We start from the raw sequence: 57671 nt of genomic DNA on the forward strand, positions 1-57671 counted from the left end.
AGTTCCTCTTCGTTTTCCAATATTGCCTTTGTACCTTCAATCACTGCATTCAGACCCATTTTCTGTATACCATCCGTTAGGAGGTTGCAGGAAGAAATCAGTTTCAGGAATGCGTAGTCAACATCTTCCTGTAACGCTTCCGTATCTGCCATCACAGTTCTTGCATCATCAAGTGCTTTTTGTACTTTTGCCCAGCTTTCCTCTGTATAACAGTTATTTGCGTCCTGCTCTGCTTCCAGTTTTTCTGCCATGGTAATAGCATGCTGAAGGCTGTTTTTGTTTACACCAACAGAAGGCTCGTCAACGCTGCCCAGAACTCCAATCCAGCTGAGTACCGGATTTGCACTTCCTCTCTTGCTAACAGTCACAACTGCTTTTCCAGCTTCTGTTACTTCAAATGACTGGCTGACCTGTAAATTTCCATCGTTTGCAGCAAGTGTAAAATCCTGCTCAGCCAGAACCTGATCACCCATTTTAATGCTGAGTTTCATATCACGCTGTGTATCCCACCACTCCTGGAATCCAGCTGCCAGTGTATACGTTCCAGGGTTCAGATCAAAAGCGTACTCAATATTCTTACCGTCTCCTGCCCACCAGCCGTTTTCCTGTAAGCTTTTACCGTCATGCAGACCTATGTCAAAGCTTTCCGGTGACTCTGCCTCGGTGACTCCTGTATATCCTGCTTTATTTTCTTCTGTGTATTTTTGATCTGTCACCGCATTTAGAACTTTATTACCCAGTTCTTTCTTTACAGCATCAAAATATTCTGATTTTTCTGCCCCGCTGTCAAAGAAGTACAGTGTTGACGGATTTACAATATATATATCCCTGCTAAACTCTCTTCCCTTTTCTGTAAGGTTTCCTGTGATCGTCACGATTCCGATTTTATTTTCATCATACTCGCCCATGCTCCAGGTTACCGGAGTTGTCTCCTCATCTGTACCATAAGAAATAGTTACCTCTGACGGAAGCTGTTTCATGATATCAGTTACAGAAGAAACCACGGATGGAAGTTCTGTTATTATATCAAAGAGCCCTTTGTCGTTGAGATCATCCAGCGTCCAATCTTCATATCTCCTTAGCGCAATCTTGTTATCCGGCTGAAATTCTACCGGAACCCATACATATCTGGATTCACTTAAATCCCCTGCATTCCAGCGGTCACCCATATAAATGAACTTTCCATTCTCTGCATCTACAGGGAATACACAGGTACTCTGCGTATCATATGTAGTTCCGCTTCCCCAATCCGTACAGGGATCACCAATTTCTGTCCATGGTCCCATTGGTGTGTCAGCCACCGCATATTTTGCCTGGTTTGGACTCCATCCTGTACAGCCGGATGTTACCACATAATATTTATCCCGGTATTTGAACATTGCCGGAGCTTCTCTGGACCAGCCTTCGAAATTACGGGTAAAATCTACACCTTCAACAGCAACGTCCGGTGCTGTTTTGAGACCTGTATAGTCATCGTTTAATTTAGATACATACATGGTTTGATTTCCCTCGGAGGAATAGATCACATAAGCAGTACCGTCATCATCCTTGAACAAGTTCATGTCACGGACTGAACCACGTCCCTCCCAGCCGTCATATCCCAGATTTCCATTGGGATCATTGTGGGAATTCAACTTATAACTTCCCAGAAGCTTGAACGGTCCGTTAGGACTGTCGCTGATTGCCACTCCTGCTTTTGCCTTTCCATAATCAGCATCGCTGCCCGGATAGCGTCCGTCCGCATGGAACCAGATAACATACTTATCTGTCTGATCATTGTAAATCATCTTTGGGCGCTCCATAACACAATTGTTTTTATCAAGATCTACAAATACGGCGTCCTTTTGCTCCTGGCTCTCATTTCCGTATAATTCCCGGAAATAAGCGTCTGATTCGAACTGTTCCGGATCTTCCATGGTTCTCAGTACAATTCCTTCATCCTTCCAGTTATACAGGTCATCAGAGCTATACATATGGATACCGCCCACAGGACGATAATCATTGGTCTTGTCCTCACCAATCCAGTACCACTTTGTTTTCCCATCAACGGTCAGCTGCTGTATCTGTCCGCCATGTGCCTGAATCTGATTGCCATTGGTATCGTACAGGGTATCTCCCTTCGTACCGGTAAAGGAACTGTACTCTGGCACTTCTTTCAGTTCTTCCTTTACTGCACGGACTTTTACATAATTCAGAATTGGATCTTCCTTGCCGCTTGTCCTTCTGGGACTCTTCACAAGAAGGTTCAGCTCACCGTCCGTAACTTTCGTTGTGAAAGTTCTGCTTACCCACTCACCATAATTAACGGAAATATCAGTAGCAACCGTCTCACCCTCCAGCATAATATTCACCAGACGGTTATCCCAGTAATGTTTAAATGCCAGGGTTACTTCATATGTATTTTCCTCTAACCCTTCGATCTTTTCTGTTGGCAGCTCAAAATTATACCCAAGTGCACTTTTGTATTTGTCAAAGGTGATGTCACTTCCATCTGACATATAGATAAAGCTGTTTCCAATATCGGTTGCATCACTGCCGTTATTAATAGCTGCGGAATAAGCATCATTTGGTTTCCTCCCCCATTCCGCACCAGTCCCGGTATCGGCTCCAAATGCCTGATCCACATTTGACTGAAACAGTCCCATACGTTCCTGGTCCTGGTTTGGTACTACTGACGGATCCGGTGTTCCACAGTTTACGGTATAGAGTACATAATCATTTCCCTCTGCCTCCTCTGCGGTGAGCTGCATGCTGTCACCCTGCCGTACTTTGGTATCCATTTGTTCTTCCGCTGCAACAGCAGGCATTGCCGGCATAATTGTTGAAACCCCCATTGCCAGCACGGATATCCCGGCGATTGCTTTTTTGAAACATCTTCTTTTTTTCATAAATGCCTTCCTCTCTTTTTATATTTGATACTGTTCAATGAACTCGCGGTTATTGTATCACGAACACTTACAAAGCTTTTAGGAATAAATTCTTTCTTTTTTTTACTATTTTGAGGTATTTCTACTATCTTAGAACTTTTTTTACAATTTAGAATTTTGTTTTGATCCAATAGGACTTTTTTGGGAAATACTGCTCCGCTTACCTCTTTCTTCTTTTCAGCCGGGCAACTCCAAGTCCTAAAACTACAAGGCAGGATCCTGCACCCAACACCAGATATTTTGCAACAGGTGTATTATCGCCAGTCTTAACACCGCTTTTATTAGAACTGTTAGACCCGCTTCGGTTTCCACTTCCACTTTGGTTTCCGGTTCCGCCCTGATTTCCATTTCCACTCTGGTTTCCGGTTCCGCCCTGATTTCCATTTCCGCTCTGGTTTCCAGATCCACCCTGATTTCCAGATCCGTTCTGGTTTCCATTCTGCCCGTCCCCTGCAGGCGGCTTTTTATCGTCATCCTCCGTTTGATCATCCGGATCATCCTTTGGCTTTTCTTTTTCTCCTACTACATAGGTAAGGTCCAAAACGTCTGCTTCTATATCTCCACTGTCTCCTGACAGCTTATCCACCTCTACTTTAAAGAGCATTTCATCTCCTTTTTCCACACCGTCCTGCAGCTTGAATTCCAGATCAACCAGGCTTCCGTCAGCAGGTATATTCTGGGATGAAGCAAAAACTGCAATAATCTCTCCCTCCGGCTTGTTTCCCGTAAGGCAGTCATTCATTTCAAACAGCGCTCCTGACAGGATTTCTCCCGCCTTGCTGGGCTTTAATTCTACTTTTTCCGCATCATAGTAAATTCGGAGTTTTCCATTGGTTACATTTTCCCCATTTTCCATCAGGCAGCTTACGTCAAGTGTTCGGTCACTTTCACTGTACTCCTGCACAGCCATAGAAATTTCCGTCCCTTCCGCTGCCAGAACAGGCATCGATTGAAATAACATCAGTGCCGTACAAAGCCCCATTCCTGCCCTAATCCACTTTTTCATTCCCGTGCTTTCTCCTTCCTTTGCGCAGGGCAATTTTCCTATTGCCCTAATTTCCTTAGCTCTTCCAGCTTTCTGAGATCATTTTAGCACAGAGTTCCGTCACTTCTTTAGGACTATGTTCGTTAGAATTTTCATTTTTTATCGCTTTTTTATTTAAAGTAGTACTTTTTTTAGAAAATTGCATTTTTTTAATTTTGTCCTGCAAACACCCTCAATGAAGAATTCACAAAATCCCAATAAATTAAAAAATCCAGGCACTGCTTTTATCACTATTTCGGCAAATTTGAACTATTATAGTTATATTACAGGTCATTACTTGAATTAGAATCTTCTATTTTGGCTAGAAATTTATTTTAATTGTAAGTTTGATTTTTTTATTTAATTGACATATAATAAGGTAACTAAAAATGTGACATGATGGAAAGGAGGCGTCTGTATTGAAAGCATTCCTGTTATTGCAGTCATCTTACCTGTTAAGAATGCTGGGTGCCGCACTCTGCGGTGCAGCCATTGGTTATGAACGTGAGAACCATCTGAAAGTGGCAGGTATCCGGACACATATCATAGTGTCTCTCACTTCTGCCCTGATGATGATTATTTCAAAATATGGATTTTATGATGTTCTGGTCACCGATAATATTAATCTGGATCCTTCCCGTATTGCCGCAGGTATTGTGACGGCTATTGGATTTTTAGGAGCAAGCGTTATCTTTACCAGAAAGATGAATGTAAGCGGACTGACTACCGCAGCCGGAATCTGGGGGGTGGTGGGAATCGGAATGGCATTTGGCGCCGGGATGTATGTAATCGGTATTGCCGCGACGCTTTTTATTCTGATTATGCAATTCGCATTTCACAAGATGAAGTTCAGAAAAGCTCCCAAGACAGAACAGATCACTGTTCAGGTTGAAGAAGACAAAGATATAAATACGATTTTAGAAACTGCATTTACCTCTAAGAAGATTGTTATATCCAATATTAGGGCAACCCGGATAGACAATCACCAGCTAGAAATAAAACTTTATGTACGATTTCCGGAATCTTATGACATTAATGATGTGGTTACGCTGTTGAAGGAAACACCGGAGATAACTTCAATAGATATTTAAAGGGGGATTGCTTTCGCAATCCCCCTTAATATTTTAATTAGTTTGTAATTGTAAGTTCGGTTTCTTTATCAAATACCTGAATCTTTTCAGCATCTAAAGCAAATCTAACTTTATCGCCTGTTCTTGCTGTTGTACGAGGATCAACACGAGCTGTCATTGGGAATCCTTCAACATCGAAGTATAAGAATACTTCAGCACCGAGTAATTCGTAAACTCTGATTGTAGATTCAACAACAGTTTCCGGTGAAGATTCGATGAACATCTGGGAATCATGTACGTCTTCCGGACGAATACCCATTACAACTGTCTTTCCAGCATATCCGCCATCGATCAGCTTCTTAGCTTTTGCAGGTGGCAGTTTGATATCAAAATCACCAACTCTAAGAACAACTTCGTTACCTTTTACGTTAACAGTTGCATCTGCAAAGTTCATCTGAGGAGATCCGATAAATCCAGCAACGAATAAGTTCTGTGGGCAGTTATATAAGTTCTGAGGTGTATCAACCTGCTGTACAATACCGTCTTTCATAACAACGATTCTGGTACCAAGTGTCATAGCCTCTGTCTGGTCATGTGTTACGTAGATGATTGTAGCGCCCAGTCTCTGATGAATCTTAGAGATCTCGATACGCATCTGAACTCTCAGTTTAGCATCCAGGTTTGAAAGTGGCTCATCCATAAGGAATACCTTAGGATCACGAACAATAGCACGTCCCATAGCAACACGCTGTCTCTGTCCACCGGATAAAGCCTTTGGTTTACGGTCTAATAATTTTTCAAGGTCAAGGATTCTAGCTGCTTCTTTAACCATTTTGTCAATCTGATCTTTTGGAACTTTTCTTAATTTAAGACCAAAAGCCATGTTATCATAAACTGTCATATGTGGGTACAGAGCGTAGTTCTGGAATACCATCGCAATATCTCTGTCCTTAGGCTCAACGTCATTTACAACTTTATCGCCAATTTTTAATGTACCGCCTGTAATCTCTTCCAGACCTGCGATCATACGGAGTGTAGTAGATTTACCACATCCTGAAGGTCCTACAAAGATGATAAATTCTTTATCTTCAATCTCTAAGTTAAAATCTTTTACCGCCTCAAATCCGTTTGGATATGCTTTGTTAATATGCTGTAATGATAAACTTGCCATTTTTTCATCCTCCTAAAAATTTACGCTCGCCCCGCGAGTATTGTTTTTTACTGTCTTAACTATGTTGACAGTATACTAAAGAAGCCTATTTCCCGCCATACCATAATTGAACAAAGATTTTATGTTACCCTTGTAAAATCTGCTTACGCACAATTTGAGCAAAACTTTTTTAGGACAAATTGCATAAAGTAGTTTCAATTTCATATACAACTTGACGAAGTCCTTGTGTTTTTTATTTACTTTGTGTATACTACCTATATGTAACCGCGTGAAAGAAGATAGCTTTCACTATTTTTATTGAATTGTCTGGCGCAGAAACAGCTTTTTTGTCACTGCGTTCTAATAACAGACAGATGGGTGATGATATGGATTATATAATATTTGACCTCGAATGGAACCAGTGTCCCAAAGGAAAAGACCGCGAAAACAAGGCACTTCCCTTCGAGATTATCGAAATCGGAGCAGTAAAGCTTACAAAAGAAAAAGAAGAGATCGGACGTTTTCATGAAATTATAAAGCCAACCGTTTACCATTCCTTTCATTTTAAAACAAAGGAAATACTGCAGATGGAAATGGAGGAGTTTGAGAATGCACGCACATTTCCAGAAGTCATACATAGTTTTTTTGACTGGTGCGGGAATGATGCATGCTACTGTATCTGGGGCTCCAGTGATCTGGTAGAACTGCAGCGGAATATGCGCTTTCACAATGTGGAAAATACACTTCCATATCCTCTGCGGTACTATGATATCCAGAAGATATTCAGCATTGTATACGAGGACCGCAAAACCCGCAGGAATCTGGAATATGCAGTGGATTTTCTCAAATTAAACAAAAGGGCTGGCTTTCACCGCGCTCTGGCTGATGCTTATTACACTGCTGCGGTCATGAAGCATCTTAAGGAAGAGGATATACAGACTAATTACTCCATAGACTGTTACATCCATCCTAGTTCCCGCAAGGAAGAGATATATGCTGTATATCCGACTTACTGTAAATTTATTTCCAAAGACTTTGCAAGTAAAACCGATGCCATGAAAGACCGGAAAGTGACTGCAACCAAGTGCTATATCTGCGGCAAAGCCGCAAGAAAAAAAGTGCGTTGGTTTTCAAACGGCACTAAAAATTACTACTGCCTTGCATCCTGTGAAGAACATGGTCTGATAAAGGGCAAGATACGGATGAAACGCACGGAAGATGACCGGTTTTTTTGTGTAAAAACGTTAAAACTGGTGGATGAAGAAGAAGCGCAGACAATAAAAGAAAAACAGGAACAGCTGCGCACAAAAAAGCGTCTGAAAAGGCATGGTATTTACTAAAAAGTTCTAATGCAATGCATTTCAGACAGGTAATTGCACAGCTATGTAATACGCGTGCAGTACTGCACAGCAAAACAGGTTCCGGCCATTGATAGCCAGAACCTGTTTTTTTATGCCTTTGAGCTGATTATTTAGTATTCTTAAAGTTATCGATCAAATCTTCAACCTCAACCAATAAACAATCTACCCTTCCGTAGAATGCATCATTGTTTGTAGGATTATCCAATTCTCTCTCAATATATGCGAACATTTCCTGGATTTCCTGGATTCTCTTCTTACCGCTTCCGTCCTTGTATAAGATGTAACGGCTTCTTTCATTTTCTTCCGGCGTCATCTTTTTTAAGACTACTTCTACATTCGGTTTTTCACCAATATACCGGTAAGTAATAGATGGGGAAGCATGGTTTAAAAGGTTCTGCAGATAGTAAATATCATTGGTTGCCTTATAATACCTCCAGGCAAACGTCTTTCTCATTGTCTGGGCTCCAATAGAATTTAAGCCCATATTTCTTCCTACGCTTTTAAATACCCGGTAAGCCTGTTCCCTGGATAAAGGTGCTGAAGAACTGGCATGTCCCTGAATCAGATAGTTTTCCGGATCTTTCCCTTCCGTAAAATCATGAATGATTTTCTTAAGATCCGCAGGTATATTAAATGTTCTCACAATATTTTTTGTACCAATAGAAGCTTCTATACTGTCCTTATCCCGAATATCTTTATTTTTAAACTTCAGAATCTCCTGAAGCTGCATACCTGTTCCTACCCCTATTTCAAATAAAATGTAATACTTATCATCTACCTCACGTAATGCTTTTTTAAATTTCTCTAATGTCTCGTCGTCTTTAATTGGTGATACCCAGTTCATATTTATTCCTCCTCTTTCAAATGCGTTCCAGTGTCAACCATATTACCTGTCTCTCCCTGTGACCTCTGTTCTTCTAACAGCCGCTCTGCCGCATCCAGCTCCCTGGCTGCTTTCTCAGCTGCAATCCTTCGTTCTTCTGCCCTCTGTTCAGAACGCCATTCGGCTTCCTGCTCTGCCCTTAATTCTGCTTCAATTTCCTGAGGTGTCTTTCTTTGAATCTCTTCTTCTAACTGCTTTCTGATCTCCTCTTCTTTCATTCTTTCTTTTAGAATTTTTTTATAGCGATGATTACGGGTAATGGCAATTACTAAAAGCGGTACAAAAATAATTAATAAAATACCACCGATCACAGCCGATTCTACCGTATTATCCTTAATAAATATATCCAATTTCTGCCATGTGGATATAAAAACATGACTGATCCTGTCAAGCATATTAGCCGCCTTCCTGTCTGTGTTTCCATCTGCTGCCTGTCCGCTTTCCTCCAGACCGGACTGAGATTCCGGCTTTTCCGTCTCCGTCCTGTACTGAGGTCCTTTTTCTTCCTTTAAGAATACCGGCTCTACCTTTATCCTGGTTTTCCCTACCGGCCATCCGTGATAGAAAAATTCCAGCGTCTTTGCTTTAAAATCATATTTTCTGGTAACCTGTCTGGTATCTGCTCCATTTGGCAGATTCAGGCTGGTGCTTTTTGAAACCTGGAATGCAGGCTTATTAAGGCTCTGATCCTCGTTGATAATGGCTTTTCCCACGTAATTGATTCCCAAAAGCTGTGCCGCACTTTCTCTTTCACGGCTTAAATCAAATTTTTCTTTGGTGAAATTGTTAAATGCATAATCCAGTATCTGCTTTGATTCCTGATACGCTTTTTCAGCCCCATTCGTCCTCAGTATAACACTGATCAGCTTATCCTTCCCCCGCTTTACGTAAGTAACAAGGGTATTCAGTGCATCATCCGTAAAACCTGTCTTTCCGCCCAGACAGCCTGTATAACAGTAACCGTCCTCATACAGCATTTTATGATGGTTCATGAAATAACGTTCTTCATCCGTTATATTTGTTTTGGGATAAGAATACTCAACGGTATCAATGATCTTGCAGAACATTTTGTTCTTAAGTGCCGCCTGCATAATCAGCGCCATATCCCTTGCACAGGTATAATGGTTCTCGTCATGCAGACCATGTGGATTTACAAAGTGTGTGTTTACACATCCCAGCTCAGCCGCCTTATCATTCATCATCTGAGCGAAGTTCTCAACAGACCCTGCAATATGCTCTGCCACTCCATTGGATATCTCATTTGCCGATGCCAGCATAATTCCATAGAGCGCCTGACGCAGTGTCAATTGTTCTCCCGCTTTGATCCCAAGATGGGTACTTCCCGGTTCGATACTGTAGACTGCATTTTCGGAAAATGTTATCACGTCATCCAGATTGCCATGCTCCAATGCCAGTAAAGTGGTCATAATTTTTGTAATACTGGCCGGATATTCTTTGGCAGTCATATTCTTACTGTAGAGAAATGTTCCCGTAGAAGCGTCCATGACAACAGCTGCATCTGCTTCAATGGCATCGCCCTTTGGCCATCCCTCTACATTATTTGATTCTATAGGTAAATAGTACGACTCCGGAATCGTTTCCGTTGTATCCTCTGACGATTCTGAGCCGTTCCCATCATTATAATCTTCTGTATTTTTATTGCTCCCTGTATCACCTGCTGAATTTCCATTCTCCCCAGAATTGTCTATTTCAGTGGCGGATACCAGATGAATAGGTATACCGCTGGCCAGCAAAGATACAAGCAACACTATCGTTAAATAACGAATCCCCTTCTTCATCTATGTACTCTCCCATGTTTCAGTTTCACATGCTGCTATCTTTTTGTGGTTATATATCACATATTATAAACGATTTGTCCTGTAAAGGCAAGATGTATCGTGGATATTTCTATCCAATAATATTATACAAGGTCGGCTGTATTATGGCAATCTTAACATCAAGAAAATATTAATTTCTTAAGAATTTTTTGCCTACAACCGACCTTCAATAGTCACTTATTTATAATTGTATGTATTGTTTTATAGTTCAGCGGTGCATTCGATTTCAGCTGCTCTTCTTCCAGGGTCAGTGCCTGTTCTTCCCTTAACCGGATAGCATTATGCGTTCTTCTTTTTACTGCATACCCACCGGATCGTATCCTTTATTGTAACATACAGATCCCGTGGGTGGTAGTTTAATTCTCTGGTTGCTTTGTCATGAGAGAATTTATCATTGCTCTTTAGGGTATAAAGGGAATATTTCGTATAAAGCGGTCTTTCTTTCCTGCACTTTGCATAAAGCCCCAGCACCGGGGCTGCAGCTTTTGCGACCCACATGGGTAATTCCGGAAGATTCCTGCCGCCCTTCACTTCTTTCACCATTTTAAGTACATCACTGACCTCATAATGGCGGTTGGATAAAATATAGCACTCACCCTTTTTTCCTTTTTCTGCTGCCATCAGGCATCCCTTTGCCACATCACGGACATCCACGAAATCATAGCCTCCCCGGACACATGCGGGTAGTTTGCCGTGAATATATTCCGTTACCAGCTGAACCAGGTGGTTTCCGGACACATCGTAGGGTCCCAGAATTCCGGAAGGGTGTACGACAACTGCATCCAGTCCTTCCTTAGCTGCATCCAGCACCGCCCGGGTCGCCTCTGCTTTTGTTTTGGCATAGCCGCCCTCCACCAGTTCAGCAGAAAATTGGGATACCTCTTTTAAAACCCTTGATTTCTTTTCCGGTATGGCATGTACGCTGCTGACATATACCAGCCGTTTTACTGAAAATTCCTTACAAAGTTCAATGATATTCTTCGTTCCGTTTACATTAACATCATACATCCGTTCCGATACTTTCTCTGATATATCTATAATTCCGGCAGTATGGATCACTACAATTTCTCTGTTTTTAATTCCGGCGAATAACTGCACCAGACTCTCTCTGTCCCGCACGTCGCCCTTGATAAAGTGGATTTTTGAACTGTCCGTTCCAGACTCACAAGGCAGAATAAGCCCTCTTGCCTCTTCGTTGCGCCGCTTTAAGAATCTCATAATCGTACTTCCCAGATGTCCGTTTGCCCCTGTTACGATGTATATTTTCTTCATATTGATCACCTTCCGATTATTGAACACACTGTTGATTTACTTTCTTAACTGTATTATATGAAATTAGGTTGGGTAAAACAATATGCAGATTTATGTGGAGTGGCTTCTTTTTGAACAGATTTGATGCAATCTGTTCAAAAAGCCGGATATATTTTTATGCAGCTGCTTTATTAGGAACAAGATCCGCGCAGACTATCTGCCGTAAGTGTTTTTCCGTGCTGAACCATTTCCAGGGGCGTTCCCTGGAATACTACCTCACCGCCGTTTTTTCCGCCATCCGGACCAATGTCAATAACCCAGTCCGCCTGTTTGACAACATCTAAATTATGCTCAATAACAATCAGTGTATTTCCCCTGGATACGATCGTATCAAACAATTTCATCAGACTTTCAACATCTGAGGAATGTAACCCGGTAGTCGGCTCATCCATTACAATGATACTGCCCTTTTTTCCAAGATTCTTTGCCAGCTTGATTCTCTGGCGCTCCCCGCCGGACAAGGTACTGAGCGGCTGCCCCAAAGTAAGGTAGGATAACCCTACCTGCTGCATGACCTTTAAGCATCGTACAATCCTGGTATCTTCAAACACTTCCAATGCCGCAGAAGCAGTCAGAGCCAGAAGTTCAACAATATTTTTTCCTTTGTATAAGCATCCGGCCGCTTCTGCATTGTACCGTGTTCCCGAACATGCTTCGCATTCCGTGACGATGGGGTCCATAAAAGCAAGTTCCGTTACCACTACTCCTTTTCCGGAACATACCGGGCAGGCTCCCAATGAGTTAAAACTAAACAGTCCCTCTTCTTTGCTGTTCTCCCTCGCCAGTAGTTTTCGTATCTCATCAAAAAAACCAAGGTAAGTTGCAGGCATGGACCGGTTGGTGGCAGTAATTGGCCCCTGATCGATCATAACGATGTCATTTTCATACTGTTTGGCAAATACCTGGGAGATGAGAGTGCTTTTTCCTGAACCCGCAACGCCGGTAACAACGGTCATAATACCCAGGGGAATATCCACATTTACATTTTTAAGATTATACAGATTTGCATTACGGACAGGCAGACTACCAGACTGATGCCGTGAATGCTCTTTCACTGGGAGGGCTGCCAGCATCGCCTTACCCGTTAACGTATCCCCCTGAAGCAGTTCCGGATAGGTGCCCATAAAGACTATTTCCCCACCGTTTTGCCCCGCCCGCGGCCCCACATCAATCACATAATCTGCTATGGAAATTACATCCTTATCATGTTCTACCACAAGCACTGTATTTCCCTTATCACGAAGTTGTCTGAGCAGACTGTTCATTCTGTAGACGTCCCTTGGATGCATACCGGTGCTGGGTTCATCAAAAATATAAGTCATTCCTGTCAAACTGCTGCCCATATAGCGGACTAATTTCAGCCTCTGGGCCTCACCTCCGGACAAGGTTGGTGATTCCCGGTTGAGATGCAGGTAAGGCAGACCAATATCAATCATTCTGTCCAGCCCCTTAATCAGTGTCTGCACCAGCATATCCACATTCTTATCGTTTATCTTAGCAAGTACCTCCCGCAGCTGGGTAAGCTCCATATCAGACATATCTGCAATAGAATATCCGTTAATCTTACAATTCAGCGCCCCCTGATTCAGCCGTTTTCCATGACAGTCGCTGCATTCCATTTCTGTAATCAGATGCTTTGATTTATCCCGTGTATGCTTGCTCTTATCACTGATGTCACGATTTAAAAGAGTACTGGTATATTTCCGGAACAAACCTGTTACTTTGGAATTTTCCGGTTTGCCTTTACCATCACGGGAACCGTATAGAAGCAGATTGTATTCCCCTGCAGAATAGTCCTTCACTGGCTTGTCCAGGTCAAACAGCCCTGATTCTGCATATTGCTTCCAATACCAGGAACCGGGCTTATAAGCAGAGTCCTTTACACACCCTTCCTTCCAGGATTTTTCTTTATCTATAATTGCTTCCATGTCTATTGTTGTAACTTTTCCAAGACCGGAACAGGTTTTACACATCCCGTTTGGGTCGTTAAATGAAAAATAGGAAGCCGTCCCCACATAAGGACTGCCGATTCTGGAAAACAGCAGCCGCAGACCGGAGTAGAGATCACTGATAGTGCCTACCGTTGACCTGGCATTTCCTCCCAACGGAGATTGATCTACCACCACAGACGGGGTTAAATTATCAATGATTTCTACATTTGGTTTCTTATACTTTGGAAGTCTGGAACGCACAAAGGATGGATAGGTGGCATTCATCTGCCGGCTGGACTCTGCGGCGATTGTATCAAACACAATGCTGGATTTACCGGAACCGGAAACACCGGTAAACACTACAATTTTCTCTTTTGGAATCTTAAGTGAAACATGCTTTAAATTATTTTCTGAAAGACCCCGAATTACAATATCATTCATATATTTACTCCTTTATGTTAGTACAGTATTGGGTAATCCCTGCAGGTTTATTTTATTTGGGTTTAGCTGATTAAGGACGCTTTGTAGATGATAGGTAGTGTACGGAAAGATGGGTGTGGGAAACTGGCATGGGCTCCGTCAGCTGGCCGCAGAACTGGTATTTTCTAACCTTTCCGAAGCGCTTTTTGGCGGCACGCGGGCATTCGCTGCGTAATGCATCAGGATTACGCAGCGAATGCCCGCGTGCCGCCAAAAAGTGCTTCGGGAAGGTTAGAAAATGCCAGTTCTGCGGTAAGCCTTCCAAACCAATGTCCTGGTCCGCCCCCTTCTCTTTCCGTACACTACCTACATCTACAAAGCGTCCCTTCCTCAGCAAAACCCAAATTCAACCTGAAATTGTTCACTACAGTACTAGTTATCGTGGTACTAACTTATGGTAACAAATCCGTCCAGACATTCATGATGGTTTTTGCTAAATTTTATGAATGAAAATGCTAATATTAAAGGCTTCCTGAAATATTTCACTTTCAACTGTATATCCGGGCATCGATCCATACAAAAAAGACTGATAATCCGTTAATTCTCGGAATATCAGCCTTTTTATCATCAGTTTTCAGTTTTTAGAATCATTCATCCCTTTTCCCCAAACCACAGTCATTAGAAACTCCTCTAACAGCAAACCTTAAAGTAAGCGGCTCTTTTGGATCAATCAGATATTCATCATGAATCGGCGCCCCCCAGCTGTCATCTCCGCCTACTCCCATCTGTTTTGCTATCATTCTCACCCACGTATAATTTACGGCAGGAAGTTCGTATAAATGCATGGCATTCTCCAGTTCATATGCACTGTATGGCAGAACACTGCACTCAAAGTCACCTTCCAACGCTGCGAATTCAATGCCTTCATTCTGGGCATCTGTTACTTTTATCCATCCCACTTCGGTACGGTTCCCGCACTCCTGAGGGATCAGATACGGAGTCAGATTCTGTTCAGGCGTCGTTTTGTAGACACCCTTTTTTGCTCCTGCCTTTCGATCCCAATAATTTTCCATTGGACCCTTACCGTAATACGTAACCTGGTTTAGCCTGCTTTTTAACTTAAAGTCCATTCCAAATAGCGGAATATATGGCATTTGTTCTGCGCCGGGATAAGATACCGCAACCTCAAGTGTCCCGTCTGCATACATGGTATATATTACACTGGATGTAAATTTCGGTATACTTCCGGCTTCATAAAGAAATGTAAAAGTTACCTTGTCTTCACTTTCTTCCATTTCAAACTTATCACTTAAATATCTCTGCCCCAGACTTGCAGCCTGCCACTGGCTTAATAGCGCCTCTGTCTTCATTCCCCGGTCATTATCTGTAGTCGCCCTCCAGTAAGATAGTTTCGGCACTCGGGTAATATATTCCTTCTCGCCATATACCAGGGAAATAATTCCGCCCTCCTGTTTTGAGAACATAGCAAAACAGCGTTCTGTGCGGACTCCTATATTTACATCTCCATGAATCACCTCAAATATTTTCCCAGGGTGCTGTTTAGCTCCATGGCTTTGCACTTTAATAATTTCCTGTCCAAAGGCCACTTCATATCCGGCGCTTTCCCAGAGCGTATCCTGTCCCAGTACCATAGAAACCGTACAGCAGTATTCCCCTGGCTGTTTTAAAACCTCATGTCCAAAAGGAAGGCTTGTCTTTTGCCCCGGTTCTACATTAATCAGATGTTCTGATCTTGCAATACACTCCCCTTCTTTTTCCAGCGTAAAGCAGAATCTGTAGGGGGCAGTATTTTGAAACAGGCACTGGTTGTCAATCGTTACCACTCCATTACAAACATGAATTTTTACATCCGAATACAGGAATTTTACTTCCTGAGCCTTAGGTGATGAAACGCGGTCCGCAAAAACAATGCCATTGGTACAGAAGCAGTAATCGGTAGCTCTTTCATCAAAATCCCCTCCATATGCCAGAACTTCCTTCCCGTTATCCAGTGTCTGATATATTGCCTGATCCATGTAATCCCATATAAACCCACCCTGATAACCGGGATATTTTTCTTCCAGCTTCGTATACAACTCCATGCCGCCCAGAGAATTGCCCATAGCGTGCATATATTCACAGCTGATATAGGGCTTGGAAGGATTGGACTTAAGATATACTTCAATTTCTGCCGGTTTGGCATACATGCGGCTTTCCATGTCGCTGATATAATCGTATTCCCGGTTCCAGAAGACGCCTTCATAATGTACCAGTCTGGACGGATCTGCCTTATGAAAATATTCACTGACAGATGCCAGGACGTCTCCTGCATAAGATTCATTTCCACAGGACCAGATTACAACTGATGGATGATTTTTATCTCTTTCCAGCATGGATATTGCCCGGTCCATAACGCAGCCCATCCATTCAGGGCGGGACGCAGGAACATTCCAGGACGGTTCACAGGCTCCCATCTTCTGCCAGGAACCATGACTCTCAAGGTTCATTTCGTCAATTAAATAAATGCCGTATTCGTCACACAGCTCGTACCACCTGCTCCGATCCGGATAGTGGCAGGTACGCACTGCATTTATATTATGCTGCTTCATAAACCGGATATCCCAGAGCATATCCTCCTCAGTGATACTTCTTCCCCGTCTGGGATTAAATTCATGCCTGTTTATTCCCTTGAAAATAATTCTTTTTCCATTAATGCACATTATTCCATTGATCATCTCAAAATTACGGAATCCAACATTTTGCGTCAGGGACTCAATCAGATGATCCTTTTGGTCGTAAACTTCCAGATAGAGGGTATAGAGGTTTGGAATTTCTGCACTCCATGGCTGTACGGAAGGGATTTCAGCTTCTATTTCCAGTATCTGGGCTTTCTTACTGATTTCCTCATACCACACCACGTCATCTGTTTTCTTCAGGAATGCTCTTATATAGCCCGTTTCATCCCCCTGCATCGCCAGGCGGATATTCAGTTTTCCATCCTGATACCCATTTATTAACTCGCCGTTTGCAAACATATCCCTTACATGAAGCTTCGGCGTGCTATAGAGATATACATCCCGGAAAATCCCGGAAAATCTCCAGAAATCCTGATCTTCTATCCAGCTGGCACTGCTGCGTTTATAGACCTCCACTGCAAGTTTATTTACTCCGGCAGAAACCACATCCGTTATGTCAAATTCGGATGGTGTAAACGTATCTTCGCTATATCCGATAAATTCACCATTAACCCAGAGATAAAAAGCCGTCTCCACTCCCTGGAAGGATAAATACATGCGGCCCTCCGGCATTTCATCTACATGGAACTCTTTTACATAAGAACCGGTTGGGTTATAGCTCTGGGAAATGTGAGGCGGGCGTAAGAACTCCTGTCCATCCCAGGGATACATGGTGTTAATATACTGGCAGCGGTCGTAACCTTGAAGCTGTATATGACCTGGTACCTGAATATCATCAAAACCGGAACAGTCATAATCCATCTGATAAAACTCAACGGGACGCCCGGATGGATTTTCAGCATAACAAAATTTCCAGGTTCCATTCAGAGAAATACGCGTACTTTCTCCTTTTACTTTAAATATATGATCTGAGTGCGCCGGCTGACGGTTAACCTGAAACACCTCCGGGTCACCCAACCATGCTAAATCTGCTTTCATTGCCATATCCTCCTCTATTCTATAAATAATTTTCTTTTTGTATTAGAGTGTGTCTGATCATTTATTTCATTATTTTGTATCGGCAGTCTGATAATCACAGTGGTTCCTTCTTTTTCCTCACTGAGAATATTTAAACCGTAATCTGCACCATATAGAAGTTTTAAACGGTCATCTACATTATTAATTCCTATGCCGGAAAAATGCTCCGATTTGTCATGTCCGCTGGAAAGACTCAGGACCCGGCTTTTTTTCATACCGATCCCATCATCCACAATTTCAATATTCATATCCCTTTCCATTTTCCGGATGCAGACCTTTATATTGCCCTTTCTTCCTGATGGAAATGCATGGAAAAATGCATTTTCAATGAATGGCTGCAATAACATTTTGGGAATCATGCAATTCATGCATTCGTCCGAGACATAATAATCTACCTGAACCTGTTCCCCATACCGGGTCTGGTTAATCAGTACATAGTTTTTCAGATTTTCAATCTCCTGTTCGATGGTTATACATTCACTGGTATCGCTGATTGTATTTCTGAGAAGTTTAATAAATGCATCAATGGTCTGGGAAGATTTCCCTGCATCTCCCTGCCAGATCAGCCATTTTATACTTGCAAGGGTGTTATAAATATAATGGGGATTAATCTGCATCTGCAATGCCTTTATCTCTGAACGCCGCTTTTCTTCCTGGGTCCGCATTAATTCATCAATATACCGTTTCAGATCGTCCAGCATAAAATTGTATGTGGTCGCCAGCTCCCTGATCTCTTCTGTTCCCTTTATTTCCATATACTGCCCAAAATCACCTTTTCTTATCTCAGACATTTTTCCTGCCATAATGGATAAGGGACGGGTGATCTGTCTGGTGATAATGGTGATAAATATAAGCACAACACATGCAATGCCAAGGCAGATCAGCGCCATCTGGGGAATATTATACTGGTTATCAAGCGCTTTCGCATTATCAATTATTCCGTATATAGAAAATCCAAAATAAGGCATACGCGTCTTTAATATGGTATATACCTTATTATTTTCCTTAAAATTGCGGCGCAGATATTGCTCATCCTGATCTGTGACCCATTCCTTATCCAGGACACTGCCTATAGATTCATTTCTGTTGGAAGAAACTACTCTGTGTTTGTCATCTACCAAATAGAAGTCCGTGGTATCACCGGTAAAGTAATCGTAATAGTCCTTGACATCCCGCTCCCTCATGGTGAAATAAACAATTGCATAGGGTCTGCTGCTCTCCAGATATGTAAGGGCCTTTGCCCCAATCAACGCCTGTCCGTCCTTTGAGGTAGATGTAAGCCCTTTATCAAAATACTGATACTGTATGGTCTTGGGATTATCCAGCGACCGTTTTGACAGATCATTTTCCAGTATCTCATTAACCGGTGTGGTAATGTTTTCCTGCTGGTTGATATAACTTTTCCCGGTTATTCCGATAACCATAACGCTTACATCCGATAAATCAGAACTAAGTGCCTGTTTCAAGTCTCTCTGCATCTGATACACCGTTTGAAACTCGGTTTTTTTATCCATCTGCTTATCGTCAAAATACAGGCGGAATGCCCAGCTGGAATCAATGGAGGATGCCACCTTCATTAATGTCTCATGGCAGTCATTAAACTCCTTTTCTACCTGCTGGAACACTCTTTCCTGGGACTTCCCATATGTATCAATAAATATATTTTCAGACAGATGAATGACAAATGCCGATACAGCAAACGAAACAAAAATAATGCCAAGAATCACCGTACATAATATTTTAACCACCGTACTATTCAGATGCAGTTTCTTCATTATGGATCTCACCTCTCCTGTCTGTGGCTCCGCCGCCATGCGGACGGTGTATCACCCGTAACTTTTTTAAAGACCCTGCAGAAGTAACTTGGATCTGAATACCCCACTTCATTGCTTACCTGGGATATACTCAGGTCTTTTTCCCGCAGAAGCCTGCATGACTGTTTGATCCGGATACTGTTGACATATTCACTGAACCCCGCTTCCATATGCTGGTTGAAATAAGCTGACAGGTAATAATAATTAAAATTAAATACCTTTGCAATTTCCGCCAGGTCCAGATCCTGAGTATAGTTCTGGGCTATATATTGCAGAATCTGCCGGATGCGGTAATCGTCTTCCTGGGTTCCTTCTTCCAGTTCCCGATCCAATTCCTGCCGGATCTCCTCTAAAGCACTGCTAAACTCCTCCACATATACCGTATTGTCTATCTGTTTGAAATAACGGTAACGCAGCTCTTCTTTTCTGTTTCGGCTCATATCCATTGCATCAATCAGGCTGAAAATCATATTTTTAATCTGATTCTTAAACCGGAATTCCTCCATACAGGCCTTCATGCCTTCGCCCGCATAGACATACAGTAGATCCAGGGCTTCCCGGTATCTTTTTTCATCCAGATATTTAGAAAACCAGTTAAAGTCAAACTTAGGCTGCTGGCCTGTCACCTTTTTTTCTTCTATAATACGTAAACTCTTACCCTGATAATAGAAAGCTTTATCTATTTCCGGCAATATAACCCCCTCATAGACTTCCTTAATCATGGAACGGGTGGAAAATTCCTGGCTTAAAACCCCATAGATCCGGCTTTGGAAAACCATCATCTGTCTGGTCATCTTATCCATAAATTCTACTACCTCATCCCGGTCCCCTGCCCTGAAATTAAGTATCACACAGAGAATTTCCTCACGAAGCAGCACCGCAATATAAGCACATTTGCAGTCCTTCATGTAATCCATTATTTTTTCGTATAATATAGAAGAGATGTCCTGTTCTTTCATATTACGCTTACGGATACACATTCCAAAAACCCGGTAAAAGGTATAAGGAAAACGCTCTACAATCTCCGGGCCGGCAAATTCCTTCGACCTTCCCATAAGATAACCTTCCAGGCTTTTCTCAAGACTAATTCCATCTTCTTTCATAAGAACCATACCCGGGATCCGCAATGCGGTTGTCTTTAAAATCCCCAGCAACTCCTGTGGGTTCAGTGTCGGTTTCAGGACATAATCCACAGCCCCGTTTTGCAGAGCTCCTTTTACATAATTAAAGTTATCATAGCTGCTTAAAATAATAATCTGTATTTCAGGATAAATTTTTTGTACTACCTTGGAAAAATCAACCCCATCCATTTGCGGCATTACAATATCACATAATACAATATGTGGATGAAGACTTGCCAGCAGTTCCAGTCCCTCTTTGCCATTTGCAGCTTCCCCCACAATCTGAAAGCCCTGCCTTTCCCAATCCAGCATATGCTTAATACCCTGACGCATAATATATTCATCGTCTATAATTAAGATTTTGCAATAATCATTCACACTCTTTCCCCCTGTAAATGATAGCTCCCTCTCTAAAGTGTGTTTTAATATTCCTTTCTGACAGCTGTGCGTCACAGTTTGTGGGAGATTTGTACCGGATGAAGGGCACGTAGCGGGCTACGTAACCTGAACCCGGGGCAAATATGCCGCAAAGTGGGGCGTGCAGCTGGCGGGAATGAATTTTCAAACACGCTCTAGGGAGGGCGCTATCATATTTATTAAAAACAAACTATTTAGTTTTAGTATAATATATTTAACCTGAAAAATGAATATATATTTATCATTTGATATAATCTGAAGGAGAATTAGAAATTACCTGATCATCCTTTTACCGAACCCTGCATTCCTGCAACAAACTGTTTCTGCATCAGGAAGAAGATCAACGCGGCAGGTATCGTTGCAATAACAACTGCAGTCATTATCATTCCGTAATCAGGTGTATAAGAAGACCCCATTGCAGAAATGATCAGCGGCAGAGTTCTGTTCTCGCCTTTTAACGCAATCAATGGCCACAGATAGTTATTCCAGCTGGACATAAAGGTTACTACTACTGCAGCTGCATAAGTAGATTTCATGGTTGGCATATAAATTTTTGTAAAGATTCCCATTTCACCTAAACCATCAATTCTGGCTGCTTCCACAAGTTCTTTTGGAAATGTCTTGGTATTCTGGCGGAAAAAGAAAATCAGGAAAGCCGTAGCCACTGCAATTACTATAACCGAACCCGATGTATTAAGTGCCAGGAATTTCAATATGGGAATATTCTTAAAGTTTGAAAATAAACGGAATAACGGAACCATAAGTGCTGCAAAAGGAACCATCATGGATAAAAGGATAAAGTTAAAGATTCTGTCTCTTCCTTTTGTTCTGTATATCTCAAAAGCATATCCCGCCGCAGACGATACTACCATTGCAATAGCAGTTGTTAATACTGCAATTATGAGGGAATTTTTAAAAGATGTCAAATAATTTAAATCTGATTGAAGTACCGATTTTAAATTCTCGAAAAAATAAGATCCCGGAAGCAATGTTCCTTTTGTAACATCCACAGATTTATTTGTTGCTGCTATAATCATCCAAAAGAATGGAAAAATGGATACTACAGACAAAATACTGAGAATTACATATTCCAAACCTCTTATTACCTTTGATCTTGTACTCATTCTTTATCGTCACCTACTTTCATCTGAATAATGGATAAGATTACAATTAATAATACAATTACATAAGATACAGCCGCAGCATAACCAAAATTAGGCTGATACTTAAACAACAGATTATAGATGTACTGTGAAATGGTAATCGTGGCATTTGCCGGACCGCCGTTTGTAATATTTACCGTTTCATCAAAGAGCTGCAGCGTACCAATTGTAGAGTTAATGGTTGTAAACAAAATAATTGGTTTGAGCATCGGCAGCGTTATGGATTTAAATTTCTGAAAACCGCCTGCACCATCAATTGATGCTGCTTCATAAATGGAATCATCTATCCCCTGAAGGCCCGACAGATAGAATACCATATTATAACCGGTCCATCTCCAGGTAATGGCAATGATAATCAGTACCTTTGCAAATACCGGATGCGTAATCCATGATATGGGTTCTGATATAAAGTTCAGATTCATCAGCATAATATTGACAAATCCGTCTGTTGCAAACAAACTTTTAAATATAATGGAATATGCTACCAGGGAAGTAACACAGGGAAGGAAAATTGCGGTTCTGAAAAAGCCTCTTCCTTTTAATTTTTTATCATTTAACATTGACGAAATCACCAGAGCCAGAATAATCATAACCGGCACTTGAATGACCAGATACATCACTGTATTACACAGTGCTTTTACAAATGTAGAGTCTGTCAGAAGCCGTTTATAATTCGCCGCCCCTGCAAATCTTAAATTATTTCCCATTCCAGTCTGCATCGAAGTAATAAATGCCTGCACCATTGGATAGAAAACAAATGCCACTATTAGAATTACGCTGGGAATAATAAATGCCCAGGATCTTCTGTCAATTTTTTTCTTCATGACCTTCTACCTTCCTGAAAATGGGGTGCTGAACAATGCAGCACCCCATTTACCTTCTTTATTATTGTGCTACTGCTGCTTCTGCCTGAGTCTGGTAATCAGACAATGTGGAATCTATATCAGCTCCTGATACAATAGCCTGAAGTGCTTCTGTCATAATGTCTTCCAGCGCATATGTATGCAGTCCGTAATTAACAGATGGAACTTCCTGTGTCCATTTGGAGAAATCTTTGAAGATTTCCTGTCCGCCGAAGAAATCACTTCCCTTTGCGTAATTCTCTGCTGACTCTGCAGCATTTAAAGTACTAACCAGGGTAATATCGGTAGCCAGCTGATTCATTAAATCTACATTTGATGCAAATGTTTCTTTCAGGAAATCTTTTGCTGCCTGCTCATTTCCTACATTTTTCAGTACATACCAGCCTGCGCCGCCGATAGAAGAAGCATTAACAGAATCCGCATTTGCATCCATTTTCGGGAATGGTGCAACTGCCCATTTACCGCTCTGATCTTCTCCCTTTTGTATGGAAGGAGCAATCCAGCATCCGGTTACTACGGAAGCAACTTCTCCGTTATTGAAAGATCCTACGAACTGATCCCAATCTGCTGTCTGTTTTGTGATACCTGCTTCAACCAGTTTCTTATATACTCCAATTGCATCCTTTAAACCTTTGTTATCCTTAAAATCCACTTTGCCGTCAGCATCTGTATACCAGGTGCCTGCGCTCTGCATCATCATACGGATCTGACCAATATCACTTGGATCGATGGTACACATATCAACACCGCATTTTTCTTTTACTGCTTTACCGATTTCAATATATTTATCCCAGGTAAGATTCTGCATGTCATCTTTAGTATAGCCTGCCTGTTCGATGAGATCTGTGCGGTAGAAAGTAGCTGCGACACCGGAATCAAATGGAATACCAAGCATTTTACCATCCATCTGGTTTACGCCTGTTTTATATGCAGCAAAGTCTTCAGGACTTGCAACATCTGTCAGGTCTGCAAATTCATCCGGATAGGATGTCAGATAACCCTGAATCTTGTAATCCTCAATCAGCACGATATCAGGAAGTCCGTCGTAAGTTCCTGCTGAAAGGCTGGTGTTAAGCTGTGCTACAATGTCATCCTGCGCCATGGTTACAACTTCAACCTCTGCATTCGGATGGCTTTTCTGATAAATTTCCTTTGCCTGGTTTGCAGCCACAATGTTAAATGACTCGTCCCATGCCCATATTGTAATTTTACTTTCTTCTCCTGATGCAGCCTGGGTATCGCCAGCCGTCTCACCTGCAGTCTCCGTATCATTTGCTGCTTCTGTTGTAGCTGCTGCTGTCTGTGCTGTTGTTTCCTCCGGTGCAGATGTACCTGCATCCGTGCTCTTTGTTTCTGATCCGCTTCCTGAGCATGCAGCCAGACTGATTACCATCGTTCCTGCTAATAATGCTGCTAAAACTTTCTTCTTCATTTCATATCCTCCTGATTTAATTTGGTTTGTTTGTCTTTGTTATGTTAGTATTTTAGCATAGGAAATTTGAGAAGCCATAGTATTAACTTTATATGAATTTTCAAATTTTTAAGTTAATATCATATATTCTTGCACTTTTTTGTGATATCTGGACTTTTTTGGACTATCTAAAGATTTTCTAAACCGTACCTCACTTACATAGACGATACCACCACCGAGGTGTATAATAGGAAATAAATGGCCTTACCTGTATGCATATTAGAGAAATCAGAATTATATATATTGGATCGAAACAGAACGTATATAAATGTATGTGATGAGATGAAAGGGGATTGTCAAATGAAAAAAAAATATGCTGTTTTACTGACGCTGTGCCTCTGTATGACCGCTGTGAACGGCTGCAGCACTTTTTCCGGCGAGGCATTGGAGACAGCATCCGTGGAGTCTGCGAAAGATGTGCTGTCGTCTACGGGTGATGCCGAGTCTTTGAAAGATGCCGAGTCCTCGAAAGATGCCGCGTCCTCGAAAGATACCGAGTCCTCGAAAGATGCCGAGTCCTCGAAAGATACCGAGTCCTCGAAAGATGTCGAGTCCTCGAAAGATGCCGAGTCCTCGGAAGCTTCAGAGATTTTTGAAATTAAAGAAGCTCAGGTAAATACAAATAATGAAAATATAAAATCTGACGGGAATCGCGAGAGCAGTGAAGACAATGACAAAGAATCCGAAACCATTCATTCCATGCCTTCTAATATTCTGGACTCTTATTATTCAGCGCAAAGCACCCCGGTATTTGAATACTTTCAGCATAGAAAAATCCAAAAATTTCTTGCTATGTGGGTAGATGCTCAAACAGGAAATATGGATGACATGGAATGGAAATTCGATAACTTTACCGAATACACAGTACTAAATCATGAAATGGAACCAATCCGGCCGGATCAGCAATTATACTGCTGTACTTTTTCAAACGGGGCTGACCAAAGTGGTTATGTTGTATTTTCCTATGATGAAAAGGGTCCCAGTATTCAAAATTATGGTGTAACCGAAACCTCACCGTATCTGTATGATTTAAAAGCAAATGCTGCTGCGATCCTGAGGAGCCTGAAAGAGACTGACCTGGATTTATCCACTGCTGAAGCCGCCCGCTTATCCTGGTTTGACGAGGCAAATAAGCGCAGTGACCAGGCTATTTTATTTACGGATGCAAAAGGCGGCAGTTATTTATGCGAATTTGGTGATTCAGAATTTCTTTTACTGGATTTGAATTAAACCGCTAAGAGTTTTTTACTATGGAGGAGGAATACTATGAAAAAAGAATCCAACGACCACCGTGTAAGGATTACAAAGCTTTTAATCCGAAGATCTTTTACGGATCTGCTGAAAACAAAACCGATACAGAGTATTTCCGTAAAAGAACTCAGCGACCGTGCCGGCATTAACCGCGGAACTTTTTATACTCATTACCAGGATATTTATGCTCTATTGGAAGAAATTGAAAATGAAATGCTGATTGAATTTTCACAGGCACTGGAACCGCTGCTTAACGACAGCACCAAAAAAGGGAATCTTGCTGATATTTGTAATGGAATCTTTTACTGTCTCAAGAAAAACTCCGATATGTGTACATTTATGGTGGGGGATTATAACGATAAAGAGCTGATGTCAAAACTGTTAAATACCGGAAAGGAATTTTGTATCAATACCTACCACAGCCTGTTTCCAAAAGCAACAATTAAGCAGATTGAGTACTTTTATTCCTTTGTCAGTACAGGCTGTATCGGTCTGATTCGAAAATGGATAGAGGAAGGTATGATCCTTCCAACAGAAGAAATTGCCAGAATGACTGAAAATATGATTATGAGCGGAATCGGATTTCTGGAAAATCCGCTTTAATGGTGCAATATCTAACGATCTACTGCTTATCCGTGATATCGGCTTCTTTGATCATTGCCAGAATATTTTCCGGCGGAATAATATCTACCATTGTATTGCAGGTGGAGAGAATGAATCCTCCTCCGGGACTTGCAATCTCAATGGTCTTTCGAACTTCCGCCCGGACTTCCTCCACGGTGCCAAAGCACATGATATAATCCAGGTCAATATTCCCCCACAGACAAAGACGGTCCCCGTATTTTTTCTTAATTTCACCAATATCCATTCCGGCTGATGGCTGAAGGGACTGAATACCGTCGAATCCACATTCCACCAGTTTATCCATTACACTGTTCAGGTTACCATCGCTGTGAAGAAAAACCGGTGTATCTTTATATTCTTTGATTTCCCGTATCATCTGTTTATAGAATGGATATACATTTTCTTCCATAACGTAAGGCGGCAGAAAAACTCCGGTATTAAATGCCATATCATCTGCGATCAATATAGCATCTGCTCCTTTGTCCAGAAATAACTTTGCCTTTTTAATCTCAAATGCGATTACCCTTTCCGTTAACAAATGAGTTTCATTCGGATAAGTAATACAGTTGACCATATAATCCTCCATAGGATACATTTCATTCAGCATGGAGATTGGTCCGCCAATCTGGGCAAAAACGAAGAAATCTGTTTCATTTACGTATCTTTCCAGCAGAGCTCCCGTTACCTTTGTAATATCCGGCTCCTGATAATCCCAGACATCTTCGATATCCACAGGCGGATCCAGAAGACGTTTGCTTTCCTCTCCCTCTAAGAAGGTCTGTCCATACACACTCTGTATGATTTTCTTTCCATCTGCAGCTTTTCCAATCTCCCATTCCGGCCAGTCTCCTACATTTATAATATCCATGTGCAATAACTCCCGTACTTTACAATCTCTTTCAAAATGCTGATAATCCGTGGAATAATCCTTTCCCAGTAGCTTGTTTGCTATCTGAGGCTGAATATATAATTCCCCTTTTGGCACTCTGTCACTTTCCATATGGCGGATTGCCGCCCATACCCGTTCTTTTTTTGTCATTGTATAATCTCCTTTTCTGTTCCTCCGCCTTGCAGTTCGATAGACATCCTGTTGTTTTTTGCCAGCCGTGCGTCAGACTTTGTGGGAATCAATATTTGAAATATGCTTTTGAAAAGCGGATGCAGATATTGCACTGCATCCACATAATAATAGCTGTTTCTATTCTCTTATCGGATCTTTACGCTTTTAACACTGCTGTAATTCTTGGAATAATAGCGTTTACCCGCTGAGTCTTTTATATAAGCCCTAACTTTTACATAATAAGTCTTTTTGCGTTTCAGCCCTTTTATTACTGTTGATGATTTCTTTCCTTTTCCTTCAGACACATAAACCGTTTTAGTCTTTTTAAATGCCTTGTCGGATGCATAACGTATCTGGTATCCGTCTGCTTTCTTTACGTTTGTTATGGTAAGTGTACAAGTCTTTGCCTTTTTGCTGGCGGCAGATACTTTTTTCACGATATCCGGCTTTGATACCTTTTTCCACTGTGCATACAGGTTTATGGTTTTCCCGTTTATACTTGTCAGGTTCTTGACCGTCTTTTGGTTTGCGTATGACTTTCCTTTACCATTTTTCTTTGTATTCCACCCTTTTAATACATAGCCGGACTTCTTAAAACGGTTTGCCTTTAACTTTGTGCTCTTGTCATAGGTAACCGTCTGTCTTCCCATGCTTCCCTTTCCTCCGTTTTTCTGAAAGGAAATTAGGTAGGTATTTGCTTTATACCGTGCTGTTATGACCAGATTTTGTGTTACATTTCCGTAGGAACTACTCCATCCGTTGAAGGTATACCCCCCTCTGGACGGTGCATTTGGAGCCTTTGCTGCGCCATGATTTGATACCGCCTGGCGGCTTAGTACTTTTCCGTCATAGCTTTGGAAAACTACCTGGTATACCGCTTCGGTTGCCGGTTCTGTCTCCGTTCCCGGCTCTGTTTCCGTTCCTGGTTCTGTCTCCATTCCCGGCTCTGTCTCCGTCCCCGGCTCTGTTTCTGTCCCTGGCTCTGTTTCCGTCCCCGGCTCTGTTTCTGTCCCCGGCTCTGTTTCTGTCCCTGGCTCTGTCTCGGTCCCCGGTTCTGTCTCTGTTCCTGGCTCTGTTTCCGTTCCTGGCTCTGTTTCTGTCCCCGGCTCTGTTTCCGTTCCCGGTTCTGTTTCCGTTCCCGGTTCTGTTTCCGTCCCCGGCTCCGTCTCTGTACCCGGCTCCGTTTCCGTTCCCGGTTCACTGATTTCTTCCAGTTCTCCAATACCTGCATCCAGCTCGTCTACTGCTTCCTGGAGCAGTATCTGATCCTTAACCGTAAGTGCTTTATTCTCTAAAAGCTTCTGCGCTTCTGCAAGTGCATTTTTAAGCCTCTTTGCTGACTCTTCCGTGTAGAGTTCAAGATCAATGTGCAGCACTTCCTGTACTTTCTGCTCCAGAGCGGTCTTATCTGCCGGTCTGAGTACCAGATTTTTTATGGCTTCTTCCAGCTGCTTTTGCATAGCATCCACCAAAGTCTGGTCCTTTTCTGTTAAGTCTTCCCTGCCCAGCAGAATCTCCGCCTCATCCATAACATCTTTCAGGCTCTTTAGCGATTCTTCTGTATAATCGGTATCTTGTTCTTTTTCTCTTCCTTCGTCGTATACGCCCTGCAGCTTTGTTAAGTCCACCGGTTTCTCAGGCTCCTGCTCTGCGAAACCAATGATTCTGATGTTGTCAAACAGTGCATAATTATTTTCTTTGCTGCCTGTGGAAAATCCCAGGTGGAGTCCGCCTCCTCCCTGCAATCCGCTTACTGCTCCTTTTGCCATCCAGCCCGCAGGTTCCTGGCTTCCGTCCTTCCAGACTTTCACTGCCATCTCACTTCCTGAGGTATATGCCTTCATATGGTACCAGCTTCCGGGTCTTAGGCTGATCTTTTTGTTTTCCAGCCTTGCCGCTTCCTTTGCATTACCATTTACATTCTGCTGAAGGAGGATTCCCCCGTATCCCGGAATGACTGGGTATACATGCATATTGTCCGGGTTGAAGGACTGGTAATAGTTACTTACATAAAGACCTTCAATTCCACCCAGTTCTTCCTGGTATTTGAAATCCAACGTCATCACGGTACCATCCCAGCTGTCCTGCTTTGTCATACGAACTGCCGTATTCTTCTTTCCCTGTATTTTCAGGGCATTTCCACTTTGGGACTGATCGGTTACAATCAGGAATTGTTCCGGGTTTGTCAGCTGATATCCTATTTCATCCGGATCGGTAAACATTCCTTCACCGTATTTGTCAAAATTCTCTTCAAAGATAACCTCTCCCTGAACTACATTTCCGGTTACTTCCTTTGGCTCTTCTTTGTTGCCCGCGCGGTCGAATGCATAAAACGTAAGCGTAAATGCGCCTTCTTTGGAAATCTCAACAGGCTTTGTATAATCCTGTAACTCTCCTCCATCTATCTGGCAGCGGATTCCCGCAACTCCCGAAGAGCTGTCCTCAGACTTTAATTCAATTCTTGCCTGATTAATATATTCGCCTGACTCTGTCTTTTCACCGGTTACTTCCGCTTTCGTTACAGGAGCTTCCAGATCCTGTCCAAGATCTTCTGTTACACCTTCCTCAGCCGTGGTAACCAGAAGATTGTCAAAACTGGAAAACGCTGTATTTTCACCGGATGAATCGGAATACTGTAAAAAGATTCCGCCTTTTTTTAACCCTCCAAAGTTTGCACTTCCTGTCCACTCAGTAGGTTCCTTTTCTCCCCGCTTCCACATTTTGACCAGCAGGTTATCCCCTGTCATTTCCATTTTTATGGAATACCAGATCCCCACCTCATAACTGAAGTTTGTATCACCATGTTCGGAATATCCATTGTTCAAATAGCGTTGATAGAAAATACCATTTCGGAAATGAGGAAGCAGATTTGCCAGATACCTGTTTTCCTTATTCTGATACCGTGGTGAAATATAGATACCGCCATAATCTTTTGTATCCGAATCAAACCGGTAATCAAAAGAAATCTTTACGTTTTCCCAGTCTGCGTCTTTTGTAAGATAAGTATCAGTACCATCTGAATTCATTTTGAGAATCTTGTTTCCATCCTCCTCTGCAACACTAATACGGTCATGCAGATAAGAATATTTTTCTACGGCATTCTGCTGGTTATTTAACTTTCCGCTGGTATACTCTTCGAAGTCATCTCCAAACAGTTCCTTTTCCCCACCAAATACGGTAAGTTTTTTATCCTTATTGGTTTGGGTTTTATCCGCTGCTTCCACATAAATGCTCCCGCTTGAAACACCGCCGGGAACCAGGAATACTATTTTATTTTTTTCCCAGCTGACCAAATAAGGCGAATCTCCTGTCACAGATATTTCTCCATTCGGTCCTGTCATGATAACTTTACCCGTTTCATCCCCAAAATAGCCTTGCAGGATAACCCTGTCCCCGGCCTTTATATAGTCCGGTGCAGTTACTGTGTCCAGTTCCTTTGGACGTATATTTTCATATGTTTTCTCGATACCGATCTGTTCAGCAAGTTCGTGGGGATAAGCATCACTTTCCGGTGCGGTATTCCAATAATTTTCTTTGAAATCCGGCTGATCCATCCGGTGTCCCCAGGTGAATTCTCTTATATTATAAAAGCAGGTATATGGTGTATCATAACTGATGTTTCCCTCAACCTTCATACCGCCGCTTCCCTCATCCAGATATAAACCTCCCGGCCAGCTGGACATGTTATGGATGCTGTTGTAAGAAATACTGCTGCCCGGCATGTCTCCCAGGGTATAAATACCTCCTCCGTCATGCATCTTCGTCATACAATATCCCACGTCGTTGTACTCAATAATATTATTTCTGGACACAGCCGCATCACCCAGTGGAAATACAGGGTAATAATCCGGCGTAATCTCACCTGCTTCCGTAGATTCCGTCCTGCCTGTCTGATCCCAGAAGCCCCAGCCCCAGCCTACGGAAATTCCTGAGTATGCCACATTTTTAATGGTGTTATGTGTAATCACGGTTCCATCTGTATAGCCTGCCAATACCGCTATGCTGCCTTTGTATTCTGTTCCGATTCGATTAAAGTAACAGTTGGTAACCACGTTGTCTTTTACAATACTCCTCTCATCATGAGGCGACTGCTCTGGATTATCGGCGTGCTTCTGCATTGCCTCTTTGATCTCTTCCAAGGTGGCATTATCATCAAGCTCAACAGGATGTGCATCGTTTATGTTCACTCCGCCGATCAGCACTCCACCCCCGGATATATCCTGGAATACACACTTTTCAACCACATTATTTTCAGATCCTTTTAACAGACTGATTGCCCCGGAACCAATATTTTGAAAATGACAGCCGGAAAATGTAATATTTTTACTCATTCTCGTCTCTATCGCTGCCTGAGGTGTCAGGGAATAACCATGCATATTTTCTGTCTCTTCCGGATTGTGGGCAAAATTTGCCTGCTGGTCCGGCCATCCATACAGACTTGGATACAGCCAGGTATTATATTCAAAAGAAAGACCGTCAAAGGTGATATCTTTTACTTTACGGTCTGGATCTCCCTGCACGGTGATAAACTGCTCGGTACTTGGAACTATTACCTCTGCAAGATCCATATTCTGCCCTTCTTTTGGCATATAGTAAATGGTCTTATCTGTTTTATCAAAGTACCACTCTCCCGGCTCGTCCAGTAGTTCATAAGCATTCTCAATGTAGCTTGGAACATCAGCATGAACCTGGTTTCCGCCTGCGATCTGGTTTAGACGAAAGGATTTCCAGTCCATTTCAATGTAGATTTCATTATCCCCCATCGCCTTAATAGACTCAATTGGTGAGATCCGGTGTACCCAGAGAATGTCGTATACAAATTCAATGTCCTGTATGTTTTTCCAGTTTATCATATCAGTGGCATTGCTCTTATATCCACGGTACGCCTTGTGGGTTCCGCTATACGTGGTATAATTTTCGTATTCTCCGGCTCTTTCTATACTTCCGGGAACCTGACCTTTGGCCTTGACCGCCATTTCTCCGTTCACGTAAAGCTCCCTGGTATTCTCCACTCCCGAAGCCTGCGCCTTCATCAGGCCCGGACGCTTGGGATCCTGTGCATCCGTCCATCCGGTTACTTCTTTGCCCGAGGTAAATACCGGTTTGCTTCCTTCCATAGCTTTATAAATTACCTGATACCCATTGGTGCCGGAATCGTCATATTGAAACGGCACCTCACGATCCATAAAGTAATCGCCTTCATCAAAATACACCAGTATATCACCGGTCATATCCTGATTCATTAATCTTATTTTTTCTCTTGCCTGATCCATAGATCCAAGCGGGTCATCTCTCTCACCGCTTCCCTGTGCACTGCCTGATGGAGATACATAAATCTCAGCCATAACCGGATCATTCAAACTCTCTTCTTTGGCATATCCTACATCATACACTGACAAAACACTTACTATTAATGATGCTGCAAGCACTGCAGCCATTGCTCTACTCCTCATACCTTTTCCCATATCTTTTCCCATATCCCTTCTTATGCTCCCGGAACATATCTAAAATAACGAAACAAGTCTGCAGACATTTGCTGCCTTCATTTTTTAGACACACTCTGATGAAGCTTCGTAAATAGTTTACAAAACAGCTTTATGGAATAGCCGTAATCAGCACCTGGCAGTTTCCTCTGATTTCAAATCACACTGCAGATGCTGTAATAAACAGGCTGTCTAATTTCTGGCCTCTCATCGTCCGGAAGAACCTGTATGGACAGGTTCTCCCTTGAATCGATGAATTTAATCAGTACCGGTAATCCCGGAACTGCCGTCTGAATTTGATACTTTTCTTACTTTCTTATTACAACGGTTTTACTCTGTCCTTTATTTGCCATCAGTTTCTTGTATGCTCTCAGTTTAGAAGAAGGCACCCGGATAACCGCTCTTTTATGAATGTTCTTAAATGTATTTTTATATACCTTATTCAATACTTTGGATTTCACAGTAATGCTTTTCAGTTGCTTGGCGCCTGAAAAAGCATAACTATGGATTACTTTTACATTCTTGTCAATTATCACGGAAGTTAACTTCTTATTATTCTTAAATGCTTCTTTTCCAATCTCCGTTACTTTATAACTGTAATTTCCAATCTTAACTGAAGACAGAATTCTGGCTTTTTTTAAGGTTCTCTTCACCGGCTTTAAGAATCTTACCGTTCCCGATTTTACAGATGAATTTAAGACTCTGTACTGGTAATCTCCCACTGTATAGATCTTTCCTTTTTTTGCTGCGATTACGAATGTCTTTGTAATGCTGCCTTTATAGCCGCCTTTTCCAGTGAGAATGAGCTGGGCATTTCCTGGGTTTACATTGTTTTTATAGGAAATGGTATAATCGGTTCCTTCTTTTAACACTTTGCTTCCATATTTAACTGTTACCGACGGTTTCAATGCTTTTCCAGTATGTGTCTGACGTGAAATGCTGCTGACTGACAGTTTTGACACATCAATCGGCTGGGGAACTGTCACATCCGGTTTCTTAACAAGCCCTTTTATAGCAGTATCCAGCACTCTTGCTGCCCGGTCAACTTCCTCCTGTGATGCATCTGCGGCAAGCCCGATGGCGGACTGCAAAGCATTTTTAAATCCTCTTACACTGTCATCTGTATACTTTTGTAATTCAGCATCTGTAAACGCCCTTGCCCTTTGAATCAATGTGTTCAGCTGATCTCTCACAACCGGTGGCTTTTCCGTAAGCCCTTTTATTGCTGCATCCAGTGCTTGTGCTGCTGCATCTACTTCCGGCTGGAACGCATCTTCTGAGAGTCTTACTGCTGCATCCAGGGCATTTTTAAATGCCTTTACACTATCATCCGTATATTTCTTCAGTTCGTCATCTGTAATTGCACATGCCTGTTCGATCAGCTGGTCCAACTGATCCCTGGATACCGGTTCTCTCTGCAGCGATGCGTAGATGCTCTTTGTGATTTCACCGTTTATTTCCAGTGTACCTGTCAAATCCATGTATCCCTCTGCAGAAACGGTATAAGTGTAAAAACCTCCGGGCAATAAATAACTTCCATCCGCTTCCGGTTGGTTATCTGTTATGGAAACTGTTGCATTCTGTGGCTCTGCTTCAAAAATGACTCTGGTTACTTCTGAACTTGTCTCAAATCCTCTGACTTCAACATTATCTATGTATGCAGCATTTTCACCTGCTTTGCCTGAGAAGGAGAAGTAGAGGCCCCCGCCGCCGCTCAATCCGCTAACGTCACGTTCTGCCATCCAGTTTTCCGGCTCTTCGGCATCCCTGGTCCAGATTTTAATTGCCATATGATCATCGGATGTCTGCATTTTTACCTTGTACCATGTATCTGCCTGTAACGGGTAAACATCATTACTGATTCCAGTTATATTGTTTGCATTTCCATTTACATTCTGCTGCAGGAGAATACCGCCCCAGCCTGGCAGCATTGGATATGCGTACATGCTGTCCGGACTCAGATTTTGGAAGTAGTTGCTTGGATAAAGACCTTCCAGGCCGCCCAACGGATTCTGAAACTTATAATCAAAGGTCATCACCGTACTTGCCCAATTCGCCTTGTGCATTAGTCTCACATCCTGGCCAATTCCGTTTAATTTTAAAAGCTTTCCTGATTCCTGTTCTTCAATTTCAATTGCATCTCCATTAATAGTGGTATATTCTTTTGTATTCAGATCGGTAAGTGTACCGGCATCATACGCCTCAAAATTGTCTTCAAAAATGATCTCACCTGGCTGTAAATCCACCGTAAAACGAATTGTTCTGGTTTTTTCTATATTTCCTGCTCTGTCTACTGCGCGGTAAGACAATACATAGTCACCGTTTGTTCCAAATAAAAGTGGTTCTGTATAGGAAGTATATTCACCGTCATCCAGCCGGTACTCTATATCAGCTACGCCTGAATCGCTATCCTCTGCAAACAGAACTGCCTGAACCTGACTGTTATAAGTTCCTTTACCCTCCATATTCCGGTTTCCGGAAAGGGAAGCGGTTGTTACAGGTGATGTTCGGTCAGCTGACACATCTTCTGTTACGCCGGCCTGATATCCATTCACACTCAGGTTATCAATGCTTGCCTTCTCCCCGTCTCTTAAACTGGTCAGCTGTACCAGAAGTCCGCCTTTATCCACACCGGAGAATGTTGTGGTAGAATTCCATAATGAGGGTTCCGGCTTTCCTTTTTCCCATACTTTTACTTTCATTTCCTGTCCAACAATGGCAATTTTGGTACTGTACCAGGTACCAACATGATAGCTGTATTTTCCACCGCCGCCAGGTCCGTTCAGATTGCCATCTACATACTGCTGGTAACCCAGACCATTACTGTAATTAGGTGTTAGCAGAACCAGATATTTGTTGCCGTGATCTTTGAATCTGGGAGAAAGGAAGAATCCTCCAAAATCCTGTGGATTCACATCATATCTCAAGTCCATGGATAGCATAACATCCTGCCAGTCCGCTTCTTTTTCAAGTCGGGCATCGGAGCCGCCTGACTTATTAATACGCAGAAACTGCGTTCCGTCCTCATTTTCCTCTACATAAGCGCTGTCCATAATGGCTGTATAGCGGTTTACAGCAGATTCCTGATCCGCTAATTTACCTGTATCATAATTTTCAAAGTCATCTTTAAACAGTTCTTCTGAAAAATTACCTACATTAATTTTCTTTGCATTACTCTGGATTCCCTCGGCACTTTCAATATAAACGTTACCGCTTACAACACCTCCCGGCATACGCAAAAGAATTTTTTTAGCTGTCCAGCTGATGATATTACCGGACTGGGCATCCAGGTATACCGGACCATCGGCTCCATTCAGTACCACTTTTCCGGTTTCTTTACCAAAGTTTCCCTCCAGCATCACTTTATCCCCGGATGAAATAAATTCCGGTGCTGTAAGTTTATTTAACTCAATTGGAATAATGATTTCTCCGCCATCTTCCTGTACTCCGGCATTTGCTGCAATCTCCACGGGATAACGGTCGTTGTCCGGTGATACTCCATAATAATTATTGCCGCCATCTACATAATGATCAGCCTTGTATCCATAGGTATGCTCACGCACATTATGATTCAGATCTACCTGTACATTATATGTAATATTCTGATCTACGGTCATTCCGCCGCTGCCCTCATCCAGGTAAATACCTCCCGGCCAGCCTACATTATCGTGGATCAAATTGCCTTTAATGCTGCTGCCCGGCATATCCCCAAGCGTGTAAATACCGGCTCCGTCATGAAGCTTCATCATACACTGGGAGATATCATTATTATCAATTACATTATTCTGGGAAACCGCTGCATCTCCAAGTGGAAATACCGGATATGCCGCAGGAGTTTCATTATCCGGCGTGCCGTCCGGTTTATAACGTCCGCCCTGATCCCAGAACCCCCAGCCCCAGCCTACGGAAATACCGGAATAAGCCACGTCACGAATTGTATTATTCCTAATAACGGTTCCATCCGTATAGCCTGCCACAACTGCAATGCTTCCCTTATATTCTGTACCGATTCCGTTAAAGTAATTATTCGAGATAGTATTGTCTTTTACAATCAAACGTTCATCATGAGGTGTTTTGTTTTTAATATGATTTTCAATGGTATCCCCCGGCATTAAAGGATGTGCTTCAGTAATACTGACACCTCCTACGAGTACCCCGCCTGCCGATATATCTTTAAATACACTATTTTTAACTGTATTGCCTACAGAACCATCCAGCATATTGATTCCGGCTGATCCCAGATTCTGAAACGTACAGCGGTCAAAAGTAATTCCCTTTGCCATCTTAGTAACAATTGCCGCTCCCGGTGCCAGAGAATATGCATGCATATTGAAATCTTCTCTTGGGTCATGGGCAAAGTTAGCCTGCTGCTCCGGCCATCCCTTTGCACTGGGATAGAGCCAGGTGTTGTAGGAAAATCCAAAGCCTTCAAAACTGATATCGGATACACTGTCATCCAGACTTCCCTCCAGAGTAATTAAATTTTCCACACTTGGAATAATGGCCTGTGTCTGGCTCATATCCTGTCCTGCTTTTGGCATATAGTAGATCTTCTTTTCCTGGCCGTCAAAGTACCATTCCCCCGGTTCATCCAACAGTTCATAGGCATTTTCCACATAATCAGGTCCTCTGTTAATCTGGACTCCCCCTGCAATCTGCCCGGTTTTAAAGGAATCCCACTCCATTTCAATAAAGCTGTTGCTGTCATCCAGTTTTGTAATTGATTTAACAGGTGAAATCCGGTGTGCCCAGCTGATATCCCAGATAAATTCAATATTGTCGGGATTTCTCCAGTTTAGAATATCTGTATTGGCACAGCGAAAGCCCGTATAAGCATCATGGTTTCCATTGTATGTAGTATACGTGGTTTTCTCTCCGCTACGGACCATTTCACCTTTTATTTTTCCTTTTGCACGGACTGCCATTTCTCCATCCACATAAAACTGTCTGGTATTATCAATGTCCGCATCCGCTGCCAGAAGCCCGGGACGGTTTTCATCATTTGCATCTTCCCACCCGGTAACCTGAAGTCCTGAGGTGAGTACTGCTTTCCCGGCATCTTTTGCTTTGTAAATTATTTTGTGTCCGTTGCTCCCAGAATCTTCCTGATTAAAAGCAACCGTACTGTCCAGAAGATATTCCCCGTCATCAAAATAAACAACGATATCTCCGGTCATATTGTCATTTAATCCCTGTACCGCCTGTTTTGCCTCTTCCATACTTGCAAAGGGCTTTTCCTCCGACCCGTTTCCTGTTCCAGGCTCTGTACCCGCTGATACATAGATCTCAGCCATTACCTGGCTGCTGCTGTTTACATCTGCCTGCTCTGCCATTGCAACTCCCGGAACAGAACTTACTAACATTGCTGCAGATAACAAACTTGCTACTAACTTTTTCCTCATAAGCTTTTTCTCCTTTTTCATAACTTTGATTATTTTCATGGAATAGTCGTAATCAGCACCTGGCAGTTTCCTTTGATTTCAAATCGCCCTGAAGATGCTGTAATAAACAGGCTGTCACCCTTTAAAAATGAAATTTCTTCTCCATTCTTAATAACGCCGTTTCCCTCAATAACTAAAATATGTACAAATGTACTTCCATCTGTTTCTCCACTCATCTCTTTCATTACCTTCCCATCCAGAGTGAGCTTGTCTACCATAAAATATTTACAGCTGCCAAGATGAGGTTCGAAATTATCGGAACGCACTTTTGGACTGCGGTTTGTCACAGCCAGAGCCTTCTCAATATGCAGATCTCTTTTTTTACCTTCCGCATCCTTTCTGCCATAGTCATATACACGGTAAGTAACATTTGAATTCTGCTGTATTTCTGCAATTACAATACCCTCACCAATTGCATGAAGCGTACCGGCTTCAATAAAAAATACATCACCTTTTTCAACAGGAATTTTATTCAGGACATCTAATATAGTTTCCTCCTCAATCCGCTGCCGAAACTCTTCTTTTGAGATTTCCCTGGAAAACCCGTAATACAGATAAGCATCTTCTGTGCAGTCAGCTACGTACCACATCTCCGTCTTTCCATACTGTCCTTCTTTATTCAGGGCATATTCATCGTCCGGGTGAACCTGTATGGACAGATTCTCTCTTGCATCAATGAACTTAATCAGTACTGGGAATCCGTCAAATGCTGCACAACGGTTCCCCAGAACTTTTTTACCCTCCCATTCTATATATTCACTCAGGGTTTTTCCCCTGAATGCACCCCCGGCAATCCGGGAACTGCCGTCTGCATGGCAGGACAGTTCCCAGGACTCAGCAAGAGTCTTTCCGCTGTAATGCTTGTGAAAATCTTTAATCAGCTTATCTCCGCCCCAGATGTATTCCTTAAATGCCGGTTCTAATTTTAATATTGACATATTGATACTTTCCTTACTTTCTTATTACAACGGTTTTGCTCTGTCCTTTATTTGCCATCAGTTTCTTGTATGCTCTCAGTTTAGAAGATGGCACCCGGATAACCGCTCTTTTATGAATGTTCTTAAATGTATTTTTATATACCTTATTCAATACTTTGGATTTTACAGTAATGCTTTTCAGTTGCTTGGCGCCTGAAAAAGCATAACTATGGATTACTTTTACATTCTTGTCAATTATCACGGAAGTTAACTTCTTATTATTCTTAAATGCTTCTTTTCCAATCTCCGTTACTTTATAACTGTAATTTCCAATCTTAACTGTAGACAGAACCCTGGCTTTTTTTAAGCTTTTCTTCACCGGCTTTAAGAATCTTACTGTTCCCGATTTTACAGATGAATTTAAGACTCTGTACTGGTAATCTCCCACTGTATAGATCTTTCCTTTTTTTGCTGCGATTACGAATGTCTTTGTAATGCTGCCTTTATAGCCGCCCTTTCCAGTGAGTATAAGCTGTGCTTTGCCGGGATTTACATTATTCTTATAGGTAAGGGTATAATCTGTACCTGCCCTTAATACCTTACTTCCATATCTTACTGTTACCGATGGTTTTATGGATCTGCCGGTATGGGTCTGGCGAGCTATGCTGCCTATAGACAGTTTTGATACATCAATTGGCTGCTGAACATTAGTCTCCGGTTTTTTGGTAAGACCTTTGATTGCCGCATCCAGTGCTCTTGCTGCTGCATCTACTTCCGCCTGGGATGCATTTTCAGAAAGTCTTACTGCTGCTTCCAATGCATTTTTAAATACTCTTACACTTTCATCTGTATACAGAAGCAATTGCGCTGCTGTAACTGCACGGGCATTCTGAATCAACACATTCAACTGGTCTCTGTAGACCGGTGGCTTTGCAGTAAGTCCTTTGATTGCTGCATCCAGTGCTTCTGCCGCTGCATCTACTTCCGGCTGGAATGCATCTTCTGAAAGTCTTACTGCTGCTTCCAGGGCATTTTTAAATGCCTTTGCACTATCATCCGTATATTTCTTCAGTTCGGCATCTGTAATTGCACATGCCTGTTCAATCAGCTGATCCAACTGTTCCCTGGAAACCGGTTTTCTATGCAGCGCCGTGTAGATGCTCTTTGTGACTTCACCGTTTACTTCCAGTGTACCTGTCAAATCCATGTATCCCTCTGCAGAAACAGTGTAAGTGTAAGAACCTCTCTGCAATAAATAACTTCCATCCGCTTCCGGTTGGTTATCTGTTATGGAAACTGTTGCATCCTGTGGATCTGCTTCAAAAATGACTCTGGTTACTTCTGAACTTGTCTCAAATCCTCTGACTTCAACATTATCTATGTATGCAGCATTTTCACCTGCTTTGCCTGAGAAGGAGAAGTAGAGACCGCCGCCGCCGCTCAATCCGCTAACGTCACGTTCTGCCATCCAGTTTTCCGGCTCTTCGGCATCCCTGGTCCAGATTTTAATTGCCATATGATCATCAGATGTCTGCATTTTTACCTTGTACCATGTATCTGCCTGTAACGGATAAACATCATTACTGATTCCCGTAATATTGTTTGCATTACCGTTTACATTCTGCTGCAGGAGAATACCGCCCCAGCCTGGCAGCATTGGATATGCATACATACTGTCCGGACTCAGATTTTGAAAATAGTTGCTTGGATAAAGACCTTCCAGGCCGCCCAACGGATTCTGAAACTTATAATCAAAGGTCATCACCGTACTTGGCCAATCGGCCTTGTGCATTAGTCTCACATCCTGACCAATACCGTTTAATTTCAGCAGTTTCCCTGATTCCTGTTCTTCAATCTCAATAGATTCTCCATTAATGGCTGTATATCCTTTTGTATCCAGGTCTGTGAATGTACCGGCATCATACACATCAAAATTGTCTTCAAAAACAAGCTCACCCGGCAGTAAATCCACCGTAAACCGGATTGTTCTGGTTTTTTCTGTGTTTCCGGCTCTGTCTACCGAGCGGTACGAAATGACGTAGTCACCGTTTGTTCCAAATATTAGAGGTTCTGTATAAGCAGTAAATTCACTGTCACCCAGCTGATACTCAATATCCGCCACGCCAGAATCGAGGTCTTCTGCAAATAACGATACCTGAACCTGACTGTTATAAATTCCTTTGTCTTCTGCATTCTGATTTCCAGAAAGGATAGCGGTTGTTACCGGTGCCGTGCGGTCAGCTGACATATCTTCTGTTATTCCTGGCTGATATCCGAGTACACACAAGTTATCAATACTTGCTTTTTCCCCATCTATGAAACTAGTCATCTGCACCAGAAGTCCGCCTTTATCCACACCCGAGAAAGTAGTCGCAGAAGTCCATATGGATGGTTCCGGCTTTCCTTTTTCCCATATCTTTACTTTCATCTCATGTCCAACAATAGCAATTTTCGTGCTGTACCAGGTACCCACCTTATAGCTGTAATTTCCGCCGCCTCCAGGGCCGTTTAAGCTGCCGTCTACATACTGCTGGTAACCCAGACCATTGGTGTAATTCGGAGTAAGCAGTACGAGATATTTATTGCCGTGGTCCATGAATCTCGGTGAAAGGAATAATCCTCCGTAACTCTGTGGGTTTACGTCATATCTTAAATCCATGGATAGCATAACATCCTGCCAGTCCGCTTCTTTTTCCAGACGGGCATCGACGCCGTCAGCAGGCTTATTGATGCGCAGAAACTGTGTTCCGTCCTCATTTTTCTCTACATAAGCACTATTCACAATGGCTGTATAGCGGTTTACAGCAGATTCCTGATCCACTAATTTTCCTGCTGCATAATCTTCAAAGTCATCTTTAAATAATTCTTCTGTAAAATTACCTACATTAATTTTCTTTGCATTACTCTGGATTCCATCTGCACTTTCAATAAATACAGAACCGCTTACAACACCGCCCGGCATACGCAAAAGTATTTTTTTAGCTGTCCAGCTGATGATATTTCCGGACTGTGCATCCACATAAACCGGACCTTGTGCCCCGCTAAGTACCACTCTTCCTGTTTCTTTGCCAAAGTTTCCTTCCAGCATCACTTTATCCCCGGATGAAATAAATTCCGGCGCTGTTAATTTATTCAACTCAATCGGAATGATGATTTCTCCGCCAGCTTCCTGTACTCCGGCATTTGCTGCCAGTTCCACTGGATAACGGTCGTCGTCCGGAGCTACTCCATAATAATTATTGCCTCCGTCTACATAATGATCTGCCTTGTATCCATAGGTATACTCCCGGACATTATGATTCATATCTACCTGAACATTGTATGTAATATTCTGATCCACAGTCATTCCGCCGCTGCCCTGATCCAGGTAAATACCGCCCGGCCAGCCTACATTATCATGGATTATATTGCCTTTAATGCTGGTGCCCGGCATGTCACCAAGTGTATAAACGCCTGCCCCGTCGTGTAGTTTCATCATACACATGGAAACATCATTATTTTCAATAATATTATTACGTGATACTGCTGCATCTCCAAGAGGAAATACGGGATATTCCGCAGGGGTCTCATCATCGGGCATGCCGTCCGGTTTATAACGTCCGCCCTGCTCCCAGTATCCCCAGCCCCAGCCTACGGAAATACCGGAATAAGCCACGTCACGAATTGTATTATTCGTAATAACAGTTCCATCCGTATAGCCTGCCACTACTGCAATGCTTCCCTTATATTCCGTACCGATTCCGTTAAAGTAATTATTTGTAATCGTATTGTCTTTTACTATTAAACGCTCATCATGGGGTGTTTTATTTTTAATATGGTTCTCAACAGTATCTCCGGGCATCAAAGGATGTGCTTCGGTAATACTGACCCCTCCCACAAGTATTCCGCCTGCCGATATATCTTTAAATACACTATTTTTTACTGTGTTGCCCACAGAACCATCCAGCATATTGATTCCGGCTGAACCCAGGTTCTGGAATGTACAGCGGTCAAAGGTAATTCCTTTTGCCATCTTAGTAACAATTGCCGCTCCCGGTGCCAGAGAATATGCATGCATGTTGAAATCTTCTTTGGGATCATGGGCAAAGTTAGCCTGCTGCTCCGGCCACCCCTTTGCACTGGGATAGAGCCAGGTATTATAGGAAAATCCAAAGCCTTCAAAGCTGATATCTGACACGCTTTCATCCAGGTTTCCCTCCAGTGTAATTAAATTTTCCACACTTGGAATAATGGCCTGTGTCTGGCTCATTTCCTGTCCTGCTTTTGGCATATAGTAGATCTTCTTTTCCTGGCTGTCAAAGTACCATTCCCCCGGTTCATCCAACAGTTCATAGGCATTTTCCACGTAATCAGGTCCTCTGTTAATCTGGACTCCACCTGCAATCTGCCCGGTTTTAAAGGAATCCCACTCCATTTCAATAAAACTGTTGTTTTCATCCAGTTTTGTAATTGATGTTACAGGTGAAATCCGGTGTGCCCAGCTGATATCCCAGATAAATTCAATATTGTCGGGATTTCTCCAGTTTAGAATATCCGTATTGGCACAGCGAAAGCCCGTATAAGCATCATGGTTTCCATTGTATGTAGTATACGTGGTTTTCTCTCCGCTACGGACCATTTCACCTTTTATTTTTCCTTTTGCACGGACTGCCATTTCTCCATCCACATAAAATTGTCTGGTATTATCAATGTCAGCATCCGCTGCCAGAATCCCCGGACGTTTTTCATCATTTGCATCTTCCCACCCGGTAACCTCCAGTCCGGAGGTGAGTACTGCTTTCCCGGGTTCTTTTGCTTTGTAAATTATTTTGTGTCCATTACTTGCAGAATCCTCCTGGTTAAATGCAACCGTACTATCCAGAAGATATTCCCCATCATCAAAATAAACAACGATATCTCCGGTCATATGATCATTTAATCCCTGCACCGCCAGTCTTGCTTCTTCCATACTGGCAAAAGGATTCTGTTCTGACCCGTCCCCTGTTCCAGGCTCTGTTCGGGCCGAGACATAGATCTCAGCCATTACCTGGCCGCTGCTTACTTCTGCCTGCTCTGCCATTGCAACTCCCGGAACAGAACTTACTAACATTGCTGCAGATAACAAACCTGCTACTAACTTTTTCCTCATAAGCTTTTTCTCCTTTTTCATAACTTTGATTATTTTCCTGTAATAAGAGGCAGTGCATCGCACAGATGATCATACTCTTTCAGACACAACCCGCTGACTCCTGCTTTTTCTATATTTCCACCTCCAATTCCTATAACTGAAAATCCTGCCAGGCGCAGGGAAAGTACCCCGGCGGAAGAATCCTCCATTCCTATAACCCTGTTTCTTTCCTTTGGCATAATTCCAAGTCCTACTCTGGCAGTCTCAGCGTACAGCCAGGGATGCGGCTTCATGGCAAGTTCACTGAGCGTTCCTGCCTGTCCCTGCCGGAAAGCCGTTCCTGCAGTGATAATGGTATCATAGAATTGAAATGGATCTCCCATCCCCATCACATCAAACGCAGATACAATTTCCGGTATCGCCTTATTGTAAAGGCCGGAAGTTACCAGCCCGATCTTAATGTGTTCAGCCTTCAGTTCCATAAGAAAGTCCTTCAGACCGGGAGACGGAACAAACGCTCCCTTTTTCCCCTGGCCTTTCATAATCTTCTGCATTTCATCTTCGACGATTTCATAATAAAAAGTTCTTGCTTCTTCTACCTTCTGGTTTGGACAATACTTCGTAATACAATACTGTAAATGTTCCGATACTGAATGTCCTGATACAAAGGGCTCATCCTCATCCGATAAACCAAAACTTGCATTTCCCATCAGTCTCTGCATAGTCTTCTCAATAATCCACATCCAGAACTGCTCGCTCCGGACACTGGTTCCATCCAAATCCATCAACAATGCTTCTGCCGGACCTTCAAATACCGGTTCCATCATGGGATAAATTGCCGGATAACCCATTAGAGACTTCACATAGCATAAGGTCTTATCCTGATACACGGCAAATTCTGTCTTGCCGTCTTTTGTACCCAGAATCTCCTTTACACCGTCTTCCCCAACTTTAAAGGGTCCTCCATCGCTTACTTCCAGCGGTATAAAATCACCAGCATTTTTTAACGTTCCTATTCCCGGAATCCATTTTTCCATTTATATGGCACCCTTTCTGTTTCTTATATTTTTTCTCAACAACTTTACTTTAAAGTTTTACTTCAACTGTCATAATTTTATCCGGTCCCAGTTCCAGGTTCAAAGCGGTTCCCTCATAAGTAAGGTCCGTAATTCTTTCTTCCTTCATATTAACCAGATATGCTTCTTTTACAGGACGGTCAAATATCAGCGCTGCCTCTTTTGTTTCTGTACATGGATTGTAGATACGAAGAATGATGACGTCCCTGTCTTCCCCCATCTTGATACAGGATGCCTGTGCTCCTTTGACCTCAAAAAAGCTCTTTTCATTCGGTAAAAATCCTGTATTTTCATAATCCGTACTGAACTGCACCGGCAGAACAGGAATTCTCTGGCGCCTGCTCTCTTCCTGCAATCCGGCTTCTTCCCAACTGCCTCTGTGAACCATTAATCCATAGCGGTATTCCATTTCTTCCTGGAGCTGTCCGCCCTCCTGCGACGGATAAGAAGATCCACTGCGGAACTCGGTACAGATCATATTTCTTACCGCCCGGAATAATGTACAGGACAAAATTCCCTTACGGGAAGCATCGTATTCTATAAATTCCTGTGAGACTACTCCAAATCCCTTGTTCCCATCACTGATATCCACAAATCCCTGCATCGGCAGTTTATCCATCTCTGTATAACGGAGTCCGTTTTCTTCCTTGTCTGCAGCTGCATTTCTATAGTCCACACAGAAATGTCCTCCGGCATATGCACCTTCAGCCAAGACATCTGCATTAAAGTTTACCGACAGCCGGTGATCCTTTGCAGTATTTCTTACCTTCAGAATTACATCCAGCTTTTTTGCATCTTTCTTCAATATGTAACGGATAGCAACCAAAAGGTCTGTCATTTCACTGCTTCTCTTGCTTTCTCCCTGGATTCCTGCTTCGGGGCGCAGGCTAAATGCCGGGACCCGGAACTTATATGAAACACAGATGCTGGTCTGAAGGGGTGTGTTTTCTTCCATCCAGATATCTGCAGAGGTTCCACGGCTTGAGAATATCTGATCATGATAAGGCGGATAATGAATCCAGTAATCACCGATATCGCCGCCGCTTTCCAGGTAATTGAGCTCACCTGTTTCAAATCCCGTTTCCTTGTCCAGCAATTTCACTGTACCGTTTGGCTGGACGCTGGCCCTCAGATATTTATTTTCCATGACACAGGCACCTATTCCAAGCTCCCTGCCATCGCTCATGCGGGTTGCCGGCCAGAATTTCTGCTTTCTGGCAAATTTCTGACTGGGTACCAGTTTCACTGTTTTATATCCTCCTGCAGGTATTTCACCTGTCTCCAGGATAAGTTCATGGCGGTCCGCATAGAAAGGTTCCGGCCTGGTATGGCGGCTGACTGCAGGTGTTACTGTTTCTTTTCTGGAAATATGGGCACTTTCTAATTTCTTCCCATCCATACTGTACACATCAAAATCCCAGATATTCTGTTCTTCCGGTGTATCAATTACCAGTTCCACCACTTCATTTCTTTTTGCAGGAAGAGGATTAACAAGGAGAACCAGGATATCTTCTTTTTGAAAATCTGCTCCGGATATATTGGAAGCAATATAGCGGATGACCTGATCATTTACACATTCGGATAATTCTGTACACTGATCCAGACGGTACATAACATCTCTGACCGTTTTCTCCTGTACAACGCCATTAATGCTGTCATGGGACTGGGAACCCAACAGATAGTCTCTGGCTCTGTTCAGGTAATTCCTGTCATAATTCATTCCCATCAATACCCCGGCTACTGAAAGCGGTTCTGCCATATCCATCAGGATGCTTTCCGCCGATTTATTTTTCTTTTTCACAGGGTAGCGGGTCATCAGTGCATTGGCCGACACGGAAGGTGCCGGACCATCTCTCAGTTCCCCTTTAATGACTCTTAGGTCTTCCCCTGCCAGCTTTTCCTTTAAAATTGCCGCATAATCTTCCATATTTGTATGGGATAGGGTGATACCCTCTTCTTTTAGAACTTCATTTATTTTATCAATTAATTCCGGTAACCTGGTCTGTGCACAGGTGGAATCCGATCCATCCATTAAAACCCGGTCATTTTTTAACCTGCTGGCATTCATGGCATTCCAGGAATAAAGGGCAAGCTCTTTCAGTTTTTCTTCATGAACCTCTTCCCTGTGGCTGAGCATAAAGAAATCCTGTTCACTTCCGGTTTTATCTGCTCTGTGATAAAGTCTTGTATTCCCATAGTCGTAGCGGAACTCATCTGACTTGTATGCCCTTCCGCTCATGGCTTCCATATAGGTATTCATATAGAAATTGGCACGGGCATCCTCTCCAAGCCTGCTGGCAAGTACCTGCGTACCGTCTTTACCTTCCCAGATAAACTCACTCTCCGGTGCTTTTCTCTCATTTACTCTTTTTGCCACAATGACTAAATCAATGCCAAAGCCTTTGTATATCTGAGGAAACTGACTGGGCTGTCCCCATCCAAAAGATTCATAGCCCACATTTAATTTATGTCCGTACCGGGCGCAGACCTGATCTCCTTTTAGAAGATTTCTTACCAGGCTTTCTCCGCTGACCGGATACAGATCCGGAAGGGTATACCATGGTCCGATCAAAAGCCGTCTGTCCCGAATATGCTTTTCTAACCGCTCTTTATTCTCCGGACGGATCATTAGGTAATCTTCTAAGAATACGCTCTGTCCGTCAAAGAGAAAACTTACATAATCCGATCGGGTATCCAGCACATCCAGCAACTCATCCAGCATTTCCGCCAGATAAATTCTGCTTTCCCAGATTGGATACCTCCATTCCCGATCCCAGTGCGTATGTGTAATTACATAACCTTTTTTATCCATATACAAAACTCCTTCTCTTATTTAACCTTTCAACGCTCCCATAGTCAGACCGCTGACAAAATTCTTCTGTGCACAAAGATATGCAATAATAACGGGCATTGCCGCAAAAAATACATAGGCGAATACAATTCCCCAGTTTGCAGAATGGGGACCAATAGCAGTATAAATACCTACGGTAATCGTCCTTACCTGTCCCAGCAGCAGCGGTGTCTGAAAGTCATTCCAGATTCCAAGACCTACGAAGATTGCAATAGTTGCCGTACAGGGCCGAAGCAGTGGAAACAAAATGGACCAGAATATACGGAACCTGGTCGCTCCGTCAATTGATGCCGCTTCTTCCAACTCTATAGGCAGTGAATGCACATAATTGGTATACATAAAAGAAGCAAAGGAAATATTACCGGATACAAATACCAGAATCAGAATAGGTACTCCAAACGGGATACCCATATTCCGCAGTAAAATACACAAAGGCAGATAAACGATAACATAAGGAACCATGATTCCAATCAGGAAATACACCCGGAGCATACCGGAGAGCCTGGACTTCACCCTTGCCAGATAATAAGCCGCCAGGGAAGACACGATTACCGTTATTACCGTTCCAGCCACCATTAGGATAATGGAATTGGTATACATCTCCACTAAATTGGTATTCGGGCTTTGTAATACACTGATAATATTTTCCATCGTAGGTGGAATTGGAAGGGTCAGCGGCTGATCCAGAATGATGCCGGAGTCCTTAAAGGTATTGGCTATAGCTATGTAAATAGGCAGAATCACTATGATTGCCAGAATAAACAGAAAAGCGGTCTGAAAAATATTTACCGCTCTGGTTTTCGCTTTCATAGAATGCATTACATTTCCACCTCCTTTTTATTCATGGCACTGACAATGAAGATTGAGATTGCTCCGATTGCCAGGAATAATACAACTGATATTGCAGAAGAGTAACCTACCATATTATTGGAAAATCCCTGGGAAACAATATTATATACTACCGTTTCCGTATCGTAACCGGGACCACCGTCTGTCATAATCTTCACGACGTCGTACATACGAAGTTCATTGATAATACTCATCAGAAAACTCACCGACATGCCCGGTATAATAAGCGGAAGGGTTACGTTGCGGAATTTTTTCCAACGGTTCCCGCCATCTACGGTACATGCTTCGTATAATTCATGAGGCACTGTCTGAAGCGCTGCAAGATACAGCATCATATGATAGCCAAGTGTGCGCCAGATTTCTACAATGATGATACATACAATTGCCGACCCCTGACTTCCAAGCCAGTTACCAACAAGATCCGACAATCCCAGGGCACTGAGAATACCATTTAGTACACCATTATAGGAAAGAATACTCTTCCAAACAAAGGAGATTGCCACGGTACTTAATACAAACGGAACAAAAAAGATAATTCTAAAAACGTTACTCTTTGCAGAAGCTGTATTTACCAGCATTGCTAAAAATAAACCAAGTATATTTACAAGAACGACTACTACAACGGAAATAACAGCTGTATTCTTTACTGCATTTCCCAATCTGGCATCCCGGAATACATTCAGATAATTCTCAAGTCCCAGAAATTCCATTGCATTGAAACCGTTCCACTTATTCAAACTGAAATAAAAAGCCATAAAAATAGGAATTACAAGTAAAACAGTATAGATTATAAATGCCGGTGCGGCAAAGCCAAGGGACATTTTACTTTTTTTCATTTTAAACACCTCATATTATTTAAGAAAAGCTGCTGCAAATCCATCTTTTCTGTTTGAATCTACAACAGCCCTGTTCTATTCAAATTTCGTTTTATTGCGCATCCAGTAATCTTTGATATTCAACATCCCAGTTTTCCACTTCCGCTTTTACATCTGCTCCGTTAAAAATATTCTGGAATGATTTATCCATATAAGACTGCATTCCACTTGGAACTGCAAATTCGCCCGGAAGTTTTATAATTTCCTGAACGGTGTTCCATCCGGAAGTATTGTCTAAGAACTTTGTAGTAACCGGTCCCTGTTCGTAAGATACTGCTTTTTTTGTAGTAGAATATAAGCCGTCTGACTGCAGGTATGTCTTATATACTTCCTGATTTTCATCAAACACATATTTGATGAACTGGAAAGCAGCATCCTTATTCTCACATGTCTCAGAAACGCCCCAGTAGGAACAGTCTGCAACGCAGATTTCGCTTCCATCCATAGTTGGAACTGAAAATACGCCAAAGTCTTCATTCTTTTCTCCGTCCAGGCCTGCTGCCTGCCAGGAACCGTCAACCATCATAGCTGCTGTTCCCTTCTTAAACTCTTCGGAAGCCTGGCTGTAACTTAATGACATAGCACCTTCATAGTAATATCCTTTATTAACCATGTCCTGCCACTTCGTCAGAACGTCAACCGTTGTCTCATTATTCCATGTATTTTTACCTTCTTTTAATTCCTGGTTAAAATTCGGGTATTTAGACAATAAAGCCGTATCCCCTTCTGCAATCCAGAATGGTTCTCCCGTTGCCCAGATATCGCCGGTTCCGCCGCACATTAACGGTACTTTGCCTGCATCTTTAATGGTCTGACACACATTCATAAATTCATCCCAGGTTTTAGGCTCTTCCAGCTTCAGTTCATTGAATACTGCTTTGTTATAATAACACTGCATTTTATACTGTTTAAAACTTGGTACGGTTATGCTCTTTCCATTATAGGTACACAGTGCAGATTCCTCAAAGAGATCCAGAACATCCTGGGGTACCTCAGTAAAAATACCTTCCATTGTTGCCAGCTGTTCTGCCTCAATTACTACATCCGGGAAATTACCGCTGCTTAACATGGTTTTCCAGAAGGAAGCACGGTCATCACCGGTTGCCAGAACCTTCTCTACGTTAATTTCCGGATTGGCTGCTTCAAATGAATCAATCATTCCCTGCCAGATCTCTGCCGTGATATTATCTGTCTCAAAAACACCAAAGGTGATCGTAGTCTGTCCTTCACTTCCGGTATCATCTGCCGCTGCAGTATCCGCTGCTTTTGTTTCATCAGCTGCCGCAGACGTCTCTTTTGTCTCCCCTGCTGTTGCTGCTTCTTTTGTTTCTCCTGTAGTTGCATTCGTCTGGGTTTTTCCGCCACCGCATCCTGCAATAAATGTTGCTGACATACATGCGGTCAGTAAAATTGCTATTATTTTTCTTCTTCTTTTCAAAACTGTATCCTCCTTTTATCTCTTTTTTATTCCCGCGGGCAACGAGCCAAGTAGGTATGACTGCCTGTCCACATGACTGCTGCCGCGAGGGTCAAAGCCCCCTCAGCTCTCTGCGCGGGGTCTTCGACTTGATCGTAACTCACCGGTTTGCTTTGATGACTACATTATATTTCATAAATCAGAGGGTTACAATTTCACAAATTATAGAACTCTTTCGAAAATTGCAGGTCATATTGCAATTTCTATATATTTAATATAGTATTGATTCAAATATTATACAAAGAGACAGAAAGTGAGTGTGTCATGAAAATAAAAAAACGGATAGAAAATACCAGTATTTTTAGCAAAATCTCCTTTGCAACAATTTTACTCATTATCCTGTGTTCTTTGGCTACCAGCTCATTTCAGCTAATTAATTTTACGATTAACATCAAGGGCAAGGATCAGCTTCTGGTCAGCGAAGCAGCCGAAAGAATTGAACAATTTATGCTGGACAAATATAATATGATGTACAACCAGCGAATCTTAATGCACTCCACAGACCATATTGCAAATATTATTTCATCCACCAGATCCAATTCGTCTGATATTTATCAATCGAATAATCTGAATAAAATAACAGATTACCTGACTGCCCTGTGCTACTCGGATCACATGATTCAGGACACCATCCTCTTTACGTCCGACGGAAAAAATGCCTTTTCCTATTCCAATGTCAGCAGCCGTAAGATTTCTATCAGCTATGATTATAATAAACTGCCTTACATAAAAGATTTTAAAAATACTTCAGAAACACTTACCACTATTTATGATGCAGCTCCTCCTTATATCCCCCAGTCATCCAAAGAAAATTCTGAAGTAGTGACATTTATAGGCAAGCTGTATGACATGAATTATCCAACGAAAAAAATCGTTACCGGATACCTGATGATGAACTTTTCTCCCCGGGAAATCAGTGCCACATACAATGAAATTGACAACGCTGCGGACGGGGAATATATTGTGGTGAACGGATCTTCCAAAATAATTTATTCGAATAATCCTTCTTACATTAACCTTAATTACAAGAAAGGATTTTTGCCGGAGGATGATATCCTGTCTAACAAATCAGTCAGCCTGTCCGGTCTGAAAATAATCAGCGCTGTCTCTGATGAAAAACTAATGAAAAACATCTGGGGTATTATCCAGAAAATAATTCTGGTTACCGGCCTCAGTATTCTGTGCCTGGTCACCATTGTTACTGTACTTCACAAGTATTACAAAAGACGTTTTCATGATCTGGCTTCTGCTATATCCCTGATCAGCCAAGGGGATTTTGACACCAGGCTGCCGGTTAACTCCGATGACGAAATCGGCTATTTAAGCCAGACCTTTAATACCATGTGTGAAACTTTAGATATCTATATCAAAAAGACCTATCTGGCTGAGACACAGCGCAGGACTGCAGAACTTTATGCCCTCCAGGCGCAGATCAACCCGCATTTTCTGGCAAATACCCTGGAAAGCATTCGCATGAGGGCACTCGAAGACGATAACTATGAGGTAGCTGAGATGCTTGCCAACCTGGGTAACCTTTTTCATTGGATGAAAGATTTTAACCATGATATAGTATATCTGGAGGACGAAATAGATTACATAGAATCGTACCTGGAATTGCAGAAATTCCGCTTTGGAGATAAGCTCAGTGTCCTGATGAATGTGCCTCCTGACATTCTTTATCTGGGTATCCCTAAGTTCACCCTCCAGCCCATTGTAGAAAACAACCTAACCCACGGCTTTCCACAAAATAGCCAGCCACTTGAAATCAGTATAAATTTCCAGGTCTGCGACAACATAATCACGCTCACTATTACCGATAACGGCACCGGAATGCGTGAAGAAACCCTTGCTGACCTCCAAGACCATATCGCCGGTATCCAGACACACTCTTCCTATGGTCTGGCACTAAGGAATGTTCATACCAGAATCCAGCTTTTGTTCGGAAAGCAATATGGACTCAGTATTAACAGTAAATTATACAGAGGCACTGCGGTGGTAGTTACGCTTCCTGCCTTAGAGAAAAAGGAGATGGAGAAATATGTACAAAATGATTATTGTGGATGATGAACCCCTGATCCGTTCCGGTCTTCGGAATCTGATCGAATGGGAAGTTTACGGAATTGAAATTGTATCTGAATCGGAGGATGGCATGAAAGCCTATCTGAACATCAAAGACCAGATTATTGACATTGCTCTTATTGATATCAATATGCCCAACATGAATGGGCTGGAACTTATTGAGCTTTGTTCCCATCTGCCACATTGCCCCAAATTTATCATACTGAGCGGCTACAACGATTTTGAATACGTTCGCACCGCTATGCAGCATGGTGCAGTCAATTATCTGCTTAAACCTGTAAATCAGGAAGAACTGACAAATACAATTATATCTACAGTGCACATGCTGGATGATACCCAAACACAAAAACAGCAGTTTCAGGAAAGTCTTATGGCTCTTCGCAATGACATTCTGGTAAGGGTCCTGACCAACCGTATCGACACCCGGGAATTACGTGAGAAATGCCGCTTTGTAAATCTTACCTTTCGCTGTAGTAAAATGCGTGTGGGACTTCTAAAGCCCTTGTTTCACAGCGGGGAACGTTCCATGAAATGGGCAGATTTTTCCACAGCCAGATTGTGTGAAAAGATTTGTCAAGATACCTGTGACTGCTACGCTGCACTCGACACATCTGATAACATCATTCTTATTTTCAAGGATTATGCATATTCCTTAACAAATGCTGATTACGAACGCCTGCTGGAGTCCTGCATCAGACAGTTAAAAGAACGCATTTCCTTTCCTGTCATTACCTCTCTAAGTGAAAATGCCTCAACAGTTCATGACCTTTCTGCCTCCTACATATACTGCCTCCAGTCTGCAGAACGCAAAGAAATCATGCAGAACCTGTTTCAGAAAGATACCATTGTACAGCTTGAAAAAGATACCCCCTATATTTTTGATTATTCCAGCCTTGCAAATATTATTGAAGCACGTGACAGCAAAGCCCTTCTGGAACTGCTTCGTCAATACTTTGCCGAAATGCTCCGCCAGGACAACAACAACAATCTGGAAAATATTAAATATCAACTGATTGAGTTTATCATCTGCGCCATGCAGGAATTAAAGTCATCACTTTTTTCCAGCGCAGATATTGATGTTCAAAAAAAAGAAGCCTTTCGTATTATTGGATCGGCACTTTCACTTACCGAACTGGAAGAAAAGCTGTATCAACTATTTACAACTTTGATGGACCATCTGGATGAAAATACAAACCCCACCTATTCGTACCTGATTCAAAATGCGCTCAGCTATGTTTGCAGCAACTACCAGGATATTAATCTATCTCTGAAAACCCTGGCCTCACAGCTGAATGTAAATGCCGCCTACCTTGGCCGCCAGTTTGCAATAGACACCAATGAATACTTTTCTGACTATTTAAACCGAATCCGTATCTCCAAAGCAATCCACTTGCTGAAAAGTACCTCCTGGAAGACCTCAGCAATTGCAGAAGCCGTAGGCTTTGCTAACATCACTTACTTCTTTACCATCTTTAAAAAAACCACGGGAAAGAGACCTGGAGACTTCCGGAAAAACTGATCAGCCATACCTGTAAGACATAAAAGCATACTTTCATAATAAACGGCCCTCCGTCTGTTGGACAGAGAGCCGTTTATTACAAAAATACGCCTCCAATATTAAAGCAGTATATGGTTATTCCTGAAAAGTAACTTCCGTATGGTACAGTGACTTCTCATCCAGGTATTGTTTGTATGTCTTTGTTTTTTTCTTTTCTTCATAATCAGGGGACCAGTAATACCCCTTAATTTCATCCATGTATTGGATATAGTCACAAATATAAACATACACAGTGCCGGTGTCCCTTCCATAGAGCTGGTAGGTATCTGCGTAACTGCCCTGATAATCCAGCAGTTCTCCATCTTTATCTAAAATAACCAGAAAATAATCGTAATTCAGCTTATCTGAGGGGATGATCATCTGTGCAGTAATTTCATAAGGTGTTTTTTCAACTTTGGAAATCCCCAGTCCTTCTGCATTGGTATCGTTTAGTTCCACAGTCTGAGTCCTTGAGGTGTCCAGAGACACATCAAATTCAAAATTCCATTCGCCCTCATACCGCTTCACAAGATTATCATATATTACCCCGGTATCACCTTCCGGGAAGGTTACGGTTCTTGCTTCTGTCTCAAACAATTCTCCGGAAATATCAGTCAGATTTAAACTATACGTAAAGTTATCAGGAACCGGAAGAGGTGTGCCAATCTCCGGAAACTGCTCCTTTAATTTCAAGTTATATTCATCCACCTTTAACGCAGCTTCATCAGTACTCATATCATCTTTTACGTAATCATTAATGTCCAGTCCTTTTGCTGCAATTTCCTCATCCGTAGGATAATAGGAAAACTGATCAAGTGATACACGGTAGATTCCTGCAAATGTATGATTGTCAATAAACTGACCTTCTATATACAGTTCCGGTCCGATATCCATATCAGAAAAACTAAAACTTGCTGTTCCATCCAGTTTCAGTGTATCATAATCTAAAATATAATCCTCCATATTTTTTGTTCTTATAAAATCTGCCGGGAACTCTTCTTCATTTTTAATACTCATTGCCAGATATAAAGCTTTTGTACTATAATATACTTCAGAAACCGTAACTGTTAAGCCATTAGAAGTTTTGATATATTTACTTTCCCCGGCAGCTTTTTCTTGTACCTGTTCCTGTTTTTCATTTCCCTTTTTTTCAATCCCTTCTGTTTCAGCCCCTTTTGTTGTTTCACCAATCTCTGTAACAGCCCCGGTATCTTCCGCTCCTTCCGTCACCAAAACCTGTGCCGTAGAACTGAAATCCCCCTTATAGCTCACCGTAGACTCCACCCGCTCAAATATATGCCCGATTAAAGGTATTTTAGCTGCCAGGGCAGGATTAGATACGCAGAACAAAGAAAAGACGGCTACAGCGGCAGCAATGCCTGTCGTCGTTGTTATAAATTTCTTCCTCCGCTGTCTTTTTTTTATTTTAACAGCCCTCGTAACTCCTTTATCAATAACATCATCAATATTCTCCGGTATCGGAATTTGATCAAACTCATTTTTATTAAGCATAAATATACCCCTCTTTCAAAATCATGCGCAGTTTCTTTTTTGCCTTTGACAGGTCTGATTTAATAGTCCCCTCAGGCTTTGAAGACATTTTAGATATTTCAGATATGGTCAGCCCTTCAAAATACTTCAGTACAATCAGCGTCCGGTATGGCTCATCCAGCTGTCTTACCGCATTGTGGAGATCCATTTTTTCTTCCTGGGAAATACCGCTGTCCATCTGCTTTACCGCATCTTGCGGGATGTCATCCTGGGCATAAGGAATTACTTTGGATGACTTACGATACATTTGCATAGCACAGTTATATAGTATTCTGGTTATCCAGGTCTTAAAATACTGAGGTTCTCTCAGATTATGAATAGCCAGCAATCCCTGAACGGTAGTATCCTGAAGTACATCCAGTGCCAAATCCTGATTTTTCACATAGGAAAATGCAGTTCGGTAAAGATATTCTTTATGAAATTTAATTAAGTCTCCATAAGCTTGTACATCACCTTTTTTTGCCTTTCGGGCAAGCATCAGATCTTCTCCCAGTATGTTCTCCATTTTTATATCATTCCTTTCGCTTCGCCCATCTTAACAATAACATAACGTAACAAACCTGTTATCGTATTTATCTATGGCTGCTTATTGCTGTATTACTTTTCTAATTAATTTTGTGCACATTGATTAGATGCTTTATATAGGAAAAAGGTTGCGCTTTTTATCTTTTTAAATAAAATACTAAATAAAAGTCACAGGCAAAAATAAAAAAGGGATAATCCATTCTTGGATCACCCCTTAAGTTCAGTCATACAGGCACATAAGCCTGCCGGTTATTCAACCCCGGTATCAAATCTGTCTCATACGTCAAATCTTATTATCTGCCTCATACTCCGGTAACAACGGGCGAAGCTTCCAAGATATATACAGTTATCATACAATCTCCAGCAAACCCTTTATTGCGTTAATCCCTGCCTGTAAAAGTTTATTGCTATCCATCTCACTGTGGGCATTAATATTGTTTTCCTGAGCAATTGCATCTATCATGGCATAAATCAGATAGAGCTTTTCTAAA

32 protein-coding genes and 2 pseudogenes (2 of these 34 cut by a window edge) are annotated in these 57671 nt (G+C 42.3%); 7 read left to right on the forward strand and 27 right to left on the reverse strand.

Annotated elements, in window-relative coordinates:
- Together QR40_RS24330 and QR40_RS24335 are read right to left on the reverse strand one after the other, a co-directional pair.
- Positions 1-2888: the 5' portion of a family 43 glycosylhydrolase gene (locus tag QR40_RS24330; protein WP_044297144.1), read on the reverse strand. Its footprint begins 751 nt before the window's first position; only the first 2888 of its 3639 coding nucleotides appear in the window; the start codon lies at positions 2886-2888; the stop codon falls past the left edge of the window.
- A 199-nt stretch (positions 2889-3087) separates the two neighbouring features.
- Complete coding sequence (locus QR40_RS24335) at positions 3088-3933, reverse strand: hypothetical protein (protein ID WP_044297150.1); 846 nt, start codon at positions 3931-3933, stop codon at positions 3088-3090.
- Between the two features lie 437 nt (positions 3934-4370).
- On the opposite strand from QR40_RS24335, the gene QR40_RS24340 reads away from it, so the two are divergent.
- Positions 4371-5042 (forward strand): MgtC/SapB family protein, encoded by a 672-nt coding sequence (locus tag QR40_RS24340; protein ID WP_027295357.1) that lies wholly within the window; start codon positions 4371-4373, stop codon positions 5040-5042.
- A 37-nt stretch (positions 5043-5079) separates the two neighbouring features.
- Here QR40_RS24340 and QR40_RS24345 read toward each other — a convergent pair whose 3' ends face one another.
- The gene (locus QR40_RS24345; protein ID WP_027295358.1) at positions 5080-6192 is read right to left on the reverse strand and encodes an ABC transporter ATP-binding protein; all 1113 of its coding nucleotides are present in this window, start codon (positions 6190-6192) and stop codon (positions 5080-5082) included.
- A gap of 365 nt (positions 6193-6557) precedes the next feature.
- Here QR40_RS24345 and QR40_RS24350 point away from each other — a divergent pair, with 365 nt between their 5' ends.
- The gene (locus QR40_RS24350) at positions 6558-7511 is read left to right on the forward strand and encodes a 3'-5' exonuclease (RefSeq protein ID WP_044297210.1); all 954 of its coding nucleotides are present in this window, start codon (positions 6558-6560) and stop codon (positions 7509-7511) included.
- A gap of 127 nt (positions 7512-7638) precedes the next feature.
- Here QR40_RS24350 and QR40_RS24355 read toward each other — a convergent pair whose 3' ends face one another.
- The 8 genes and pseudogenes from QR40_RS24355 to QR40_RS33350 form a co-directional block, all read right to left on the reverse strand.
- Positions 7639-8376, reverse strand: coding sequence for a tyrosine-type recombinase/integrase (locus QR40_RS24355; RefSeq protein WP_027295360.1), 738 nt, complete (start codon positions 8374-8376; stop codon positions 7639-7641).
- Positions 8377-8378: 2 nt separating this feature from the next.
- A complete protein-coding gene (locus QR40_RS30305; protein WP_052431039.1) occupies positions 8379-10214 on the reverse strand; it encodes a serine hydrolase in 1836 nt (611 codons plus the stop codon).
- Between the two features lie 318 nt (positions 10215-10532).
- Entirely contained in the window at positions 10533-11525 is a 993-nt protein-coding gene (locus tag QR40_RS24365) for an NAD-dependent epimerase/dehydratase family protein (protein ID WP_044297152.1), read from the reverse strand.
- A 170-nt stretch (positions 11526-11695) separates the two neighbouring features.
- Entirely contained in the window at positions 11696-13936 is a 2241-nt protein-coding gene (locus QR40_RS24370; RefSeq protein WP_044297154.1) for an ATP-binding cassette domain-containing protein, read from the reverse strand.
- A 626-nt stretch (positions 13937-14562) separates the two neighbouring features.
- Positions 14563-17589: a beta-galactosidase, LacZ type gene (gene lacZ, locus QR40_RS24375; RefSeq protein WP_044297155.1), complete on the reverse strand. Its 3027-nt coding sequence runs from the start codon at positions 17587-17589 to the stop codon at positions 14563-14565.
- A gap of 14 nt (positions 17590-17603) precedes the next feature.
- A complete protein-coding gene (locus QR40_RS24380; RefSeq protein WP_044297157.1) occupies positions 17604-19403 on the reverse strand; it encodes a sensor histidine kinase in 1800 nt (599 codons plus the stop codon).
- A gap of 8 nt (positions 19404-19411) precedes the next feature.
- Positions 19412-20941 (reverse strand): response regulator transcription factor, encoded by a 1530-nt coding sequence (locus QR40_RS24385; protein ID WP_052431040.1) that lies wholly within the window; start codon positions 20939-20941, stop codon positions 19412-19414.
- Positions 20934-21068, reverse strand: a pseudogene (locus QR40_RS33350) (DUF6783 domain-containing protein); the annotation flags it as partial. The gene QR40_RS24385 and the pseudogene QR40_RS33350, both read right to left, overlap by 8 nt.
- On the opposite strand from QR40_RS33350, the pseudogene QR40_RS33355 reads away from it, so the two are divergent.
- Positions 21006-21203 (forward strand): annotated as a pseudogene (locus QR40_RS33355) (DUF6783 domain-containing protein). The pseudogenes QR40_RS33350 and QR40_RS33355 overlap by 63 nt on opposite strands.
- A gap of 58 nt (positions 21204-21261) precedes the next feature.
- Here the strand turns inward: QR40_RS33355 and QR40_RS24390 are convergent.
- From QR40_RS24390 to QR40_RS24400, 3 genes are all read right to left on the reverse strand, one after another.
- On the reverse strand, positions 21262-22104 hold the full coding sequence (locus QR40_RS24390; protein ID WP_027295365.1) for a carbohydrate ABC transporter permease: 843 nt from the start codon (positions 22102-22104) through the stop codon (positions 21262-21264).
- Complete coding sequence (locus tag QR40_RS24395) at positions 22101-22967, reverse strand: carbohydrate ABC transporter permease (RefSeq protein WP_027295366.1); 867 nt, start codon at positions 22965-22967, stop codon at positions 22101-22103. Before QR40_RS24395 ends, QR40_RS24390 begins: the two co-directional genes overlap by 4 nt.
- Positions 22968-23028: 61 nt before the next feature.
- The gene (locus tag QR40_RS24400) at positions 23029-24438 is read right to left on the reverse strand and encodes an ABC transporter substrate-binding protein (protein WP_044297159.1); all 1410 of its coding nucleotides are present in this window, start codon (positions 24436-24438) and stop codon (positions 23029-23031) included.
- Positions 24439-24777: 339 nt separating this feature from the next.
- Here QR40_RS24400 and QR40_RS24405 point away from each other — a divergent pair, with 339 nt between their 5' ends.
- Both QR40_RS24405 and QR40_RS24410 read left to right on the forward strand, forming a co-directional pair.
- Entirely contained in the window at positions 24778-25707 is a 930-nt protein-coding gene (locus tag QR40_RS24405) for a hypothetical protein (protein WP_044297161.1), read from the forward strand.
- 36 nt (positions 25708-25743) lie between these two features.
- Positions 25744-26331: a TetR/AcrR family transcriptional regulator gene (locus QR40_RS24410; protein ID WP_027295369.1), complete on the forward strand. Its 588-nt coding sequence runs from the start codon at positions 25744-25746 to the stop codon at positions 26329-26331.
- A gap of 19 nt (positions 26332-26350) precedes the next feature.
- Here QR40_RS24410 and QR40_RS24415 read toward each other — a convergent pair whose 3' ends face one another.
- From QR40_RS24415 to QR40_RS24460, 10 genes are all read right to left on the reverse strand, one after another.
- Entirely contained in the window at positions 26351-27391 is a 1041-nt protein-coding gene (locus QR40_RS24415; protein ID WP_044297162.1) for a uroporphyrinogen decarboxylase family protein, read from the reverse strand.
- A 167-nt stretch (positions 27392-27558) separates the two neighbouring features.
- Positions 27559-32865, reverse strand: a complete 5307-nt coding sequence (locus QR40_RS24420; protein ID WP_160295871.1) for an OmpL47-type beta-barrel domain-containing protein — start codon at positions 32863-32865, stop codon at positions 27559-27561.
- A gap of 338 nt (positions 32866-33203) precedes the next feature.
- A complete protein-coding gene (locus tag QR40_RS24425) occupies positions 33204-38297 on the reverse strand; it encodes an OmpL47-type beta-barrel domain-containing protein (RefSeq protein WP_044297165.1) in 5094 nt (1697 codons plus the stop codon).
- Positions 38298-38332: 35 nt separating this feature from the next.
- Positions 38333-39274 (reverse strand): type I phosphomannose isomerase catalytic subunit, encoded by a 942-nt coding sequence (locus QR40_RS24430; RefSeq protein WP_027295373.1) that lies wholly within the window; start codon positions 39272-39274, stop codon positions 38333-38335.
- Between the two features lie 13 nt (positions 39275-39287).
- Positions 39288-44381, reverse strand: coding sequence for an OmpL47-type beta-barrel domain-containing protein (locus QR40_RS24435; protein WP_044297168.1), 5094 nt, complete (start codon positions 44379-44381; stop codon positions 39288-39290).
- A gap of 29 nt (positions 44382-44410) precedes the next feature.
- On the reverse strand, positions 44411-45397 hold the full coding sequence (locus QR40_RS24440) for an HAD family hydrolase (RefSeq protein WP_044297170.1): 987 nt from the start codon (positions 45395-45397) through the stop codon (positions 44411-44413).
- A 49-nt stretch (positions 45398-45446) separates the two neighbouring features.
- Complete coding sequence (locus tag QR40_RS24445; protein ID WP_044297172.1) at positions 45447-48248, reverse strand: glycoside hydrolase family 38 N-terminal domain-containing protein; 2802 nt, start codon at positions 48246-48248, stop codon at positions 45447-45449.
- A 21-nt stretch (positions 48249-48269) separates the two neighbouring features.
- Positions 48270-49106, reverse strand: coding sequence for a carbohydrate ABC transporter permease (locus QR40_RS24450; RefSeq protein ID WP_052377905.1), 837 nt, complete (start codon positions 49104-49106; stop codon positions 48270-48272).
- On the reverse strand, positions 49106-49972 hold the full coding sequence (locus QR40_RS24455; protein ID WP_027295378.1) for a carbohydrate ABC transporter permease: 867 nt from the start codon (positions 49970-49972) through the stop codon (positions 49106-49108). The genes QR40_RS24450 and QR40_RS24455 overlap by 1 nt, the downstream gene beginning before the upstream one ends.
- A gap of 91 nt (positions 49973-50063) precedes the next feature.
- Complete coding sequence (locus QR40_RS24460; protein WP_027295379.1) at positions 50064-51449, reverse strand: ABC transporter substrate-binding protein; 1386 nt, start codon at positions 51447-51449, stop codon at positions 50064-50066.
- A gap of 303 nt (positions 51450-51752) precedes the next feature.
- Between QR40_RS24460 and QR40_RS24465 the strand changes: the two genes are divergently transcribed.
- Both QR40_RS24465 and QR40_RS30310 read left to right on the forward strand, forming a co-directional pair.
- Positions 51753-53552, forward strand: a complete 1800-nt coding sequence (locus tag QR40_RS24465) for a sensor histidine kinase (RefSeq protein ID WP_044297180.1) — start codon at positions 51753-51755, stop codon at positions 53550-53552.
- Positions 53527-55086: a response regulator transcription factor gene (locus QR40_RS30310; protein ID WP_052431041.1), complete on the forward strand. Its 1560-nt coding sequence runs from the start codon at positions 53527-53529 to the stop codon at positions 55084-55086. The genes QR40_RS24465 and QR40_RS30310 overlap by 26 nt, the downstream gene beginning before the upstream one ends.
- Positions 55087-55200: 114 nt before the next feature.
- Here the strand turns inward: QR40_RS30310 and QR40_RS24475 are convergent, their stop codons facing one another.
- From QR40_RS24475 to QR40_RS24485, 3 genes are all read right to left on the reverse strand, one after another.
- Entirely contained in the window at positions 55201-56616 is a 1416-nt protein-coding gene (locus tag QR40_RS24475; protein WP_044297181.1) for a DUF4179 domain-containing protein, read from the reverse strand.
- The gene (locus QR40_RS24480) at positions 56609-57160 is read right to left on the reverse strand and encodes a sigma-70 family RNA polymerase sigma factor (protein ID WP_044297183.1); all 552 of its coding nucleotides are present in this window, start codon (positions 57158-57160) and stop codon (positions 56609-56611) included. Before QR40_RS24480 ends, QR40_RS24475 begins: the two co-directional genes overlap by 8 nt.
- Before the next feature lie 369 nt (positions 57161-57529).
- Positions 57530-57671: the 3' end of a TetR/AcrR family transcriptional regulator gene (locus QR40_RS24485; RefSeq protein WP_152614275.1), read on the reverse strand. Its footprint extends 509 nt past the window's final position; only the last 142 of its 651 coding nucleotides appear in the window; its start codon lies beyond the right edge, outside the window; its stop codon occupies positions 57530-57532.

Origin of the sequence: Robinsoniella peoriensis, assembly GCF_000797495.1 — a bacterium.
Lineage (GTDB): Bacteria > Bacillota > Clostridia > Lachnospirales > Lachnospiraceae > Robinsoniella > Robinsoniella peoriensis.

Coding starts and splice junctions, on each gene's coding strand:
- QR40_RS24335 (WP_044297150.1), bottom strand. CDS start 3,933: ATGAAAAAGTGGATTAGGGCAGGAATGGGGCTTTGTACGGCACTGATG.
- QR40_RS24345 (WP_027295358.1), bottom strand. CDS start 6,192: ATGGCAAGTTTATCATTACAGCATATTAACAAAGCATATCCAAACGGA.
- QR40_RS24350 (WP_044297210.1), top strand. CDS start 6,558: ATGGATTATATAATATTTGACCTCGAATGGAACCAGTGTCCCAAAGGA.
- QR40_RS24355 (WP_027295360.1), bottom strand. CDS start 8,376: ATGAACTGGGTATCACCAATTAAAGACGACGAGACATTAGAGAAATTT.
- QR40_RS30305 (WP_052431039.1), bottom strand. CDS start 10,214: ATGAAGAAGGGGATTCGTTATTTAACGATAGTGTTGCTTGTATCTTTG.
- QR40_RS24365 (WP_044297152.1), bottom strand. CDS start 11,525: ATGAAGAAAATATACATCGTAACAGGGGCAAACGGACATCTGGGAAGT.
- QR40_RS24370 (WP_044297154.1), bottom strand. CDS start 13,936: ATGAATGATATTGTAATTCGGGGTCTTTCAGAAAATAATTTAAAGCAT.
- lacZ (WP_044297155.1), bottom strand. CDS start 17,589: ATGAAAGCAGATTTAGCATGGTTGGGTGACCCGGAGGTGTTTCAGGTT.
- QR40_RS24380 (WP_044297157.1), bottom strand. CDS start 19,403: ATGAAGAAACTGCATCTGAATAGTACGGTGGTTAAAATATTATGTACG.
- QR40_RS24390 (WP_027295365.1), bottom strand. CDS start 22,104: ATGAGTACAAGATCAAAGGTAATAAGAGGTTTGGAATATGTAATTCTC.
- QR40_RS24395 (WP_027295366.1), bottom strand. CDS start 22,967: ATGAAGAAAAAAATTGACAGAAGATCCTGGGCATTTATTATTCCCAGC.
- QR40_RS24400 (WP_044297159.1), bottom strand. CDS start 24,438: ATGAAGAAGAAAGTTTTAGCAGCATTATTAGCAGGAACGATGGTAATC.
- QR40_RS24405 (WP_044297161.1), top strand. CDS start 24,778: ATGAAAAAAAAATATGCTGTTTTACTGACGCTGTGCCTCTGTATGACC.
- QR40_RS24410 (WP_027295369.1), top strand. CDS start 25,744: ATGAAAAAAGAATCCAACGACCACCGTGTAAGGATTACAAAGCTTTTA.
- QR40_RS24415 (WP_044297162.1), bottom strand. CDS start 27,391: ATGACAAAAAAAGAACGGGTATGGGCGGCAATCCGCCATATGGAAAGT.
- QR40_RS24420 (WP_160295871.1), bottom strand. CDS start 32,865: ATGAGGAGTAGAGCAATGGCTGCAGTGCTTGCAGCATCATTAATAGTA.
- QR40_RS24425 (WP_044297165.1), bottom strand. CDS start 38,297: ATGAGGAAAAAGTTAGTAGCAAGTTTGTTATCTGCAGCAATGTTAGTA.
- QR40_RS24430 (WP_027295373.1), bottom strand. CDS start 39,274: ATGTCAATATTAAAATTAGAACCGGCATTTAAGGAATACATCTGGGGC.
- QR40_RS24435 (WP_044297168.1), bottom strand. CDS start 44,381: ATGAGGAAAAAGTTAGTAGCAGGTTTGTTATCTGCAGCAATGTTAGTA.
- QR40_RS24440 (WP_044297170.1), bottom strand. CDS start 45,397: ATGGAAAAATGGATTCCGGGAATAGGAACGTTAAAAAATGCTGGTGAT.
- QR40_RS24445 (WP_044297172.1), bottom strand. CDS start 48,248: ATGGATAAAAAAGGTTATGTAATTACACATACGCACTGGGATCGGGAA.
- QR40_RS24450 (WP_052377905.1), bottom strand. CDS start 49,106: ATGCATTCTATGAAAGCGAAAACCAGAGCGGTAAATATTTTTCAGACC.
- QR40_RS24455 (WP_027295378.1), bottom strand. CDS start 49,972: ATGAAAAAAAGTAAAATGTCCCTTGGCTTTGCCGCACCGGCATTTATA.
- QR40_RS24465 (WP_044297180.1), top strand. CDS start 51,753: ATGAAAATAAAAAAACGGATAGAAAATACCAGTATTTTTAGCAAAATC.
- QR40_RS30310 (WP_052431041.1), top strand. CDS start 53,527: ATGTACAAAATGATTATTGTGGATGATGAACCCCTGATCCGTTCCGGT.
- QR40_RS24475 (WP_044297181.1), bottom strand. CDS start 56,616: ATGCTTAATAAAAATGAGTTTGATCAAATTCCGATACCGGAGAATATT.
- QR40_RS24480 (WP_044297183.1), bottom strand. CDS start 57,160: ATGGAGAACATACTGGGAGAAGATCTGATGCTTGCCCGAAAGGCAAAA.